Genomic DNA, 56,175 nt, shown 5'->3' with positions numbered 1-56,175 from the left:
GCGCACCCTGATCGGCGCCGAGGCGGGCGTGGGCATCGCCCTGGGCGACGAGTGCGTCGTCGAGGCCGGCCTCTACGTGACCGCGGGCACCCGCGTGACCCTGCCGGACGGCGAGATCGTCAAGGCCCTGGAGCTCTCGGGCGCCGACAACATCCTCTTCCGCCGCAACTCGGTCACCGGCGCCGTCGAGGCCCGCCCCTACAAGGCGGCCTGGGGCGGCCTGAACGAGGTTCTGCACAGCCACAACTGACGCCCGACCGCCCTCACCTGCGGCTGAGCAACCGACCAACGCCCTGACCAGCGGCTGGCCGCCACCGGTCGTCAACGTTGATCACCAACGAGCGCCCTCCCACGGCCCCGCGCGGGCTCGGGAGGGCGCCCGCGTTCCGGCTCCGTCGATGCCGCACGGGCCCGTGCGCGAAGCCGTTCACCCGCCTCCACGCGCCGTCGGAGGCTCCGCGGGGAAGTGCTCAGGGGCCGGACACGGCGCGACCGCGTCGACGGTGGAGCCCGGCCCTACCCTCGACCCATGGATGCATTATGGACGGCCCTCATAGCCGCCGGCGCGGCCGTCGTGGCCAGCGCGACCACGGGTTGGTTCACCTCCCAAGCCGCCAAGACGCAGGCGCTCTTGAGCCGTGAGGCGCAACTCGCGCAGCTCCGGCACGCACAGACCGAGCAGAGGTACCGGCAGCGCCGGGCGGCCTACGCGGAGTTCGCGAAGGCCGCCGGCATCCTGCACAGCAGGGTGGGGGACATGGTCGCCGTCGCGGGGGATCCCGACGCGTTCGCGCTCCTGCTGGACGAGGCGCGTACGGAGCGGGCCGTGCTGATGAGCGCGATGCACGTGGCGTTCCTGGAAGGACCCGCGGACGTGGGGGCGGCGGTCCGTGAGCTCTACGAGACCGTGAACGGATTCTGGAGCGCGGCCCGCCGGCTTCACGAAGCCGTGTGTTCGGGTGACCCGGACCGTGCCGAGGAGCACAKGGAGCTGATGAACCGGTGCCGTGTCGCGGCCCGGCGCAGCCGCGACGCCTTTGTGGAGGCGGTGCAGGAGGCCATGGCGCCGGGCTGACGGAGCGTGCGAGGCCCGGAGCGCCGCGTCAGTGCAGGGGGATCGTGCGGATCAGGCCCGCGAAGGCCTGCTCCTCCGCCTCCGTCAGCTCCACCGATTCCATGGGGTGCGCGCCGGCGGTGCGCTGGGCCGGGATGGCGGGCAGGCCGTCGTGGGCGCCCGGCTCGGGGTGGGGGGAGCGGCTGTCCCACAGCATGTGGCCGAGGCCGAGGACCCAGACGAGCGCCGCCACGAGCAGCACGGCCAGGCCGATTTCCTGGGCGGGGGAGATGGAGGGGAGCACGCGGTCCTCCGATGAGTGCGTACGGTGCGAGCCGGTACGGAACCGGGGCGGACGATCGGGCGTGCAGACACTCAACACCACAACCGGCCGAAATCGGGAGGTGTGTGGCGAGCGTCACGCCAGGGGCGAAAGTCCCCTCCCGTGCGGGCCGGGTGGCCGTCGCGGCTCCGGTCGGTGGCCACGGAGTGACCRGCGGCTACGGAGTGACCGGTGGCCACGGTGTACCCGGCGGCTGTGCCTCCGGTACGCCGCTACGGCTCCAGGCGGAGCTTGAACCCCTCGTGGCTGCGCGCGAAGCCGAGGCGCTCGTAGAACCGGTGCGCGGCCGTCCGCCGCTTGTCGCTGGTCAGCTGGACCAGGCCGCAGCCCCGCCCGCGGGCCCGCTCCACCGCCAGACCCATCAGCTCGGCGCCGAGTCCCCCACCGCGCCGGTCGGCGCGGATCCGTACCGCCTCGACCAGCGCCCGCTCCCGCCCGCCCTGACCCAGGCCCGGGATGTAGGTGAGCTGCAGGCAGCCGATCAGCGCGTCCCCGTCCTGGAGGACCAGCAGCTCGTTGCGGGGGTCGGCCTCGATGGCGGCGAAGGCCCGCTCGTGGGCCTCGCAGGCCTCCACCGGGACCGGCTCGGTGGTTCGGTCCCCCGCCCCGCCGCCCCGCCGGCCAGCAGGGCGAGTACGGCGGGCAGGTCCTGGCGGGTGGCGAGGCGGAAGATCATGACCTTGAGCATGGCAGGGGGCCCGGCCGGGACGGCGGCCGGACCCCCTGCGGTCAGAGGAGGGGCTACGGGCGGAAGCGCAGCACCTGCGGGTCGTGGTCGCTGTTCTGGGCGGAGAACTCGGCGTTGATGTGCACGCTGTCGTACGCGTAGTTCTTGACCCCCGGGCTGACCAGGATCTGGTCCAGCACCTGGGCGTTGCCCTGGTAGACGTAGGAGTAACGTTCCGCCTTCGGCAGCGACTTGATCGCCGAGAACAGCGCCCCGCCGTCCTCCAGCGCCTGCGCGGTGCCGGAGAACTCGAAGTCGTTGATGTCGCCGACGGCCAGGACGGAGGCGTGCTTGTCGGCCGCCAGCAGCTGCTTCACGAACCCGTTCACGGCCTGCGCCTGGAGGAGTCGCTTGGCCTCCGAGGAACGCACCGGGGGCTGGTGGACCGAGGTCAGGCCCTCGTCGCCGCCCTTGGAGGAGAAGTGGTTGGCGATGACGAAGACCGTCTTGCCCTTGAAGACGAACTCGCCGGCCAGCGGCTTGCGGCTGTCGGTCCACGCCGGGTTCGCCGGGTCGATCCGGCCGGGGGAGTGGGTCAGCGCGGCCTTGCCGTTCTCCGTCGTGACCCCGGTCGCCGTCACGGCGTCGCCGGGCGCGCGCTCGGTGAAGGAGACCCGCGCCGGGTTGAAGAGGAACACCTGGCGGATGTTGCCGCCGGGCTCGCCGCCGTCCTTGTCGTTCTCCGGGCTGATCGAACGCCACTGGTAGGCGGGGCCGCCCGCGGCGGCGATGGCCGCCGTGAACTTCGTCAGCGTCTGCTCGGCCGACACGGTGCCGTCGTTCTTGGCGCCGTTGTCGTCCTGGATCTCCTCCAGGGCCAGGATGTCGGGCGAGGCGAGGTTCTCCACGACCGCCTTGGCGAGGTTGTCGAACTTCGTCTGCGGGTCGGTCGGGTCGAGGTTCTCGACGTTGTACGTGGCCACCGCGAGCTCGTTCGCCGCCTGCGGCTTGGTCTTCTCGGGCGCGAGGGTCCCCGCCTTGACGGTGCCCAGGGTGCGGGCGACCAGGGTGTAGCCGCCGAACTGGTTGAAGTCGAGGGGGCCCTCGGTGGTCCCGGTCAGCTTGTCGCCGACGTTGGCCACCGGGAACGGCTGCTGCGCGACCGGCGTGAGCTGCTGGACCTGGAGGCGGCCGGTGTTCTGGGACTCGTACGAGCCGTAGAGCGTCCCGCCGCGCCTGGCGGTGTTCTCCCAGCCCTTCACCGTGACCCACATCTCGCTGTACGGGTCGGTGGCGCCGACCACGCGGGAGGTGCCGATCTTGACGTTCATGCCCTCCAGGGACTCGTAGTAGTCCAGGGCGTAGCGCGAGGGCTCCAGGGTCAGGCCGTTGATGGAGTTGCCGGCGGCCGGGTCGCCCGCCGGGGCGTAGGCGGCCGGTACCGAGTACTCGTTGACGGAGACGGCCTCGGGCAGCGCGTTGCCGGAGGAGACCACCGCGACGGTGGGCTTGGCTATCTGGGTGACCGACTGGTTGCCGGAGTTGACGCCGCCGGGTACGTACTCGCCGACCGTGCCCGAGACCTTGACCGCGTCGCCCACGGCGACGGTCGGGGCGGAGCCGGTGAAGACGAAGATGCCCTCGCTGGTGGCGGGGTTGTCGTCGGCGTCGGGGTCCTGGATCCAGAAGCCGCGCGAGCCGAAGGTGCGAACGCCCGTGACGATGCCCTCGACGCCGGCGACCGGCTTGCCGTTGAGCGGGGATGTCCGGGTGGTGCCCTGGATGTCGTGGATGCGTATCGGATCTGCGGACACGACGCCTTCGGCCGCGCCGGCGGTGCCCGCGAGCAGGCCGGTGGCCAGCGCGGTGGCGACGAGGGCCGCGACGGCGGCGGAACGGGGATGCGAGGAGCGCATGGGCGGGAACTCCGGATGTGTGGAGGAGGGGGACCTCGTGGGCCCCGGTACATCTACGCGCGTCAATTTCCTGTGTGACCAGGGAAGTTGTCAAGGCCTCCAGGGAAGACAAGAGTTGGCTGTGGGATGAACCAAAGAAGAGGGCCCGTCGGGGCTGCCCGAATTGCGTCTACCCTGGTACGCCGTACCAGGCATGACGGCCCGTCCGCAGCGTCTCCCGGCGCCGTCTTCCCGCATCGTCCGCACGACCCCCGCCCCGCCGCACCGCGTCACCCGTCGCACACCGCGTCCCCCGCCGGACCGCATCACCGCCCGACCGTCCCGCCGTACTGCGCGTCCCGTCCGAACCGCTCTACGCATCCCGCCCGAGGAGAACCACCGCATGTCCGCAGAGCCGCACCCCACGCTGCCGCCGGTACGGCTGCACTCCGATGCGGAGCTGGCCCGCGACGCCCTCGTCGCCCCGCTGTTCGCCCGCGCCGTACGCCTCGCCCGCTGGGCCGGCCCCGACACCCGTGTCGACGTCGGCGGCGAACTCGTTCCCCGGCAGCTGGCCGAGGCCGTGGCACTGCTCGGCCTCGACGCCGACGACGAGGACAGCCCCGGCCACGCGGCCCAGGCCTGGCGGGTCGCCGTGGACACCGGCCTGGTCGACGTGACGGAGCCGGAGGAGGACGTCGAGGGCGGCGGCGACGGCGGCGAGCCCGAGTACGGCACCGCCGCCCCCGGGGAGGACCTCGCCCTGGTCGCCGGCGGCGCGCCCGGCGACGTGCTCGACCTGTGGCTCGCGGCCCTGGACGCCGTCCTCGCCGACGCCGCCGTGCCCGACCTCGACGACCTCGTCGACGCCCTGGACGCGGGCGGCGAGATCGACTTCGACCGGCTCGACTGGAACCCCCAGCGCGAGGCCGACTTCCTCGACGGGGTCCTCGCCAACCTCTACCTGCTCACCGTCACCGAGGGCGGCGCGGGCGACGGCCCGGTGCCGCTTCCGGTGCTCGCCGCCTCGATGATCGTGCCCGACGACATGGGCGACCCCACCGATGCGGTCCTGGAGCAGGTCTCCGACGCGATGATGCGCCTCGACGACCAGTTCCGGCAGCTGGAGCCCATCGGACTGGTGGAGTTCCGCCCCGTCGACGAGGAGCTGATGACGGAGGCCGACGACCTCCCCGACACCGGCGTCGAGGACGACGAGGACGTGTCCCGCTACGGGATGGTCCGGCTGACCCCGCTCGGCCTGTACGGCGTCCGCGCCCGCATGCTGGAGGCCGGGGTCGAGGCCCCCGCCCTCGGCGAACTCGCCGACAAGGGCGCCGACGCCCTGCTCGACGCGGTCTCCTTCTACTCCGAGGAAGCGGCGCAGGCCGAGATCGAGCAGTGGCTGGCGGGGCGTGAGCTGCCCGCCGCGGTCGCCGAGCTGCTCGCCGCGGCCCGCGGCGCCGACGAGGCCGCCCCGCTGCGCCGGCTGCGCTGCCAGCAGGCACTGACCCCGGCCGGGCGGGAGGCCGAGCCGGCCGTCCGGGCCGTGCTGGACGACCCCGAGCTCGGCGGGCTCGCCCGGGTCTGGCTCGCCGAGCACGGGGTGGCGGACGTACCGGCACCGGACCCGGAGATGGTGCTGTGGCTGACGGTCGACACCATCGCCGCGCAGCTCGCCGCGGACGGGGAGACCGAGGAGCTGCTGCTGCTGATGCGGACGCTGACCGAGCACCACAGCGAGTTCTTCGAGCAGGCGTGGCGGGTCGAGCACCCCGCGACGGCGTACGTGCTGGAGGCCATGGGGCGGCTCCACCCCGACAAGAAGTCCTCGAAGGAGGCGCGCAAGGCCGCGTTCAAGGCCCGCTCCCGCCGGCCCTGACCGCTCCCGCCGGCCCTGACCGGTCCGGCCGGGTCAGGGCCGGGACGCGGGCGCTGACCGGCGGCGGGCATCGTCGGGCGCCCGGGGGCTCCGGCCGGTCCGGGGTCCCGGCCGGTCTCCGGGGTCCGGGCCCCGCCGGCGCGCAACCAGCCGTTCGAGTGGCCGGAGTACGCCATTCCGGCCACCGGCAAGGGGTCGGCTCCGCTTTCGGGGTAGTTCAGCCGCCGTTCACGTACGGGCGGGAGCGTGTGCGCCGACGACCGTACGTCAGGCGCACCACCTCCCCACCCCTGGAGACCCGATGCCCCTCAGCCGCAGAGACTTCACCGCCCGTACCGTCATCGCCGGAGCGGGTGTCGCCCTCACCGGAACGGTCGGCGCCCTGGCCACCGCCCCCGGGGCACTGGCCGCCGACGACGGCCCCGGCGCGAACGGGCACGACGAGCACGGCCGCCCCCACGGCCCCGGCTACGGCCCGCTCCTGCCGGACCCCGCCGGACTCCTCGCGCTCCCGGCCGGGTTCACCTACCGCGTGATCACCCACAGCGGTGTCACCACCCTCGACTCCGGCGAGAGCACCCCGTCCAACCACGACGGGACGGCCGCGTTCGAGGGACACCGCGGGGTCACCCTCCTGGTCAACAACCACGAGCTGAAGGGGCCGCGCGCGAACTGGGCGCACCCCGTCCCGCTCACCGACGGCCTGGTCTACGATCCGGCCGCGGCCGGCGGCTGCACCGTCGTCGAGGTCCGGCGCGGCGGCGAGGTCGCCGAATGGGTGGGCATCGCCGGTACGTCGACCAACTGCGCCGGCGGGGCCACCCCCTGGGACACCTGGCTGACCTGCGAGGAGACCGAGGACCTGGCCGGCAAGAACGGCATGACCAAGGACCACGGCTACGTCTTCGAGGTCGACCCCGACGACCGCCGGGCCAACCGCGACCCCAAGCCGGTCAAGGCCTTCGGACGGTACGCCCACGAGGCCGTGGTCATCGACCCGCGCCAGGGCCACGCCTACCTGACCGAGGACGCCTCCGGCCCCAACGGGCTGCTCTACCGCTGGACCCCGCCGCAGGGCTTCCGGCACGGGCGCGGCAGGCTCCGTACGCTCGCGGCCGACGCCGGGGTGCTCGCGGCCGCCAAGTGCTTCGACTCCTCCGGCCGGTTCGTGGACGACCTCTCGCGCGCCACGAAGACCGGCACCGTGTACGGGGTCGACTGGGTGGCGGTCGCCGACCGCGACGCGCGGACCGTCTCGGTGCGCAAGCAGTTCGCCGCGGGCGCCGTGACCCGGGCGCGCAAGCTGGAGGGGATGTGGTGGGCCGACGGGGGCGCGTACTTCGTGTCCTCCTACGCGCGGGAGGAGAGCCCGGGCGCCGCGCACGACGGCCAGGTGTGGTTCTACGACCCGAAGCGGCGCACCATCCGCCTCGTCGTCCTGATCGGGGTGAACACCGACCCGGGGGCGGAGGGCGGCTACGACGGCCCCGACAACATCACCGTGTCGCCGTACGGCGGGCTGGTCATCGCCGAGGACGGCAACGGTCTGCAGCACCTGCTCGGGGCGACCGAGTCGGGCCGGGTCTACCCGCTGGCGCGCAACGAGCTGAACATCGGCACCGCAGAGGCGCCCGAGTACTCGGAGTTCACCGGGGTCTGCTTCTCCCCGGACGGCCGCACCCTGTACGCCAACATCCAGGAGCCCGGCATCATGCTGGCCGTCACCGGCCCCTGGCGGCGCGACCGCTGAGGCAGGGCGCGGCCGCCGACGCCGTACGGCTGGACCGCGGACGCCGTGGGACTCCGCCCGTCCGGGCGGGGCCTCACCGGTCCGCGCAGACCTCCGCACGGGAGGCCGCGGCCCACTCCTCCAGCAGGAACTCGTACGCGTCCGAGGGCCACTCCCCGTCCACCCGGGTCTCGACAAGCAGCCGTATCGCCTCGTTCGCCTCGGCGGCGGACGGGCGCGCGGGGCCAGCGGGCCGGAGTGTGTTCTGCATGGGTTCAAGGCTACGGGCGGGCACTGACAGCCACCTCCGGATTACGCGTGGCATCCATCACCCGGCGGCGCTTCCCCGAGTGACCGGTCGCGTCATGTGCCCGCCCACCTGCTCAGAGTGCCTGCGAGGCGGGCTTGACCATGCCGCGCACTGTGCGGGACTTCACAAAGTCGCCGATGGCCGTCATCTCCCATTCCCCGGAGAACTGCTTGATCAACTTGGCCATCATGACCCCGGTCTGCGGCTCGGCGCTCGTGAGGTCGAAGCGCACCAGCTCCTCGCCGCTCGCCGCGTCGATGAGCCGGCAGTAGGCCTTGGCGACCTCGGTGAACTTCTGGCCGGAGAAGGAGTTCACCGTGAAGACCAGGCCGGTGGCCTCGGCGGGCAGCCGGCCGAGGTCCACGACGATCACCTCGTCGTCCCCGGCGCCCTCGCCGGTGAGGTTGTCGCCCGAGTGCTTGATCGCGCCGCCCAGGATGGACAGCTTGCCGAAGTAGCAGCTGTCGATGTGGTTGCGCTGCGGGCCGTAGGCGATGACGGAGGCGTCGAGGTCGATGTCGGCGCCGCGGAACGCGGGCTCCCAGCCGAGGCCCATCTTGACCTGGGAGAGCAGCGGGCGGCCGCCCTTGACCAGGGAGACCGTCTGGTTCTTCTGGAGGCTGACCCGGCCCTTGTCGAGGTTGATCTTCCCGGCGCCGGTCGGGGCGGTGGCGGGCGCGGTCGGCGGAGCGGCGGGTGTCGCGGCCGGCGGCGCGGCGGGTGTCGCGGACCGGTCGGCGGCCGGACCGCCGAGCCAGGGGGAGACCGGGTGCGAGACCGCGGGGGCGGGAGGGGCCGGGGGCATCGGCGGGGCGACGGGAGCCGCGGCCGCGGGGGCGGCCGGTTCCTCGTCCACGGAGACCCCGAAGTCGGTCGCGATGCCGGCGAGGCCGTTGGCGTACCCCTGGCCGACCGCGCGGACCTTCCACACGCCGCCGCGCTGGTAGACCTCGACGACCACGAGGGCGGTCTCCGGGCCCAGCCGCGGCGGGGTGAAGGTGGCGATCACCGCGCCGGACGCCGAGTCCCGCACGGTGGCGGTGGGCTCGATGCCCTGGAAGGTCTGCCCGGCGGCATCGGGGCTGGCCGTGACCACGATGCGTTCGATGCCGGAGGGCAGCGCGCCGGTGTCCACGGTGATGGAGTCCGGCGCCGCCCCGCCGCCGGACCGGTAGCTGACACCGGGCCCGGACGGCTGGTTGTAGAAGATGAAATCGGCGTCGGAACGCACCTTGCCGTCCGCCGCGAGGAGGAGGCCCGACACGTCGAGCCGCACCGGGGCGGCCACGTCCACCGTCACGCTGACGGTGTTGAGCGGCAGGTTGGAACCAGGGGTCATAGCGGTCATGCCCGGAGAACGACCGGAGCCGCTTTGCCGTTCCCTTACCCTCGCGGGAGATTCCCGGAGGAGGGGTCAGCGCCGGTTGCGGGGGTGGTCGCGGGCCGTGCGCTCGTTGCCGAACTTGTACGAGCCCGTCCAGCGGGCCATCACCAGCTGGGAGTCACCGGACTCCACCTCTGCCAGGAACCTGTCGGCCCGGCCACCGCGCAGGGTGCCCGCGGCGCGGCCCTGGTGCGTGATGACGACGGTGCGGTCGTGGCGTACCTCGTACGTGAACCCGTGCGGCTTCGGCATGCGCGCAGCCTGCCCCGCCGACGGCGGGGCAGGCAACGGATTTGGCGGCCCCGGCCAGGCCCGGGACGCGCCCGCGGCCGTGGGCTCAGCGCTCCCCTCCGGTCACCCGGCGGGGTACTCCCAGGGGATTGGCCTCGCGCAGCTCCGGCGGGAGCAGCGCGTCCGGGACGGACTGGTAGGCCACCGGGCGCAGCCAGCGCTCGATCGCCGTGGCGCCGACGGAGGTGGAGTGGGAGGTGGCCGCCGGGTAGGGGCCGCCGTGGTGCTGGGCCGGGGCCACCGCGACCCCGGTCGGCCAGCCGTTCACCACGATCCGCCCGGCCAGCTCCGTGACCTGCCCGATCAGTTCGGCGGCCGACGGGGAGCCGGCCGGGCCCGGGGCGCCCTCGGTCTCGGCGGCGGACAGGTGGAGGGTGRCGCTCAGGTTGCCGCCGAGCCGGGCCAGCACCTCGGTCGCCTCGCGCGGGTCGGCGTAGCGGACGACGACCGTCACCGGGCCGAAGCACTCCTCCAGGAGCACCTCGTGGGGGCCGCCCTCCAGGAGGGTCGCGGCCCGGACGCTCAGGTAGCCCGCGCCCACGGAGTGCTCCCCGCCGGGGCCCGGGAGGACGGGGGCCGTGACGCCGGGCAGCGCGGCCCGCTCGCGGACGCCGGCGAGGAAGTTCTCCCGCATCCGGTGGTCCAGCAGCACCCCCGGTCCGGTCTCCCCGAGGGACTTCGCGAGCGTGCCGGCGAGCCGGTCGCCGTCGGGGCCCTCGGGGACCAGGACCAGGCCCGGCTTGACGCAGAACTGGCCCACCCCGAGGGTGACCGCGCCCGCGAGGCCGCCACCGATCTCCTCGGCGCCCTCGGCGGCGGCCGCCGGGGTGATCACGACGGGGTTGAGGGAGCCGAGTTCGCCGTGGAAGGGGATGGGGACCGGCCGGGCCGCGGCCGCGTCGAACAGGGCCCGGCCGCCCCGCAGGGAGCCGGTGAACCCGGCGGCGGTGACGAGGGGGTGGCGGACCAGCTCCAGCCCGGCGTCGAAGCCGTGCACGACGTGGACCACCTCGGGCGGCAGCCCGCTCGCGCCCGCGGCCCGGCGCAGCAGCGCGGCGCACAGCTCGGAGGTGGCCGGGTGGTCGGGGTGGGCCTTGACGACCACGGGGCAGCCGGCGGCGAGGGCGCTGGCGGTGTCCCCGCCGGGGACGGAGAAGGCGAGCGGGAAGTTGGAGGCGGCGTAGACGGCGACCACGCCCAGCGGCACCTTGTACCGGCGCAGTTCGGGGCGCGGCGGGGTGAGCGTGGCGTCGGCGCGGTCGATGCGGACGTCGAGGTGGGAGCCCTCCTCGACGGCGTCCGCGAAGGCCCGCAGCTGGCCGGTGGTGCGGGCGAGTTCGCCGGTGAGGCGGGCCGGGCCGAGCGCGGTCTCGGCGTCGGCGGTCTCGACGACCAGGGGGCCGGCCTCGTCGAGCAGGTCGGCGGCGGTGCGCAGGAAGGCGGCGCGGGCGGTGCGGTCGGCCAGGGCGGCGCGGGCGGAGTGGGCCGCGCGGACGGCCAGGTCCACGTCCCGGGGCGTCGCTTCGGTGGTGACCTCTTCGCGCTGCTTCCCGGTGCGGGGGTCCACACTCCAGACTGGTGTCGCTGCCATCGCCCGCTGCCTCCTGGATCGTTCAGTATTCTGAACGCTGTTCCGGTGGATGAATGATCACTTCTGCTGCGGACTCTATTTCCGCGTCCATCGCGTGACAAGAGGCGATCAGAGCCGACCAGAGGGGAAGCAGGCGCATGGCGACAGCCGAGACGGGTGAGATTGGCAGGACAGCCGAGACGAGTGAGACCAGCGGGACGGTTGAGACGGGGGAGGCGGCCGGGGCGGCGCCGGTGAAGTCGGCGGTGCGCACGGTGCTGCTGCTGGAGCACTTCGCGGCCCGGCCGGGACTGCACAGTCTCGCCGACATCCAGAACGACCTCTCCCTGCCCAAGTCCAGCCTCTACATGCTGCTGCGCACCCTGGTGAACCTGGGCTGGGTGGAGACGGACGCCACCGGCACCCGGTACGGCATCGGCGTACGGGCCCTGCTCGTCGGCAGCTCGTACATCGACGGGGACGAGGTGGTGGCGGCGGCCCGCCCCACCCTGGACCGGCTCTCGGACGACACCACCGAGACCATCCACCTGGCCCGGATGGACGGGACGAGCGTGGTGTACCTCGCGACCCGGCAGTCCCAGCACTACCTGCGGCCCTTCACCCGGGTCGGGCGGCGGCTGCCGGTGCACTCGACCGCGCTCGGCAAGGCGCTGCTGGCCACGCACACCGACGAGGAGGTGCGCAGGCTGCTGCCCCGGAGGCTGGAGGCGGTCACGCAGCACACCATCACCGACCGGGAGCGACTGGTCGAGGAGCTGGCGCTGGTGCGGGAGCAGGGGTACGCGGTGGACCGCGAGGAGAACACCCTCGGGCTGCGCTGCTTCGGGGTGGCCGTGCCGTACCGGACGCCGGCGCGGGACGCGGTGAGCTGCTCGGTGCCGGTGGCGCGGCTGACGCCGGGGCACGAACAGCTGATCAAGGCCGCGCTGTTCGAGGCGCGGGACCGGCTGTCGGTGGTGACGCGGCGGATGTGAGCGGGCCCCGGGGTGGACGGTCGCCCGGGTGGTGGCGTGCGGTAGGGGGCGTGCGGCGTGCGGTGGTGCGCTGCGGAGGTGTGGGTTCCTCCCCCGGGTGGGGGAGACGGATCACCTTCGTGGGGGAGGTGGCGGGGCGCCGCGCACGGGACCGTTGGGACATGACCACACGAGCGGCGCGGGCAACGACTCCGACGCGGCCGACGGCTCCCCACCCGGGGGCCGGACGGCGGATCCTGGCAGGCGCGGCCCTGGCCGCCACCCTGCCGTACCTCACCCTCAAGGCGGCCTGGCTGTCCGGGAGCCATCTCGGCATACCGGAGGGCAGCATCCTGCTGAAGCCCGGGCTGTTCTTCACGGCGGCCAACTCCGTGACGCTGGCGATGGACGCCTGCGTGATCCTGCTCGTGCTGGTGCTCACCCAGCCCTGGGGCATGCGGGTCCCGTCCTGGCTGCTGACCCTGCCGGTCTTCGTCGCCACCGGGCTGCTCACCCCGATCGTCCTCGGCTATCCCTCCCAACTCCTCGTCAAGGCCCTGGGCATGGGCGCGGACGAGCAGGTCCGGGCCGTTTCGAAGCCCTTCCTGGAACCCTGGGTGTTCGCGGTCGTCTACAGCGGCTTCATCATCCAGGCGGTCGCCCTGGCCGGATTGTTCGTCCCCTACGCGCGCAAGCGCTGGGGCGGCCTCTGGCAGGGCGCGGCCGGCCGGCGGCTCCCGTCTCCCACGGGGGTGGTGGCGGGAGCCGCGGCGGTGTGCGCCGGAGCCGTGGGCGCGGCGCACCTGTACTGGGCCTTCGGGGGAAGCGCCGGGCTCTCCGCGCACCAGGCCGCGGTGTACTCGGCGGAGACGGGAGTGGTGGCCGCGGCCCACGCGGTCTGCGCGTTCGCGGCCGCCGCGGGGGCGCTGCTGCTGGCCCGCGGCGGGACGGGCCGGGCGGACCTGCGGCTGGCCCTCGCCTGGATCGGCGCGGGCGCGACGTTCAGCTGGGGGACGTGGATGCTGCTCTCGGCCGTGGGGCCGCAGCTCGACTCGGGCGACGGGGCCACTCTGGCGGTCACCCTGACCTACGCTGGCCAGATGATCACCGGGCTGCTCTCGGCCGGCGTCCTCATACGGTTCCTGAGGTCCCGCCGGACCGCCTGAGGGCGGCGCGGACGCCCCAGGTCGGGGACGGAACCCGGGGCCCGCGCCGGAGGCCGGGAACGGAGTGCCGGGGGACGGTGCGGAGTGGGGCCGTGCGGGGCGGGCGCGAGGCGATCGGGGGAGTGATGAGCGGGTTCGACGGGGCGGGGCCGGGACCGGGGCGTCCGGGGGTGGTGCGCGGGCGGACGCGGCGGGCGCGGGTGCGGGAGTGGGCGGGGTGGGCGCTGGGAGCGCGGGCCCGGCTGCGGTGGGTGCACCAGATACTCGGCGGGGCGCTGCTGATGCCCTACCTCCTGCTCACCCAGGTCGGGGTGGGCATGGCAGCCGGCGGGGTCAATGCGTGGAACTCCCTCGGCCTGACCCTGATCGCCTACGCCGCCGCCCTTCCGCTGGCCGCCGTCACCGGGCTGGTCGGGCTGGTGCGGCCGCTGTCGGTGGCCGCGGCGCGGGCCATGTGCGCGGTGCCGGGCGACACCCTGGCCGAGGGGCAGGCCCGGTCCTGGGCCGCCCGGTGGCGGGCCTCCGCCTGGTGGACGCTGCACCTGGGGGTCGGCGCGGTGGTCAGCGGGGTGAGTCTCGCGGCGCCGCCCATGGCGGTCGTGCTGATCGTGCTGCCGCTCTCGGACACCCTGCGCGGTTCCCACCTCGGGATGGGCCGGCTCAGTACGACGGCCGGGGCGTTCGTGGCCCCCGTGCTCGGGGTGGGGCTGCTGGCCGGGGTCGTCCTCTGCGCCGCCGGGGCGGGTGCGCTGCTGGCCCGGCTCGCGCCCGTGCTGCTGGGCCCGACCGCGGCGGACCGGCTGGCCGCCGCCGAGGAACGGGCGGCCGACCTCGCCGTGCGCAACCGGCTGGCCCGGGAACTGCACGACGCGGTGGGACACGCCCTGAGCGCCGTCACCCTCCAGGCGGGCGCGGCCCGGCGGGTGCTCGACAGCGACCCCGGATTCGTCCGGGAGGCGCTCGCCGCGATCGAGGACACGACCCGGCGCACCGTGGGCGAGCTGGACGCCGTGCTCGGCCTGCTGCGCGACGGCGACCCGGCGCGGGCCGACGCGGCGCCCGCCCCGACCCTGGCAGCCGACCTCGACGGGCTGCTGGCCCGCAGCCGGGCGGGCGGCACCACCATCACCGCCGAGCAGCACCCCGGGCCGGCCGGGGACTGGGCGCAGCTCCCGGCGATCGCCTCGCGCGAGGCGTACCGGATCGTCCAGGAGGGCCTCAGTAACGCCCTGCGCCACGGGGCGGGACCGGTCGCCCTGCGGATCCGGGTCCACACGTCCGACCGTCACCGTGAACTGGAGATCAGCATGACCAACCCGACGGCGCAGTCCCCGGCCCCGCGTGCGGGGGAGGAACGGCGCACCACCGGCGGCCGCGGGCTGCGGGGCGCCGCCGAGCGGGCCGCGCTGCTCGGCGGCCACGTCGAGACCGGTCCGCACGACGGCGGCTGGCGGCTGAGGGCGTCCCTTCCGCTCGGCAGCGTCCCCGACGGGCCGCCGGGCGGCTCCCCCGGCGGTTTCGCCGAGAGGCTCGTCCGGGGGGCTGCCGGGGAGTCACCCGACGGGAACGTGGCCGTGGGGCGGGCCGCGGGCCGCCGCCGGAGCCGGGGGGCCGGGCGATGAGCCGCCCGCCGCTGCGCGTGCTGATCGCCGATGACGAGCGGATGGTCCGTACCGCCCTGCGCGTCATCCTCGACGCCGAACCCGATCTGGAGGTGGTCGGGGAGGCCGCCTCCGGAGCCGAGGCCGTCGGGCTGGTCCGCTCGCTGGCGCCCGACGTGGTGCTGATGGACGTCCGGATGCCGGAGATCGACGGCATCCGGGCCACCGAGCAGATCCTCGCGACCATGGCCGAACCGCCCCGGATCGTGGTCGTCACCACCTTCGAGAACGACGCCTACGTCTACGACGCGCTGCGTGCGGGCGCCTCCGGGTTCCTGCTCAAGCGGGCCGACGCGGACGAGCTGATCGGCGCGGTCCGCCTCGTCGCCCGGGGTGACTCGCTGCTCTTCCCGGCCGCCGTCCGCGCGCTGGCGGCGGCGCACACGGCCGCGGCCGCCGCCGCGGCCCCGGTCTGGGCCTCCCGGCTCACGGAGCGCGAGGCCGACGTCCTGCGCCTGATGGCCTCCGGCCTGTCGAACCACGAGATCAGCGAGCACCTGGGGGTGGGCCCGCAGACCGTCAAGACGCACGTGGCCGGCGTCCTGGCCAAGACCGGCTCCCGCGACCGCACCCAGGCGGTCATCGCCGCCTACGAGGGAGGCTTCATCATGAGGAAAGGCTGAGAACCCCGCCACAATCGGGGCAGAGCGGAACGCACGGGACCGTCCGCGCGTCCTTCAGGGGGATGAACAAGACGATCAGGCGTGCGTCGGTCTTCTGTCTGCTTCTGGTGCTGGCCCTTTTGGTGCGGGTCACCTGGGTGCAGGCATACCAAGGCCAGGCCCTCGCAGACGACAAGAACAACCGGCGCAACCTCATCGGGCAGTACGAGAACCCGTTGGGGAACATCATCGTGGGCGGGCAGGCCATCACCGGCTCCACGAAGACGGGCGGCAAGGACTTCGGGTACAAGAGGACGTACGTCGACGGCCCGCTCTACGCGCCGATCACCGGCTACAGCTCCCAGGCCTACGGCACCACCATGCTGGAGGGCGTCTACAAGAACATCCTCAACGGCTCCGACACCCGGCTCAAGACGGTCATGGACACGCTCACGAACAAGCGGGCCGATCCGGGCAACGTCCTGACGACCATCGACAGGGACGTCCAGAAGGCCACCTACGACGCCCTCCAGGGCAAGCAGGGTGCGGCCGTGGCCATGGACCCGGTGACGGGAGAGATCCTCGCCGTCGTGAACAACCCCTCGTACGACCCGGGCCGGATCACGGGGGCCAATGACGCGGACGCCTGGAAGGAACTGTCCGCCGACCAGGGCAAGGCCATGGAGAACGTGGCGCTGCGCAAGCCGCAGGCCCCCGGTTCCACCTTCAAGCTGGTCACCCTCGCGGCGGCGATCGAGAACGGGCTGGTCACCAGCATCGACGCGCCGACCGGCATCGCGGCCCCGTACACGATCCCGGGCACCCGCACCAACCTGCCCAGCGAGGCGGGCGACGCGGCCTGCAACAACGTCTCGGCGCGCACCGCCCTCAAGCTGTCCTGCAACAACGTCTTCGCCGAGCTGGCCTCCCGGCTGGGCCAGGACAAGATGCGGGCGACGGCCGAGAAGCTCGGGTTCAACGTCCAGATCGACACCCCGGTCCGCACCAACCCGGCGAGCAAGTACCCGACGAAGAAGATCTCCATCGACCAGGTCGCGCAGACGGGTATCGGCCAGTTCGACGTGCAGGCCACCCCGCTCCAGATCGCCATGGTGACCGCCGCCATCGAGAACGGCGGCAAGCTCGTCGCGCCGCACATGGTCTCCGAGGTCACCGACGCCGACGGAAACGTCCTGGAGAGCTTCAAGAACCCGAAGTCGCAGGAGGTCATGAGCGCGAAGACCGCCTCGATGCTCCAGGACGCCATGCGCACGGTGGCCACCGAAGGCGGTGGCAAGCCCGCCCAGGTCGCGGGCGCCGAGGTGGGCGGCAAAACGGGTACCGCCCAGCGCGGCGTGGACAACAACATCCCGCCGCTCGCCTGGTTCACCTCGTACGGCAAGTCGGGCGGCAAGCAGATCGCCGTGGCCGTGATGATCGAGAACTCGGACACCGACCGCTCCGAGATCGGCGGCGGCAGGCTGGCCGCGCCGATCGCCCAGAAGATGATGGCGGCCTGGCTGAAGAAGTAGCGGTCGCACGGGAGAGGACGACGCGCCGGGAACCTAACGGGGTTACCGGCGCGTTCTCCCTCCCATGATCAGGACCGCGCTCCCGACCGACGTCGCCGCCATCGCCGCCCTGCACACCCGGGCGCGCGCCACCTACTACCGGGGCCGCGTCCCGGAGGAGGCGTACAGCGGCGCGGCGGAACTGGCCCGGTCCCGCGAGGGCTGGGCCCGCGCGGTGGGCCGGGCCCAGTCGCAGGGCCGGGTGTTCTGCGCCGAACGGGACGGAGAGGTCACCGGCGTGGCCGCCTACCTCACGGTCGGCGGCGAGACCACCCTCACCCAGCTCCACGTCGACCCGGCCCACTGGCGCCGGGGCATTGGGGCCGCCCTGCACGCCGCCTGCCTCGACGCCTGGCGCCGGGCCGGGATCGAGCGGGTCCGCCTGGAGGTCTACGGGCACAACCTGCGCGCCCAGGCCTTCTACGCCTCCCACGGCTGGCGCCCCGACCCGGCGGACACCCCCTCCGGCACCCACCGCACCCTCTGGCTCCGGGTACCCCGCGCGTCCGGGGAATGAGACGGTCCGATGAATGGTTGAACTGCAAACCGTTTCATCCCCATCAGAACCCGGAGAGAAGAAGGATCATGCGCGTCGAGATCTGGAGCGACATCGCCTGCCCCTGGTGCTACATCGGCAAGGCCCGTTTCACCAAGGGCCTGGCCGCGTTCGCGCACCGCGACGAGGTGGAGGTCGTCTTCCGGTCCTTCGAGCTCGACCCGGGCAGCGTCAAGGGCGTCACCGCCCCCGTGCTGGAGATGCTGGCCCGCAAGTACGGCCGCACCCTGGACGAGGCGCGCGGCATGGAGGAGCACGTCGCGTCGAGCGCCCGCGCCGAAGGGCTGACGTACCGGACCGAGGGCCGCGACCACGGCAACACCTTCGACGTCCACCGCCTGCTGCACCTGGCCGCCGCCCGCGGCCGCCAGGAGGAGCTGCTCGACCTCGCCTACCGGGCCAACTTCGCCGAGGAGCGGTCGGTCTTCGACCCCGAGGTGCTGGTCGAGCTCGCCGTCGAGGCGGGGCTGGACGAGGCGGAGGCCCGGGAGGTCCTCGCCGACGAGTCCGCCTACGCCGACGGGGTCCGGGCCGACGAGCGCGAAGCGGCCGAACTCGGTGCCAACGCCGTGCCGTTCTTCGTGTTCGACCGCCGCTACGGCATCTCCGGAGGCCAGCCGGCCGAGGTGTTCACCCAGGCGCTGGAGCAGGCCTGGGCCGGACGCGAGCCGCTCGGGGCGGACGCCGCAGCCGAGGCCTGCGAGCCGGACGGGGCCTGCGCCGTCCCCCAGGCCTGACCCGGCGGGAGGGGGCGGGGGGCGTCGGCGTCGGCGTACGGCACCCCGCCCCCCTCTACATAAGGCATCCTTTGGGATCGCCTGCATAAAAAGGCAATAGACTTTGAGGTGTTTCTGGCGCAGAGTTGCGCCATGGACGCCACCGATCTTCCCCTCGCCGACCTGTGCCGCGCCGAGTTCGCGCACTCCACCACCTACCTCAACACGGCCACCAGCGGGATCCTCCCGCGCGCGGCCGTGGCCGAGGTGCGCGCGCTCGCCGAGGCCGCCGGGGCCGGACTGCCCGCCGGATTCGGCGACTTCGAGCGCGTGGACCGGGTCCGGGCGGCCTTCGCCCGCCTGGTCGGGGTCGACGCCGGACGGGTGGCCGTCGGCTCCTCCGTCGCCGCACACGTCGGGGTGGTCTCGGCCTCCCTGCCGGCCGGCGCCGAAGTCCTGGTCCCCGAGGGCGACTTCGCCTCCGTCATGAACCCCTTCGTGGTGCGCCGCGACCTCAAGGTCCGCTTCGCCCCGTTGGAGTCCCTCGCCGAAGCCGTGGACGCGGACACCGAGCTGGTCGCGCTGAGCGTCGTCCAGTCCGCCGACGGGCGCACCGCCGACCTCGCCGCGATCCGCGCGGCGACCGCCGCGCACGGCGCACGGATGCTCGTCGACGCGACCCATGCCGCGGGCTGGCTGCCCTTCGACGCCTCGCCCTACGCGTACACGGTCACCGCCGGGTACAAGTGGCTGCTGGGCGGCCGAGGAGCCTCGTACCTCACGGTCTCCGAGGAGGCCCAGCCCGGCCTGGTCCCGCTGCACGCGGGTTGGGTGGCCGCCGAGTCGATGTGGGACGCCACGTACGGCCCGATGCGCCGACTGGCCCGGGACGCGCGCCGGTTCGACGAGTCCCCCGCCTTCCTCGCCTACCACGCCGCCGAGCCCTCGCTCGCGCTGCTGGAGCGCGTCGGCATCGAGGCCGTGCACGCGCACGACACCGCACTGGCCGCCCGTTACCGGGCCGGACTCGCCCGCCTCGGTTACGAACCCGTGCCGGGCGAGGCCCCGATCGTCTCCGTCCCGGGCCTCGCCGGCCACCAGGCGCGGCTCCTCGAAGCCGGAGTGTCCACCGCGGCCCGGGCCGGAGCGCTGCGGGCCTCGTTCCACCTGTACAACACGGAGGCGGACGTCGACCGGCTGCTGGACGTACTGGCCGGCTGACCCCGCCGCCCCGACCCAGCCGCCCCGACCCCGCCGCCCCGACCCCGCCGCCCCGACCCCGTCTCCGAGGCCTCGTCTCCGAGGCCCCGGGTCCCTACCGCCAGGCCGCCGTCGCCGCCGCCAGCGCCGGGGCCGGGTCCGCGGACAGCGCCGAGGCCAGGGCCTTCAGCGCGGCCGCGACCGCTTCGGGCGAGGCCGCGGGGCCGTAGTGGTTGACCCGGACCATCTCCTGGGCCAGGGCCCCGCCGCCCGCCGCGAGCGGGGCCGACGGGTCCGCCGACAGGGCCTTCGCCACCACCAGCGAGGCCTCCGCGACCCGCAGCGTCGTCGCCACCGGCGCCGCCTGTGCCGGGTCGGCGACCCACGGGGCGATGCCGAGTGCCGCCGCGCCCGCCCGGGTGGCGCGGGCGGCGGCCTGGTGGCGGGCCGGCACCCCGGCCGGGCCCTCGGCCGAGATCCGGTCCAGGCAGGCCTCCAGCGCCAGCATCTCCAGCTGCGCGGGCGCGTGCAGCAGGGCCTTGCGCCCCCCGTCGATCCAGCGCTCCTTCCAGTCGAGGAGGGAGAGGTACGAGCGGCGCGGCGCCGCCGGGTTCTGCGCGAACCGGTCCCACGCGCGGTCCGACACCGACACCGCCGAGACCCCCGCCGGGCCGCCCATCGCCTTCTGGGCGCCGATGACGCACAGGTCCACGCCCCACGCGTCCGGCAGCAGCGGCTCGGCGCCCACCGAGGCCACCGCGTCCAGCATGAACAGCGCCCCGTGGGCCCGTACCGCCTCACCGATCTCCGCCACCGGGTTGGTGTTGCCGGTGGCCGCCTCGGCGTGCACCAGCGAGACGAAGTCGATCTCCGGGTGCGCGGCCAGGGCGCGCGCCACCTGCTCGCCGGTGACCGCCGTGTCGAAGGGCACCGCCAGGTCCACCACGTGGGCTCCGGCGTCGCGCAGCCAGTTGCCGAAGGTGGTCCCGTAGGGCCCGGTGACGATGTTCAGCGCCGTCGAACCGGGCCGCGCGCCCGAGCGGATGCAGCCCTCCAGCGGCAGCAGCGCCTCGCCCTGGGTGATCACCACGTCCTGCCGGGTGCCGAGGAGTGCGGCCACTGCCCGCTCGATCGTCGCGAAGCGTTCGGGGGTCAGCGGCGGAAGGTCCAGGAGGGGGTGGGTCACGGCGGTGCTCTCTTCGTCCGGGGTTACCGGGTGAGCGTACCCAGCACGCGCGTAGGGTGCCGACATGAGTGATCAGAGCGGTGTGCTCCATGTGAAGGGACGGGTCCTGGTCGGGCCCCACGAGGTGCGCGACGAGCTGTGGATCGTCGGCGGCCGGATCTCCTGGGAGCGGCCGCGCGCCGCCCGCGAGATCACCACCGTCACCGGCTGGGTCCTGCCCGGTCTGGTCGACGCGCACTGCCACGTCGGCCTGGACGCCCACGGTCCGGTCGACGCGGAGACCGCCGAGGAACAGGCCCTGACCGACCGGGACGCGGGCACCCTCCTGATCCGCGACGCCGGTTCCCCCTCCGACACGCGCTGGATCGACGACCGCGCCGATCTTCCGAAGATCATCCGCGCGGGCCGGCACATCGCCCGGACCCGCCGCTACATCCGCAACTACGCCCACGAGATCGAGCCCGCCGACCTGGTCGCGTACGTCGGCCGCGAGGCGCGGCGCGGCGACGGCTGGGTGAAGCTCGTCGGCGACTGGATCGACCGCGACGCCGGTGACCTGACGGCCTGCTGGCCGCGCGCCGAGGTGGAGGCCGCCATCGCCGAGGCGCACCGGCTCGGCGCCCGGGTCACGGCGCACTGCTTCGCCGAGGACTCGCTGCGCGACCTCGTCGAGGCGGGCATCGACTGCGTGGAGCACGCCACGGGCCTCACCGAGGACACCATCCCGCTGTTCGCGGAGCGCGGCGTGGCGATCGTGCCGACCCTGGTGAACATCGCGACGTTCCCGAAGCTGGCGGCGGGCGGCGAGACGAAGTTCCCCCGCTGGTCGGCGCACATGCGCAGGCTGCACGAGCGGCGCTACGACACGGTGCGGGCGGCCTGGGACGCGGGCGTGCCGGTGTACGTCGGCACCGACGCGGGGGGTTCCCTGCCGCACGGGCTGGTCGCCGCCGAGGTCGCGGAGCTCGTCAAGGCCGGGATCCCGGCCTTGGACGCCCTCTCGGCGACGGCCTGGGCGGCCCGCGAGTGGCTCGGGCGGCCGGGCCTGACCGAAGGGGCGCCGGCCGACCTCGTGGTGTACGCGTCCGACCCGCGGGCCGACGTGCGGGCCCTGGCCCGGCCGGAGCGGGTGATCGTGAACGGCGAGGTCCGCGCCTAGCCGGAGTCCAGCCGGAGTCCAGCCGGGGTCCGCGCCTGGCCCGTACGCCCGGACCCTGGCGGACGCTTGTTGACGGGGCGTGACGTCCGCGCCCCCTCGGTCGTTCAGTACGCCCGATCCGCAGTCCGGCAGCCGTGGCGGTGGGGCGGGAGGGAACGCGCGTGCCGAATGGGGCGCCACAAATCGAATGCGTGCATGGAAACCACCCGTTGGGGTGAACTCACGTCAGGTGCCTGCCCGTTCACTCACAGTGCGTAAAGATTTCGAGCGTCGAAGCCGTCGGCGCGCGCAATGTCCCCCATTGGCGGCGCCGCGACGGCGCCCATCTCCCTGGGGGTTCCACCATCTTGAACAGCAACACCTTCCGCCTGCCCGCGGCCGTTCTGCTCGCCACGGGGGCGGTGGCCCTGCTCTGCGCACCGCCCGCCCTCGCCACGGGCGGCTCCGGCGGCGGTGCGGGTGCGGGCAGCTCCGGCGCCGTCGTCCTGCGGGCCGGACTGGACGTCGGCCTGCTCAACAAGTCCGTGCACGTACCGCTGAAGGCCACCCTCAACGAGGTCAGCGCCCCCGCCACCGCCGAGAAGACCGCCCTGACCGTCACCCTCGACGGAGCCGAACAGGGGCAGCCGGTGAGCGTCCTGAAGGCGGAGGTCGCCACCGCCAAGGCCACCGCCGACCAGAGCCGCGCCCAGGCGGAGGCGAACCTCGCCCACGCCAAGGTGCACGTCCCCGGACTGCCGGCGCTCTCCCTCATCGAGGTGGAGAAGGTCACCTCCAAGGCCGTCTGCGAGGCGGGCAAGAAGCCGGTCGCCAGCTCGAACGTCCTCGGTTCCGTCACCGCGCTCGGCAAGAAGATCACCCTGACGGCGGGCGGTCCCACCAAGGTCGAGGTCCCGGGGGTGGGTCTCGTCAGCCTGGAACTGTCCGGAACGCAGACCACCTCCACCACCGCCGCCGCGTCCGCGCTCCGGCTGAAGGTGTCCGTGAACCCGCTGAACCTGAACGTGGCCGAGGTCGACGGCGAGGTCGTGCTCGCCGAGGCGCACTGCGCCGCCCCCGAGGGCCCCGCCCCCTCGACGGGCCCGTCGGCGAAGCCCGACATCAAGGCGCAGGCCGCCACCGGATCGGGCACGGCCGTCACCCACGCCGACCTCGCCGAGACCGGAGCCGCTTCCGTGACCCCGTACGTCGCGGGCGGCGCGCTGCTCCTCCTCGGCATCGGCGCGGGCGCGCTCGTCGTGACCCGGCGCGGCAGGGCCTCGTAGCGTTCGGGGCCGCGCCGCCCGCGGGGTGGCGCGCTCCCCGGGCCCGGCCGGCCGCGCCGCCGCCCCCGGTGTTACCGGGCGGCCAGCGTCAGGGCGTGGTCCAGGGCCTGGAGGAGCCGGCCCGTCGTCGCGCGGTCCCGGACCGCCAGGCGCAGCCAGGAGGGGTCCAGGCCCGGGAAGGTGTCGCCGCGGCGGACCGCGAAGCCGAGGGCGCGCAGCCGGGTGCGGACCTCCGCCGCCCCCGCCACCCGGATCAGCACGAACGGCCCCTCCGCGACCCCGGCCACCGAGATCTCCTCGAACTCCGCGAGCCCGGCCAGCAGGTGCGCCCGGTCCACCGCGATCCGCCGGGCCGCCTCCTCCGCCTCGGCCAGCGCCTCCGGAGCCACACAGGCCTCGGCCGCCACCAGCGCAGGCGTCGACACCGGCCACAGCGGCTGCGCGGCCGCCAGCTTCGCGATCACCTCCGGCTCCGCCAGCACGTAGCCGATCCGCAGCCCGGCCAGCCCCCACGTCTTGGTGAGGCTCCGGAGCACCACCAGCCCCGGTACGTCCATCCGCCCCGCCAGGGCCTCCCGTTCGCCCGGGACGGCGTCCATGAAGGCCTCGTCCACCACCAGGGTCCGTCCCGGCCGGGCCAGCGCCGCCAGCGCCGCCGCCGGGTGCAGCACGGAGGTGGGGTTGGTGGGGTTCCCGACGACCACCAGGTCGGCGTCCTCCGGCACCGCCGCCGGGTCCAGCCGGAACCCGTCCGCCGCGCGCAGCACCACCCGTTCCACCCGGTGCCCGGCGTCCCGCAGGGCCGCCTCCGGCTCGGTGAACTGCGGGTGCACCACCACCGGCCGTACGGCACCCAGGGCCCGCGCGATCAGGACGAACGCCTCCGCCGCTCCCGCCGTCAGCAGCACCCGCTCCACCGGCAGCCCGTGCCGGGCCGCCACCGCCACCCGCGCGGCCCGGCCGTCCGGGTACGCGGCCAGCGAGCCGAGGCTGTCCGCGATCCGGCGCCTCAGCCACTGCGGAGGCGTGTCCGCCCGTACGTTGACCGCCAGGTCCACCAGCGCGCCGCCCGCGTCCACCACCTCCGCGTCCCCGTGGTGGCGCAGGTCGTGCTCCTGCGCGGTGGCCACCGCGCAGGTCGCCGCCACCGACCGGCGCTTGGGCACCAGGAGTTCCCCGCCGCCCGCCAGGGCCGCCGCCTCCGCCACCGACGCGGTCCCGGTGGCCTCGCGCACGGCCCCGGAGGGATGCGGTACGGAGATCCGCGCGAGCTCCTCGGCGGGATAGCCGACCAACGGCACACCGAAACGTTCCGCCGCCCCGGCGATCCCCGCCTCCAGGGCCTTGGACTCCACCGTGGCCAGCGCCGTCACCGCCCCCGTGGACAGCCCGGCGCCCCGCAGCGTCTCCTCGACGAGCGCGCACACCTCCGCCACGGAGACCCCCGCCCGTCCGCCGACCCCGACCACCAGCTTGGTCGCGTACTCGCCCACCGGGGTCCTCCCCTCCGTAGTCACTTGCGTCTGTCTGTCGTCAACACGGTGTCGCCCGCCACCCGCGCGCGGAAGTGCGCGCCGGGCCGCCAGTCGGTATTCAGGGGCACATGGCCGTGATCGTGGCGTTGGGCGCGTTCCTGATGACGCTGGCGGGCGGATGGACGGCGCAACGCGTCACCGACCGCCGCCACCTCGTGCTGGGCCTGGCCGGCGGGCTGATGCTCGGCGTGGTGGGCCTCGACCTGCTCCCCGAGGCGATGCGCGCCGCCGGCGACGAGCTCTTCGGCGTCCCGCTCGCCCTGCTGCTCTTCGTGGGCGGCTTCCTCGTCGCCCACGTGGTGGAGCGGGTACTGGCGGTCCGCCAGGCGTCGCACGGCGCCGAGAACGGCGGCCGGGTCCCCCAGGTCGGGCTCACGGCCGCCGCCGCCATGGTCGGCCACAGCCTCGCCGACGGGGTGGCGCTGGGCGCCGCCTTCCAGGTCGGCGGGGGGATGGGCCTCGCCGTGGCACTGGCCGTCCTCACGCACGACTTCGCCGACGGCTTCAACACGTACACCCTCACCACCCTCTACGGGAACGACCGCGGCAAGGCCCTGAAGATGCTCTTCGCGGACGCGGTGGCACCGGTCGTGGGCGCCGCGTCCACTCTGCTGTTCACCCTTCCGGAGGAACCCCTCGGGGCCTACCTCGGTTTCTTCGCGGGTGTCCTGCTGTACCTCGCCGCGGCCGAGATCCTGCCCGAGGCGCACCACGAACACCCCGCCCTCTCCACCCTGATGTGCACGCTGGGCGGAGTGGCCGGGATCTGGCTCGTGGTCGGCGTCGCGGACTGACCTCACCCGGGGATCACCCGCCGTCCCGGGCGCCCCCGACGGCCCCGGACTCCGCGGCGGCCCGCGCCGCCGCCGTGAAGCGGGCGGCCACGGAGGGCCGCGCCGCCCAGTGGGTGTGCAGGTAGCTGGCGTGCACCCCGCCCCGCACGAAGCCCTCGACCCGGCGCTCCGGATGCGTGAACCCCCAGGCCGGCGTGGTGCCGGCGCCCGGCTCGATCACCGTCCGGTGGAACTCGTGGCCGCGCAGCCGGGTCCCGTTGGCGGCGAGCGAGCTGTCCGCCACCGCCACCGCCTCCCGGTACCCGAGCGTGAGCCGCTCCGACATCCGCGCGTCGGCGTCGAGCACCCCGCACATCGGCTTCCCGTCCAGCGAACCGGCCAGGTAGAGCAGCCCGGCGCACTCGGCCGCCACCGGCCCGCCGGCCGCCGCGAAGGCGGCCACGGCCGCCCGCAGCGGCTCGTTCGCGGACAGCTCGGGCGCGTACACCTCGGGGAACCCGCCCCCGATCACCAGGCCGGACGTCCCGTCCGGCAGCGCCTCGTCCCGCAGCGGGTCGAAGGCGACCACCTCCGCCCCGGCGGCCGTGAGCAGCTCCGCGTGCTCGGCGTAGGAGAACGTGAAGGCGGGCCCTCCGGCGACGGCCACCACCGGTCGCGGCCCCGCCGGCCCGACCGGTGCGGGGGACGCGGCCAACCCGGCGGGCGATCCGGACGGCGCCGCCGACCCGGACCCCTCCGCCACCCCGGCCAGCGCCTCCCGGGGAGACCACACCGCGCAGTCCAGCGGGGGCGCCGTACGGGCCAGCGCCAGCAGGGCCTCCAGGTCGCAGCCCGCCCGCACCTGCTCGGCCAGGGCCGCCACGGCGGCCACCGCGTCGGCCCGCCGCTCCGCCACCGGGACCAGCCCCAGGTGCCGCGACGGGGTCGCCACCTGCGGAGCCCGCCGCAGCACGCCGAGGACCGGCATCCCGGCCTCCTCCAGCGCCTCGCGCAACATGACCTCGTGCCGGTCGGAGCCCACCTTGTTCAGGATCACCCCGCCGAGCCGCACCCGCGGGTCGAAGGAGGCGAAGCCGTGCACCAGCGCCGCCACCGACCGCGACTGCGAGGAGGCGTCCACCACGAGCACCACCGGCGCCCGCAGCAGCTTCGCGACCTGCGCCGTGGAGGCCAGCTCGCCCCGGCCCGCGGCCCCGTCGTAGAGCCCCATCACGCCCTCGACCACGGCGAGGTCGCACCCGGCGGAGCCGTGCGCGAACAGCGGGCCCACCAGTTCCGGACCGCACATGAAGGCGTCCAGGTTCCGGCCGGGCCGGCCCGTGGCGAGCGCGTGGTAGCCGGGGTCGATGTAGTCGGGCCCGGCCTTGTGCGGGGACACGGCGAGGCCGCGCTCCGCGAAGGCCGCCATCAGGCCCGTCGCCACGGTGGTCTTGCCGCTGCCGGAGGACGGCGCGGCGATCACCAGCCGGGGGACGTTCACGGACGTCACCACTCGATGCCCTTCTGGCCCTTCTGGCCCGCGTCCATCGGGTGCTTGACCTTGGTCATCTCCGTGACCAGGTCCGCGAACTCCACCAGCTCCTGCGGGGCGTTGCGGCCCGTGATGACCACGTGCTGGGTGCCGGGACGGTTCCGCAGCACCTCGATGACCTCGTTCACGTCGATCCAGCCCCAGTGCATCGGGTACGCGAACTCGTCGAGCACGTACAGGCGGTGCGTCTCGGCGGCCAGGTCGCGCTTGACCTGCTCCCAGCCCTCCTTCGCCGCCTGCTCGTTGTCGAGCTGCGCGTCGCGCTGGACCCAGGACCAGCCCTCGCCCATCTTGTGCCAGACGACCGGGCCGCCCTCGCCGGAAGCGCCCAGCACCTTCAGCGCGTTCTCCTCGCCGACCTTCCACTTCGCCGACTTGACGAACTGGAACACCCCGATCGACCAGCCCTGGTTCCAGGCGCGCAGCGCCAGCCCGAAGGCGGCCGTCGACTTGCCCTTGCCCGGGCCGGTGTGGACGAAGACGAGCGGACGGTTGCGGCGCTGACGCGTCGTGAGTCCGTCGTCGGGAACGACGGACGGCTGTCCCTGCGGCATTACGCGGCCCTCCTGGAGGCGCTGTGGGGTGATGCGGTCGATGTCACCGCGGTACGTACGTTCTTCACGAGCCCGGCCAGCGAGTCGGCCCGCAGCCCGTCGAGGGTCACGGCCGGCGCCCCCAGATCGGCGGCGAGCACCCCGGCCAGTCCCAGCCGGACCGGCCCGGACTCGCAGTCCACGACGACCGAGGCGATCCCCTCGGCGGCCAGCAGCCGGGCGCTGCGGCCCGACAGCTCACGCGGCGTGTCGCCCGCCCGGCCGCCCGGGACACCGGCCGAGGTGGCCCGCCCGTCGGTCACGACCACGAGCAGCGGGCGCCGCGACGGGTCCCGCAGCCGCTCGACGCGCAGCACCTCGTGGGCCTTGAGCAGCCCGGCGGCGAGCGGGGTGCGTCCGCCGGTCGGCAGCCGTTCCAGACGGACGGCCGCGGCGTCCACCGACGAGGTGGGCGGCAGCGCCAGCTCGGCCCCGGACCCGCGGAAGGTGATCAGGCCGACCTTGTCGCGGCGCTGGTAGGCGTCGAGGAGCAGCGACATGACGGCGCCCTTGACGGCGCTCATCCGCTGCCGGGCGGCCATCGACCCGGAGGCGTCGACCACGAACAGCACGAGGTTGCCCTCGCGGCCCTCGCGGGTGGCCTGGCGCAGGTCGTCCTTGCGGATGACCAGCCCGCGCCCGTCGCGCCCGCGTGCCTTCTGGTGCGGTGCGGCGGCGTGGACGGTGGCCGCCAGGTGCAGCTTCGTCAGGTGGCCGCGGGGGCGCTGGGAGCCGGTGGTGCGGCCGTGGGCGGTGCGGGCGCGGGAACGCCGCCCCGCCGCTCCCTCGCCGAGACCGGGCACGCTGAGCGCCTTGGTGCGGAACGGCTCGGCGGCCCCCACGGGGGCCTGCTCGGCGGCGCCGGAGCCCTGCGGGGAGGGCTGCGGGGCATCCTCGCGGGCGGTGTCGGGGGCGTCCGGGGCGGCCTCGGGGGAGTCCTGGGCGGGGGGCCCGTCGTGCTGCGGGGGGACCCCGCCGCCGTCCCCGTCCGGGCCGCCGTCGCCGTCGCCGCCGTCGTCCGGGCCCTGGGGCTCCGGGTCGGGTTCGGGCTCCGGCTCGGGCTCCTCGTCCGGGAACCCGTCCAGGATCCGGTCCAGCATCTCCTCGTCCAGACCCGGCGCGTCGAACGGATTGCGGCGCCTGCGGTGGGGGAGCGCCAGCAGCGCGGCCTGCCGTACGTCTTCCTTCCGCACCCCGGTCCGCCCGGCCCAGGCGGCGAGCGCGGTCGCGGTCCGGGCCATCACGATGTCGGCCCGCATGCCGTCGACCTCGAAGCCGGCGCAGGTGGCGGCGATCTGGAGCAGCGAGGTGTCACCCAGTACCACCTGCGGGAGCAGGGCCCGGGCGGCCACGACCCGGGCGCGCACCTCCTGCTCGTCCGCGGACCAGCGGGTCGAGAAGCCCGCGGGATCGTCCTCGTAGGCCAGCCGGCGGCGGACCACCTCGACGCGCTGGGCGGGCTCGCGGGAGGCCGCCACCTCGACGGTCAGCCCGAACCGGTCCAGCAACTGCGGTCGCAGTTCCCCCTCCTCGGGGTTCATCGTGCCGACGAGGAGGAAGCGGGCCGCGTGGCGCACGGAGACGCCCTCGCGCTCCACGTAGGAGGCGCCCATCGCCGCGGCGTCGAGGAGGACGTCCACCAAGTGGTCGTGGAGCAGGTTCACTTCGTCGACGTACAGGATCCCGCGGTGCGCGTCGGCCAGGAGCCCGGGCTCGAAGGCCTTCACTCCCTCGGCCAGCGCCCGCTCGATGTCGAGGGCGCCGACGAGGCGGTCCTCGGAGGCGCCGACGGGCAGCTCCACCATGCGGGCGGGACGGGCCGTGCCCGTGCCCGCCTCGTGCGGCCCGTCCCGGCAGCCCGGGTCCGGAGCGGCGGGCGCGCACGAGAAGCGGCAGCCGGGAACGACGTCCACCGGCGGCAGCAGCGCGGACAGCGCGCGGACGGCGGTGGACTTGGCGGTCCCCTTCTCGCCGCGCACGAGCACGCCGCCGACCGCCGGGCTCACGGCGTTGAGGAGGAGGGCCAGTCGCAGGTCGTCCTGCCCGACCACGGCCGAGAAGGGGAAATGGGGACTGCTCATGAGACGGTCGCTCCTTCGAGTGGCTCGTGCCGACGCACGGGCCGACGTGCTCCGATCGTGCAGGGGTTGCCGAGTGCTCCCCGCCCGCGCGGGGATGGTCCCGGGCGGTGCGTGCTGTTGCGGTGCGTGTTCCTGGTGCTCCCCCCGCATGCCGCCCGCGGGGCACGCGCCCTCACGGGGCGCCCGGGGGGAGGAACGGGAGGCCCGCGGGGGCGCCCCCCTCGATCAGCCGCAGCAGCGCATCGGTGTCGGCGTGCTCGGCGATCAGGTCGCCCAGCAGGTCGAGCTGCTCCTCGCGCAGCGCGCCGAAGGAGGTGTCCGGGGCCGGGACGAACCGGCGCCCCGCGGCCGCGGCCACCTCCCGCAGGAACGCCCGGCGGAAGCCGTCGGACTCCAGGGAGCCGTGCCAGTGGGTGCCCCAGACGGCGCCGGCCCGGCAGCCGTCGAGGAAGGGGGTGCCGCCGAGGACCTCGGCCACGCCGTGGTGGATCTCGTAGCCCTCCACCGGCTCGCCGAGCGCCGTGCCCACCGGCCGGGCCAGGGTCTTCTCCCGTTCGAAGCGGACCCGGACCGGAAGCAGCCCGAGGCCCGCCACCGCTCCGGCCTTCGACTCGACCTCGTCCTCGATGTGCTCGCCGAGCAGCTGGAAGCCGCCGCAGATGCCCAGCACCGGGCGGCCCCCGGCGGCCCGCCGGGCGAGGGCGTCCGCGAGCCCGCGCTCGCGCAGCCACTCCAGTGCCTTCACGGTGCCGCGCGTACCCGGGACGACGACCAGGTCCGCGTCGGCCAGTTCCTCGGCCCGGTCCACGAACCGCACCACCACGCCCGGCTCGGCCGCGAGCGCGTCCACGTCGGTGAAGTTCGACATCAGCGGCACCGCGCACACCGCGACCCGCAGCACGTCCTCGCCGACCGGCGGGGCCACGACCGATTCGCGCACCGCGCCCCGCAGGGAGACGCGCAGACCGTCCTCCTCGTCGATGCCCAGCCCGTGCCGGAACGGCAGCACCCCGTACGTCGCCCGTCCCGTCAGCCCGCGCAGCATCTCCATGCCGGGCTCCAGGAGGGTGACGTCGCCCCGGAACTTGTTGACCATGTAGCCCGCGATCAGCGACTGGTCCTCTGGGGAGAGCAGCGCCGTCGTCCCGAAGAAGGAGGCGAAGACCCCGCCCCGGTCGATGTCGCCGACCACGACCACCGGGAAGCGCGCGGCCCGCGCGATGCCCATGTTCACGATGTCGGTCCGGCGCAGGTTGATCTCGGCCGGACTGCCCGCCCCCTCGCAGATCACGGCGTCATACGTGCCCCGCAGCTGCTCCAGGCAGTCCGTGACGATGCCGAGCAGCTGTTCCTGGCGTCCTCCGTGGTAGCCGCGCGCGCTCATCTCGCCCACCGGCTTGCCCAGCAGCACCACCTGGCTGCTGCGGTCGCTGCCGGGCTTGAGCAGGACGGGGTTCATCAGGGCCGTCGGCTCCACCCGCGCGGCCTGCGCCTGCATGGCCTGGGCGCGGCCGATCTCGGCGCCCTCCCGGGTCACGAAGGAGTTGAGGGACATGTTCTGGGCCTTGAACGGGGCCACCTTCACGCCCTGCCGGGCGAGCCAGCGGCAGATGCCCGCCGTGACCACGCTCTTGCCCGCGTCCGAGGTCGTACCGGCGACCAGCAGTCCGCCGCCGCGCCGCGCGCCGCTCATGCGCGTCCCTTCCCTGTCGAGGTGGTACGGGCGCTCCGCAGTGCGCGGGAGGCCAGGGTCCGGCCCGCCACGCAGGCCCCCAGCGCCAGCCAGGTGACCCGCCGCGACAGCCGTACCGCACGGTCGATGTCGGCGACCTCCACCGGCCGCCCGGCGGCTCCGTTGAGCACCGCCCGGTGTTCGACCCGGCCGCCGTAGGACAGGGTCCCGCCGAGGCGGACGCCGAGGGCGCCGGCGAAGGTGGCCTCCACCGGGCCGGCGTTGGGACTCGGATGGGCTGCGGCGTCGGCGCGCCAGGCCCGTACGGCTCCGCGCCGGTCCGGTCCGGCCGCCACGGCGGCGAGGGCGGTCAGCCGGGCCCCGGGCCAGCCGGCCAGGTCGTCGAGCCGGGCGGAGGCCCAGCCGTAGCGCAGGTACCGGGGCGACCTGTGCCCCACCATCGCGTCGAGGGTGTTGACGGCGCGGAAGGCCAGCAGCCCGGGGATCCCGGCGACGGCGCCCCACACCAGGGCCCCGACGACCGCGTCGGAGGTGTTCTCGGCGACGGACTCCACGACGGCGCGGGCCATCTGCTGCTCGTCCAGCGCGTGCGGGTCCCGCCCGCACAGGTGGGGGAGCCGTTCCCGGGCGACCTCGGCGTCCCCGACGGCGAGTGCCCCGCCGATGGCGCGGGCCTCGCGGCCGAGGGAGGTGCCGCCGACCACGGCCCAGGTGGCCGCGGCGGTCAGGGCGATACGGGCGGCCGCGGGCCGGGAGCGCACGGCGCGGGCGCCCAGCGCGCCGACGGCGGCCGCGCCCCCGGCGCAGACGAGGGTGTGCAGGGCGCCGCGGGCGCGGTCGTCGCGCCACAGGGCGCCCTCGACGGCGGCGGCGGTTCGTCCGAAGGCGGCCACGGGGTGCCCACGGCGCGGATCCCCGAGGATCCGGTCGCCGATCAGGCCCGCCGTGACGCCGTACGCGAAGACGCGGTCGGCACGCATGGTGGCAGGTATGTCCTCACTCAGGGTCCGCGCCCTGGTTCGACGTGTCCGGCGGCGAGAGTTCCTGGCTCCCGGGGTCCCGCACGCGCCGCGTGGGGCCCCCGGTGACAGTGGCGGGACCGCGCCGGATTCGCACCGGACTTCCTCTCCATGCCGCCGTGATGGCTCGGGCAGTCCACCACGCCCCGCGAACGCCCGTCAACTCGCTGTTGACCTGCGGTGGGACGGAGGGTGAAGGGGAGGCGGGGACATGCGAAGGCTCCCCCCGGGAGAAGTCCGGGGGGAGCCTTCGAGGAGCTTCGGGGGACCCTCAGCTGACGATCAGGTAGATCGCGTAGGTGACGGCCGCGGCGCAGAGCGCGAAGCAGGCGTAGGCGCCGCTGCGGGCCAGGGTGGCGGCCCCGCCCTGCTCGGTGGCGGCCTCGTGCCTGGAGAGCCCCATCAGGCCCAGGGTGAACAGGGCCACGAGGGCGACGGTGGCGGAGAGGCTGACCCCGAAGACGGAGCCGAGTGCTGCCCAGTCGATCTTCATACTGCCGTTTCCTCTGTCGTTCTCGGGATCAGACCGCGGCGGCCGGAGCCGCGGGGGTCGCCGGGCTCGCCGTCGCGGCCGGGATGGTGGCCTTGAGGTCCTCGTCCGTCACGGCGGCCGTCGTACCCGCGGTCGGCGGGACGGCGACGGCCGCGATGGCGGTGGTGACGACGCCGGGCTGCTCGTCGCCGGCCCCGGTGGAGGCGGCGTCGACCTCGTTGACGTTGGTGTGGTCGACGACCTGGCGGCGGGAGATGACCCAGATGGCGACGCAGGAGGCGACCAGGAAGACCGCGACGGCGGCCACGCCGACGTCACCGGTCCGCATGACCAGCTCGGCACCGGAGGCCACCAGGGCGGCGGCCGGCAGGGTCAGGCCCCACGCGACGAACATGCGGGTGGCGGTGGACCAGCGGACCACGCCGCCCTTGCGGCCCAGGCCCGCACCCATCACCGCGCCGGAGCAGGCGTGGGTGGTGGAGAGGGAGAAGCCGAGGCTGGAGGAGGCCAGGATGACGCTGGCGGCCGAGGTCTGGGCGGCGAAGCCCTGCTGCGGCTGCAGGTCGGTCAGGCCACTGCCCATGGTGCGGATGATGCGCCAGCCGCCGATGGAGGTGCCCAGGGCGATGGCCAGACCGGCGGAGACGATGACCCAGACCGGCGGGTTCGAGCCGGGCGCGAGCGCGCCGCCGGCGACGAGGGCCAGGGTGATGATGCCCATGGTCTTCTGCGCGTCGTTGGTGCCGTGCGCGAGGGAGACCAGGCCGGCCGAGGCGATCTGACCGGCGCGGTAGCCCTTGGTGGCGGTCTTCTCGCCGACCTTGCCACCGAGCTTGTACGTGAGCCTGGCGGCCAGCATCGAGGCCACACCGGCCACGATCGGCGCGGCGACCGCGGGGATCAGCACCTTGGTGACGACGACGTCGCCGTTGACCGCGCCCAGGCCGGCGGAGGCGACCGCGGCACCGATCAGGCCGCCCATCAGGGCGTGCGAGGAGCTGGACGGCAGGCCGACCAGCCAGGTCACGAGGTTCCAGAGGATCGCGCCGACCAGGGCGGCGAAGATCACTTCTGGCTGGATGCCCTCTTCGTTGACCAGGCCCTTGGAGATCGTCTTGGCGACCTCCACGGACATGAACGCGCCGACGAGGTTGAGCACGGCGGACATGGCCACCGCCGTCTTGGGCTTGAGGGCGCCGGTCGAGATGGTGGTGGCCATCGCGTTGGCCGTGTCGTGGAAACCGTTCGTGAAGTCGAACACGAGAGCGGTGATGATCACGATCCCGAGGAGAAGCGTTATGTGCTCCATTTACCCAGGCTTCTGTTTGGCGTCAGTGGCTCGGCGACCGTAGGCAACCTGGGTGAACGGAAGATGAACTGACTCGGGACGGATGGTGTCCCGCCCCGACCCGCGATCGGGCCCTTGGTCCCGATTCTGTCGTAGATATATCGATTAATGCATGTCAGGGCCGGGTGAACGGGCTCCTCCGGACGGGGCTTCCGGCCGGTACGGCCCCCCTGGTCGGACCGGGAAAGAGAGGTAGATCACTCCGGTTCCATCGCGGCGCGGCCCGCGCGGCCGGGATCCCTCCGGTGGCCCGCCCGCCCCCGCGCGCCGACACTGGAGCCGTGCGTACCGCCACAGCGACGGCAGCGGCCGTCACCACCACCCTGATCGGTGCCGGAGCGGCGGCCGTCGCGGCCGGCCGGTACGCCGCCGACGCCGCCCTGCGCAGCGAGCCGGGCCGCCCCCTGCCCGGCGGACCCCGGCTCAGCGTCCACTCCGCCGCCGACGGCCGCGTGGAGCTCACCCGCTCCCTGGCCTCCCTGCGCCCGGGGACCTACGGACTGGCCGCGCCCGGGGTGCACGCCGTGGTCGGGCCCGTCCTCGACGAGGGCCGGGCCGCCCCGGACACCGTCGTGCGCCGCCTGATCGCCGTCACCCACGGCAGCCTGGACCCCGGCACCCGCGTCACCCTCACCCCCCAGGTCCACCTGGGCAACCCGCGCACCGCCCTCGGGTTCGACCACGCCGACGTGGACGTTCCCGGGGAGCTGGGTCCCCTCCCCGCCTGGTTCGTGCCCGAGGCCCGGGACACGTGGGTGATCACCGTGCACGGGCTGGGGGCCGGGCGGGAGCACCCGATGGTGGTCATGCCCTTCCTGAGGCGCCAGCGCCTCCCCGTGCTCGACCTCGCCTACCGCGGGGACCTCGGCGCCCCCGCCTCCCCGGACGGCATCGGCCACCTCGGTGAGTCGGAGTGGCGGGACCTGGACGCCGCCATCCGCTACGCCGTGCGCTACGGGGCCCGGCGCGTGATCCTGCACGGCTGGTCCACCGGGGGCGCCATGGCCCTGCACGCCGTCGAGCGCTCCGCCCTGGCCGGCCGGATCTCCGGAGTGGTGCTCGACTCGCCAGTCCTGGACTGGCACGCCACCCTGCGCGCGCTCGCCGCCGCCCGCCGCACCCCGGCCCCGCTGATCCCGCTCGCGGTCCGGGCCGCCGAGGGCCGCGCGGGACTGCGCGCCGACCGGCGGCCCCCGGGCTCCGACCCCGGTGCCCTGCGCGTCCCCGTCCTGATCTTCCACGGGCCCGACGACACCCTCGCCCCCTGGCAGCCCTCCCGCCGGCTCGCCGCCGCGCGGCCCGACCTCGTCACCCTGCACACCGTCAGGAACGCGGCCCACGGGGCGATGTGGAACGCCGATCCGGCCCGGTACGAGGAGGCGCTGCGCCGCTTCCTCGTCCCCCTCATGTGACCCCGTGCGTGACCCCATATGTGAAGGGGCTGTGGCGGAGGAGGCGGGGAGGGGGGATTGCCCCGGTTCGTCCAACCGCTGACCTGTGGAAACGACCGGTTCCGTTTGGGCTTTCGGCCAGTGACGGGCAAGACTGCTTCCGTGACGTCCCGAAAGCCTGATGAGCAGTTGGCTCGCGACTCCAGACTCCGACTCGTCTCCCCGCGCTCCGTCGCCACGGCGCGCAAGGCGGTGACCGACCGGCGAACCCGGACGGCCCCCCGCCCGCCGGCGGGCACCCCCGCAACGGCGGACCTGGCGAACCGGGCCCGCGCCTCCCTCGCCGACGCGGTACGGCTGGCCCGCTGGGCCGAGCTGAACCTCGGAGCGGGCGACGGCGGCCGGCCCGCCCCCACCGGCGCACTGCCCGCCGCCGACGTCGAACGGGCCGCCGGGGAGCTGCGCCTGACGCACGGCCAGATCCGGGTCGGCTGGGACCGCGCACGCCTCTCGGGCCTCGTCGAGGTACACGGAGGCCACGCCCGGCCCGGCTGGCGGCTGCGCGCCTGGGACCGCGACGACAGCGCGGTGCTGCGCGGCTGGGTCGCCCTCTTCGACGCCTGGTCGCTCGTCCACCCGGCCCCCGCCGACATCGCCGCCTCGGCCGTCGCCGAGGTGGTCGAGGCGATGCCCCAGCTCCTGTCGCTGCTCCAGCTCTCGGCCGGCCCCGTGACCGTCCCGGACCTGCTGGACCTCCTCGGGCAGCGGGTCACCGAACTGCGCGACGAGCGTTGCGAGGTCCCCTGCGGCCCCGGGCCCGCTCCCGACTCCGGCGCCGCCCCGCCGACCCGGCCGCTCCCGCTCGCCCGGCTGCTGCGCTGGGCGCTCGGCGGCCTCGCCGCCGTGGACGCCGTCACCCTCGGCCCCGCCCGCGCCACCCTCACCCCGCTGGGGAGCTGGGCCGTCTGGGTCAAGCTGGAGCAGATCTGCGTCGCCGCGCAGAGCCCCGCCGGGAACATCGAGCAGTCCGCCGCCGCCATGCTGCACGGCTGCGCCCGGCTCAGGCCAGGCCCGGCCCGTGCCGAGTACCAGGCCTGGCTCGCCGCCCGGCCCGTGGGCCACGCCGTCAGCGAGCTGCTGCACGCCGCCCGCGGCGAGGACGCCCTGCTGCGCGGCCTGGCCTTCGAGGCCCTGCGCGTGGTCGGCGCCCCCGCCGAGCCCGAGGTCCGCGCGGCCGTACGGGAACCCGCCCTGCGCCCCTACGCCCTGCTCTGGCTCGCCGAGCACGACGGGGTGGACCCCGACGAGGCCCAGGACGTCCTGACCCCCGAGGAGTCGACCTGGCTCTGGGTGGACACGGCCGCGGCCATCGCCGACCACGGCGAGGCCGACCTGCTCGCCCGCCACCTCGACTCGGCCGTCCGCACCACCGTGCCCCGGCTCCTGGACGAGGTCCGCGCGGTCGGCCACCCCCGTACGGTGCAGGTGCTGGTCGCCCTCGCGGCCGCCCACCCCGACCCGGCCCTGGCCAAGGCCGTCCGCCGGGCCGCCTTCCAGGTCCACACCGGCGGCGCGTAACGGCGTGCGTACGCGCCGCGGGCTCAGACCTGCGGCGCGTACGTCCCGAAGCTCCAGACGTTGCCCTCGGCGTCCCGCGCCATGTAGTCCCGCGAACCGTAGTCCTGGTCGGTGGGTCCCATCAGGATCTCCACCCCGTGCTCCACGGCCCGGCGGTGATGGGCGTCCACGTCGTCGACCACCAGGTAGACGCCCGACGGGCCGGCGCCCTCCATGGCCTTGTCGAACGCGCCGCCGCGCCCCTTGCTGCCCAGCATCACGGCGCCGTTCCCGTACGCCAGCTCCGCGTGCATCACGGCGCCGTCGTCGCCCTCGTACACCGCCACCTGGGTGAATCCGAACGCTTCGGTCAGCTGCCGGATCGCCGACTTGGCGTCGCGGTAGAGCAGGGTCGGAAAGACGGTCGGAACGCCTGCCATGACGATCACTCCCTCTCAGGAACGTGCGCGTGTGACTCGCAGCACAGCATGGCAGGCGCCACCGACAGTCAGCGGAAGGTGTTGCACTGGGCCATGTCGCCCGTGCGGTAGCCCTGGTAGAACCACTGCTGGCGCTGCTGGGCCGAACCGTGGGTCCAGGACTCCGGGGTGACGCGGCCCTGGAACTTCTCCTGGATCCGGTCGTCGCCCACCGCGGCCGCCGCGTCCAGGCCGTCCCTGATGTCCTGGTCGGTGAGGCTCGTGATCAGCGGCCGCCCCGTCGACTTGTCCGGGGTCCTCGTCGCGTTCCGCGCCCACACCCCGGCGTAGCAGTCGGCCTGGAGCTCGACCTTGACCGCGTTGCTGTTCGCGCCCTGCCGCCCGTCCTGGGCCCGCTGGAGCGTTCCGGTCAGGTTCTGGATGTGGTGGCCGTACTCGTGGGCGACGACGTACGCCTGGGCGAAGGGGCCGCCGCTCGCGCCGAACTTCGTCCGCAGCTCCTCGAAGAAGCCCAGGTCCAGGTAGACCTGCCGGTCCGCGGGGCAATAGAAGGGGCCGACCGCCGAGGTGGCCGCGCCGCACGCGGTGTTCACCCGGCCGGTGAAGAAGACCGTGGACGCCGGGGCGTACTGCCCGCCGCGCCTTTGGAACTCCGGCTTCCAGAAGTCCTGGGTGCTGTTCACCACCGCGACGAGTCGGCAGTCCTCCCGGGCGTTCGCGTCCTGCCCCGTCCTGCAGGCCTGCTGCACCCGGGCCGCCGAGGACGAGGTCGCCACGGGCTGCGGGCTGCCGTCCGACAGCCCCAGCTGGTCCGGACCCACCCCGAAGAGCAGGCCCAGCACCAGGGCGATCAACCCGACGATCCCGCCGCCGACCGTGGCCTTCCCGCCCGGGATGCGGCTCCCGCGCTCGTCCTTGACCTCGGAAGTGTCCAGATTGGCGTCGTCGTCGAACTGCATACCGCACCGCCCTCGCGTCCCGTGGCCGCCCCTGCGGCGAGAATCAACCCCTTCATCCTGGTACGCGCCCGGGCGCCCCGGTGGCGCCCCGGGGCCGAACGGGCGACGGGAGGCCCCGAAAAGTGGTTGCGCACCCCCGGTAGAATGAACCCATGGCAAATCTCCTCGCGGATTAGCGGCGTCGAAGCAACGCGCGTCCTGCCCCCCTTCCGCCGTCCCCCCCGCCCTGGAGTATTTCCGTGATCACCGCCACCGGCGTCGAGCTGCGCGCCGGCGCCCGCATCCTCATCGAGTCCGCCTCCTTCCGCGTCGCCAAGGGCGACCGCATCGGCCTGGTCGGCCGCAACGGAGCGGGCAAGACCACGCTCACCAAGTGCCTCGCCGGCGAGGGCCAGCCCGCCGCGGGCGCCATCGCACGCTCCGGCGAGGTCGGCTACCTGCCGCAGGACCCGCGCACCGGCGACCTCGACGTGCTCGCCCGCGACCGGATCCTCTCCGCCCGCGGCCTCGACGTGCTGATCAAGAAGATGCGCGCGAACGAGGAGCGCATCGCCACCGGCTCCGGCGGCACCCGCGACAAGGCGATGAAGCAGTACGAACGCCAGGAGACGGAGTTCCTGACCAAGGGCGGGTACGCCGCCGAGGCGGAGGCCGCCACCATCTCGGCCGCCCTCGGCCTGCCCGACCGCGTTCTGGGCCAGCCGCTGCACACCCTCTCCGGCGGTCAGCGCCGCCGCGTCGAGCTCGCCCGGATCCTCTTCTCGGACGCCGACACCCTGCTCCTCGACGAGCCGACGAACCACCTGGACGCCGACTCGATCGTCTGGCTGCGCGACTACCTCAAGAACTACCGCGGCGGCTTCATCGTGATCTCCCACGACGTCGACCTCGTGGAGACGGTGGTCAACAAGGTCTTCTACCTGGACGCCAACCGCGCCCAGATCGACGTCTACAACATGGGCTGGAAGCTCTACCAGCAGCAGCGCGAGGCCGACGAGAAGCGCCGCAAGCGCGAGCGCCAGAACGCCGAGAAGAAGGCCGCGGCCCTGAACTCGCAGGCCGACAAGATGCGCGCCAAGGCCACCAAGACGGTCGCCGCGCAGAACATGGCCAAGCGCGCCGAGCGCCTGCTCTCCGGCCTGGAGGCCGTCCGCGTCTCCGACAAGGTCGCCAAGCTCCGCTTCCCGGACCCGGCGCCCTGCGGCAAGACCCCGCTGACCGCCGAGGGCCTGTCGAAGTCGTACGGCTCGCTGGAGATCTTCACCGACGTCGACCTGGCCATCGACAAGGGCTCCCGCGTGGTCATCCTCGGCCTCAACGGCGCCGGCAAGACCACGCTGCTGCGCCTGCTCTCGGGCACCGAGAAGCCGGACACCGGCACGGTCGTCCCCGGCCACGGCCTCAAGCTCGGCTACTACGCCCAGGAGCACGAGACCCTGGACCCGGAGCGCACCGTCCTGGAGAACATGCGCTCCTCGGCGCCCGACCTGGACCTGGTCGACGTCCGCAAGACCCTCGGTTCCTTCCTGTTCTCCGGCGACGACGTGGACAAGCCCGCGGGCGTGCTCTCCGGCGGCGAGAAGACCCGGCTGGCCCTGGCCACGCTGGTCGTCTCCTCGGCCAACGTGCTGCTGCTCGACGAGCCCACCAACAACCTCGACCCGGCGAGCCGCGAGGAGATCCTCGGGGCCCTGCGCACGTACAAGGGCGCGGTCATCCTCGTCACCCACGACGAGGGCGCGGTCGAGGCCCTGGAGCCGGAGCGGATCATCCTGCTGCCGGACGGGGTCGAGGACCTGTGGGGCCCGGACTACCGGGACCTGGTCGCCCTCGCCTGACGGGTCCCCGGCCCACTGATCCAGTTCCTTATGGATCATTCGGCTCAGGCGTGATCCATCATCTGAGTGAGACGGTCTCGTACCGTCGCGCCCCGTACGACGGCCCCGGCCGCAGCCTCCCCGAGGCGCGGCCGGGGCCGGCTCTTTTCCGCGTCTGGCCCCTGACCTGGTGATTCCCCTCGGCGGCGGAGGAGTGTGACGGAGGTCATGCGGCGGAAGAGAAGATTCCGTTCTGCTCGGGCGTCCACCCCTCGGGAAATGCCGTCGTACCGACCTTGCTGAATGGGTGGCCAGGAAGCCGGGGAGGGGTGATCATGAGAAGTCCAGAGCGCACTTCCCACGAGGAGGCACGGGTGGCCGAGACTCTGAAGAAGGGCAGCCGGGTTACCGGCGCCGCGCGCGACAAGCTCGCGGCAGACCTGAAGAAGAAGTACGACTCCGGTGCGAGTATCCGGGCGCTGGCCGAAGAGACCGGCCGGTCCTACGGATTCGTCCACCGGATGCTCAGTGAGTCCGGAGTCACGCTGCGTGGTCGCGGTGGCGCGACACGCGGCAAGAAGGCGGCTGCGGCCTGACCCTGGCCGTCAGGCCGAGGCCGGCGCCGGAGGCGCGCGACAGCTTCGTACGGCTCCACGCACGGTTCTTCGGTGACCCCCGGTCGGCCCCGCGGCCGACTGGGTGGTTACTGTGCAGTCACTTAGGCCGAGCATGCGGCCACGACTGCACACCGGAGGCACCAGATGGCTCTGCTCGACAAGGACGGCGTACGGCTCACCATCGACGACGCGCTCGCCACGGTGACCCTGACCAATCCGGCCAAGCGAAACGCCCAGTCCCCCGCGCTCTGGCGGGCGTTGGCGGAGGCCGGACGGTCGTTGCCGGGCACCGTCCGGGTCGTCGTGCTGCGCGGCGAGGGCAAGTCCTTCTCCGCAGGGCTCGACCGGCAGGCGTTCACCCCCGAAGGCTTCGAGGGCGAGCCGTCCTTCCTCGATCTGGCACGTGGTTCCGACGAGATCCTCGATTCCACCATCGCCGAGTACCAGGAGGCTTTCACCTGGTGGCGGCGCAATGACATCGTCTCCATCGCCGCCGTGCAGGGGCACGCGATCGGTGCCGGCTTCCAGCTCGCGCTCGCGTGCGACCTGCGCGTGGTCGCGGACGACGTGCAGTTCGCCATGCGCGAGACCAGCCTGGGCCTGGTCCCCGATCTCGGGGGCACCCAGCCGCTGACCGCACTGGTCGGCTACGCCCGCGCGCTCGAAATCTGCGCGACCGGCCGCTTCGTGCACGCGGAAGAGGCCGAACGGGTCGGCCTCGCCAACCTGGTGGTACCGGCCGACGAGCTCGACGCCGCCGTTCAGGACCTCGGCACCGCACTGCTCGCACCGCCCCGCGACGCGGTGATCGAGACCAAGGCCCTGCTCCGCGCGGCCACCTCCCGCCCCTACGACGACCAGCGCACCGCCGAGCGGGCCGCGCAGGCCCGCCGCCTGCGCGACCTGGCGGGCCTCTCCGACTGACCCGGACGAACCCCGTACCGGCGGGGCGGCCCTCCCGCCGCTCCGCGCCACCGCACCTCATCGCGCGCCGGGCCCACCCGGTCGGCCGGAACCGGACACACGGTTTCCGCCGACCGGCGTAGTCCCGGCGCGTTCGCGCGCACGGGGCACTTACGGTGGACGGGAGTCCGCAGTCCGTACGGCGCGAAAGGACCAGCGATGACCGAATCCGCATCAGGGGGTTCCGGCAGGGCCCCCGCCGACCGCGGCCGCACCACCATCGCCGACGGGGTGGTCGAGAAGATCGCCGGCCTCGCCGCCCGCGAGGTGGTCGGCGTCCACGCCCTCGGCAGCGGCAGCGGCCTCTCCCGTACGTTCGGGGCGGTCCGCGACCGGGTGCCCGGCGGGGCCAAGTCCGCCGTCAGCCGCGGGGTGAAGGCCGAGGTCGGCGAGGTCCAGACGGCCCTCGACCTGGAGATCGTCGTCGACTACGGCGTGTCGATCCGTGACGTCGCCCGGGCGGTCCGTGAGAACGTCATCTCGGCGGTCGAGCGGATGACCGGCCTGGAGGTCGTCGAGGTCAACATCGCGGTCGGCGACGTCAAACTGCCGGACGAGGAAGACGAGGAACCGGAGTCCCGGCTCCACTAGACGGGAGGGGCGACGCACATGAGCATGGCGGTCGCCGGCCTGCTGGCCGGCATGGCACTCGGCTTCGCCGGCTACTTCGGTGGCTTCGGGGCCTTCCTGCTGGTGGCGGCGCTCGGCGCCGTCGGCTTCGTGGTCGGCCGGTTCCTCGACGGGGACCTGGAAGCCGGCGACCTGTTCCGCCCGCGCGGCCGCGACGACCGGCGCGGACCCCGATGAGCACCGGTCCGGGCACCCCGCCCGACATCGGTCCGGGCACCCCGCCGGGCACCCCCGCGCCCCGGGCCGTGCCGCCGCGGGTGCCGGCCGCCGAGCGGGGGGCCACCCGCATCGCCGACCGGGTCGTCGCCAAGATCGCCGCCCAGGCCGCCCGGGAGGCCCTCGACGTCCTGCCCGGACAGGCCCCGCACGCGGCGGTCACCGTCCACCACGACATCGCCCGGGTACGGGTCAGCCTGGAGCTGGCCTACCCCTCCGACCTCGCCACCCAGTGCGCGGACGTCCGCCGCCGGGTCGCCCTCCGGATCGAGGAGTGCGCCGGCATGACCGTCCCCGAGGTCGACATCGACATCGAACACCTGCACCCCGCGCAGCTGCGGCCGGCTTCCGCCGGACGGGGCCGGCGGCTGCGGTGACGACCCCGCACCGTTTCCGCTCCGCCCGGCGGATCCCCGCCGGGCTCACCGCACTGGCGGTGCTGGCGGTGGCCGGGCTGTTCCTCTACGACCTGGCCGCCGTACGGGCCGGGCGGCCCGCGATGCGCTGGCGCCGCGAACTCGCCGGACAGCTGGAACGGCACGCCCCGGCCGACACCGGGGTACTGGTGGCCGGCGTGCTCCTCGCACTGGCCGGGGCCGTCCTCCTGCTGCTGGCCCTCGCCCCCGGAGTGCGCGGGCTGCTGCCGATGCGGGCCGAGCCGGGCGTGCGGGCGGGGATCCGGCGCAAGGCCGCCGCCCTGGTGCTGCGGGACCGCGCCATGGAGGTCTCCGGGGTGCGGTCGGTCCGGGTGCGCATGGGCCGTGGCCGCGTCGGGATCCGGGCGACCTCGCACTTCCGCGAACTGGACGACGTACGCGCCGACCTCGACGAGGTGCTCGCCGTCGGCATCGAGGAACTGGGCCTCGCGCATCCGCCGCGGCCCCGGGTCAGGGTCAGGAGGTGAGCGGATGCTCGGAGCGGTGAACCGGATCCTGCTGGGGCTGACCGGGCTGGTCCTGCTGGCGGCCGGGGTCTGCCTGCTGACCGGCTCCCGGCCGCTCGGCGGCCGGCACGCCCCCCTGCTCACGGCCGGGACCCGCCGCCGGTACGGGCACCCCGAGGGCTGGTGGTGGTGGGCGCTCCTCGCCGCCCTGGCGGTGTGCGTCCTGCTCGCGCTGTGGTGGCTGCTGGCGCAGCTGCGGCGCTCCCGCCTCCCGGCGCTGCCCGTGGACACCGGCGACGGGGCGTACGCCCTGCTGCGGGGCCGCACCCTGGAAGCGGCGGTGGCCGCCGAGGCGGGAGCGCTCGACGGGGTCGCCGGGTGCAAGGTCGCCCTCCGGGGCCGGCGGGGCTCCCCGGCCCTGCGCATCGCGCTGGAGCTGGAACCCCACGCCGTGCCCGCCGACGCGCTCGCCGGGCTCGCGGGCCCCGTCCTCACGCACGCCCGGACCTCGGCGGGCCTCCCGGAACTTCCCGCGGAGGCCCGCCTGGAGGTCTCCTCCCACCACGCGCGGCGCGTGACCTGACGGGGCGCCCGCCGGGAGCGCGGCTCGGAAACCCCGGCGCGAGCGGCGCGCCCGCCGGGAGCGCGGCGTCAGAAACCGTGGCGCGAGCCGCCGTCCACCGGGAGCATCACCCCGGTGAGGTAGGACGCCGCCGGGGACAGCAGGAAGGCCGCCGTCCGCCCGAACTCCTCCGGCGTCCCGTACCGCCGCAGCGGGATCCGGGACTCGTTCCCCGCGCGGGCGGCGTCCACGTCCCCGGACAGCGCGTCCAGCTCCCGGACCCGGTCGGTGTCGATCCGGGCCGGCAGCAGCCCGACCACACGGATCCCGCGCGGGCCCAGTTCCACCGACAGGGACTTCGCGAAGCCCGCGAGCCCGGGGCGCAGGCCGTTCGAGATGGTCAGGCCGGGGATCGGCTCGTGGACGGAGCCCGACAGCACGAAACCGACGACCCCGCCCTCGCCCAGGGCGTCCGCCGCCGCGCGGGCGAGGCGGACCGCGCCCAGGAAGACCGACTCGAAGGCGGTCCTCCACTGCTCGTCGGTGGTGTCCGCCGCACCGCCGGCCGGCGGTCCGCCGACGCTGATGAGGATGCCGTCGAAGCGGCCGAAGCGTTCCCTGGCGGTGGCCACCAGCCGGGCCGCCGACTCCGGGTCGGAGTTGTCCGCGGCCAGGCCCAGCGCGTTCGGGCCGAGTTCGGCGGCGGCTTCCGCCGCCCGCTTCTCGTCCCGGCCGGTCAGTACGACCTTCGCCCCGTCGGCGGTCAGTTCCCGCGCGGCGGCGAAGCCGAGCCCGCGGGTGGCTCCGGTGACGACGTAGACACGGTCCTTCAGTCCAAGATCCATGCGGGTCACGCTACGCCGAAGCGGGCTCCAGTGGCACGGCCTTCGCCGCGGCCTCCTCGCGGTCGCGCTTCTCCCGGCGCACCAGGACCACCCAGCCCACCGGTACCGCCGCCGCGAACAGCCACCACTGGACGGCGTACGCCATGTGCGGGCCGATCGAGTCGTGGTCGGGCTCGGCCACCGCCTGCGGGCTGCCGCCCGGCGGGAGCGGGGCGGTGAGTTCCAGGTAGCCGCCGAGGACGGGCCGGCCCTGGGCGGCCGCCTGCTGCCCGCTGTCGATCAGCATCACCTGGCGGTCGGGCAGGCCCTTGCGGTCCTTGATCCCGCTGTCGCCGCTGGTCTCGTCGGCCTTCAGCCGCCCGGTGACCGTGACCTCGCCCGCGGGCGCGGCCGGCACCGGCGGGTAGGCGCGCGGGTCGTCGCCGCCCGCGACCCAGCCGCGGTTGACCAGCACCGCCCGGCCGTCGGCCAGCACCAGCGGGGTGACGACCTGGAGACCGACCTTGTCGTCGTTGGAGGTGCGCATCCGCACGACCACCTCGTGCGCCGGGTCGTAGGTGCCGGTGGCGGTGACGGCGCGCCAGTAGTCGGCCCTCGGGACGGTGTGACCGGGCGAGGTGACCTCGGTGATCGGCACCGGCTTCGCGTACAGGTTCTTCGCGATCAGCTCGTTCTGCGCGACGCGGTGCTCGTGGCGGTGGAACTGCCAGAACCCCAGCTTGATCATCGCGGGGATGAGGACGAGGGCGATGAGGGTGAGGCACACCCACTGCCGGGTCAGGACGAAGCGGTACACGCCCACGACGGTACCCGCAGCGACGGGGACCCCGGTGGCCGGGTGGCCATCCGGGGTCGGGACGACGGGGGGAAAGGGGGGTCAGACGCGGTCGGTGATGCCCACCTTCCCCTCCGCGCGGGCGCAGTGCGCGCCGCAGAACCACTGTCCCTGGACCTCGACGCCCTGCCCGATGATCTGGACCCGGCAGTGCTCGCAGATGGGCGCCATGCGGTGGATGGCGCAGGAGAAGCAGTCGAAGACGTGCACCGCGCCCTGCGCGTGCACCTCGAAGGACATGCCGTAATCGTTTCCGCAGACCTCGCAACGTGCCATGCGCCGCATGCTGCGCACGACGGACGGCCGGAACAAGATCCACCGGGGTGAGTCGCGGCCCCTGCACCCGGCCGGAGCAACGCCCCCTACTGCTCCGGTGAGGGCGCCACGTCGCGCAGCAGCTGGGTGAAGGCCGCCTCGTCCACCACCGGGGTGCCGAAGGCCTTCGCCTTGACCGTCTTGGAGGTCGCCGAGTCGGGGTCGTTGGTCACCAGGAGGCTGGTGAGCCGCGACACGCTCGTCGCGACGTGCAGGCCCGCCTCCACCGCCCGGTCCTCCAGCAGCTCCCGGTCCACCGAGGTGTCACCGGAGAACGCGACCCGCATGCCCTGCTTGAGCGGCGTGCCGTCCTCGAAGCGCCCCGGATTGGGGTACGGGCACGGCGGCCGCTTGCGCGAGGCCCGCCAGGTGCCGGAGCCGCCGTAGGAGGCCTGGTAGCCGATCCGGGGCGCGGCGGGGGAGTCCGACCACTCCGTCAGCGCACGGCACTCCAGCAGGGGCAGCCGTACGCCGCCCCGCGCGGCCGTGTGCAGCGACGGACGGAAGGCCTCCGCCAGCACCCGGGCGTCGTCGAGCGCGTGGTGGGCGCGCTGCTGGACCACGCCGTAGTGCGCGGCGAGCGACTCCAGCTTGTGGTTGGGCAGCGGCAGGTCCAGTTCCTTCGACAGGGCGATGGTGCACAGCCGCTGGCGCACCGGCGCGGTCCGGGAGGCCCGCGCGTACTCCCGGGCGATCATCTGCCAGTCGAAGATGGCGTTGTGCGCGACGAGCACCCGGTCCGCGAGCCGCTCCGCGAACTCCTCGGCGATGTCCTCGAAGAGGGGCGCGTCGGCGAGCATCTCGCTGGTGAGCCCGTGGATCCAGACCGGACCCGGGTCCCGGCGCGGGTTGACCAGGGTGTACCAGTGGTCCTCCACCTCGCCCCGCGCGTCGAGCCGGTAGACGGCCGCGGACACGATCCGGTCGTCACGAGCGAGCCCGGTGGTCTCCACGTCGACGACCGCGTACCCCTGGGGGTACGCGGTCGGCCACGTCGTGTCTGCGGTCGTACGGTCGTCGAGCATGGTCACAGAGGATATCGGCCCCGACCGACAGCCGTGGCCCGATGGCCCTTCAGCACAGCTCCGCCACGAGGTCCGCCGCGCTCACCGAGGTGAGGGATCCCGCCACTTCGCCGGGCCCCGGGAAGAGGTGGTACGCGGTCCCCGAAGCCCCGCGCGGGGCCGGGAGCGCGTGCACGCTCGCGAGGAAGACCCGCTTTCCGGCGGCCAGTTCACCGGCGGCCGCGTCGGCGTCGGCGGGCTCCCGCCGTTCCTGGGGCTCCTCCAGCGCAGCAACCCGGGCGGCGAATCCGGCCACCGTTTCCCCGGCCCCGGCCCGGTAGAGCCACAGTTCGTCCGGAAGGACGGGATGCGGTGCCCGGCGTATGACGGCCACCTCGCGGGAGCGGGCCGCCGCCCGCCACACCGCCAGGTCCCACAGGGTCGTACGGGTGCCCGAGCCGAAGTGCTCCCACACGTCGCGCGCCACGGACGCCAGCCGGTCCCCGTGCGAACGCACGCTCTGGAAACCGCCGGACGGGGGCAGGTGCACGTCCGCCCACAGCGCCCGCCGGGCGGCCAGGTCCACCACCATCGGCATGCAGACCCGCGACCGTCCGGCCAGGTCGAAGCGCTGGCGCACGGTGCGCGGATCGTAGGTGGCGTCCCGGGGGCCGTCGGCCGGCAGGCCCATGAAGCCCGCGAAGGCGTCCGGGAGTGTGTCGAAGGGCACGTTGTTGTAGCTCAGGACCAGGGGGACGGCGTAGCGGTCCCCGTTGCGGGCGAGGGCGGCCGGGTCCAGGTCCACGTACTCGGTGGCGCCGAGCGGCGCGGGCGCCGAGGTGAGGTCGCCCGAGTGGGTGGCGGTGCCGCGCGGCCCGTGGCGCAGCGAGGTGTAGTCGCACAGGCCCGTGAACCGCCACTCGGCGTCGAAGAAGGCGACCGAAAGGTCCAGGTCGGTGATCTGGCCCTCGGGCTCGGTCCAGTGCAGGAACAGCCGCAGCACCTCGTCCTGCGGCAGCCGCTGCACGCTGCCGCGCGGGACGGCGACCAGGGCCTTGGCGGTGGTGCGCTCGCCGAAGGGAACGGTCAGCTCCGCGAGCCCGGAGTCGAGGACGGCCAGCTCGTACGGGTCCCCCGGCGCGGCGCCGAACCGGCGCAGCACCTCGGCTTCCAGCCGGGCCGTGACCTCCTCGACGAGGGGCGCGGGCAGCGGTGTCCGCTCCTCCCACGCCACCTGGGCGCGGGCGACCCGGCCGTTCGGGAAGAACACCCGGCGGCCGCCGCCGCGCTCCTCGGCCCTGGTCCGCAGCGCGCCGAGCGCGGACAGCAGCGGGCCCGGCGCGACGGCGGGCAGCGCGTGCGCCAGCGCGCGCCGCAGCTCGGGCAGCGGCTCCGCGCCCGGGTGCAGGCGCAGCAGGTGGTCGAGGCGGCGTACGAGTTCACCCGGGCGCTGCGCGGCGAGCGTGACGGCGCCCGGGGCGTCCCCGGAGGCGAGGGCCCGCTCCAGCCGGCCGGCCCAGGTGGCGGGCAGGATCCGGTCCCCGGCGACCCGTACGGCCTCGGGGTGCGCGGCGGCCGACTCCAGCAGGGCGGTGCCGAAGGCGGTCGCCGGGGACACGGTGGTGCCCCGCAGCACGGCGAAGGCGAGCGCGGCGCGCGGGTGCCGGGCGTGCCGTTCGAAGGGGTGCAGGCTCTCGGCGGCGCGCTTCCAGGCCACCGGATGCCGCAGCAGGTCCTCGACCAGGTACTGGGGGTTCAACGCGTCGAGCACCGCGAGGAGTTCCCGGCGCAGCGGCCGGGCGAGCGTGGCGAACCGGGGCAGCGGCAGCAGCCCGGCCTCGCCGCCCGACAGCACGGCCAGCAGGCGCAGCACGTCGGTGGCGGTGGTCAGGTGACGCAGCAGCGGGGCCCGGTCGCCGGCTCGGGGCAGCAGGGCGGCGAGCACCAGCGCCCTGGTCTCCCGTACGGGGATCTCCGCGGGCAGCCGGCCGGGGTCCGCCGGGGCGGCCGCCAGCAGGACGGTCAGGTCCTCGCGGTCCTGCGGGGAGAGCGGGGTCCGGCGGGAGACCAGGGCCCGGACCTCGGCGAAGGCGTCCGCCCCGGCGTCGGTGCCCAGGCGCAGCAGCCGCAGCGGGCCGATCGGCGCCGCCTTGAGCGGGGTGCGCGGGGCGGTGCGCAGGAAGGGGTCGGCGGGGTCGACGCGGCGGTGGCAGACGGGGCAGCCCGCGTAGTCGGCGCCGTCCCAGCACAGCCGGCACACCAGGTGGGCGCAGGGGGACACGGGGTGGACGGTGCCGCTCTCGCCGCACAGCACGCAGGGCTGGGCGGGCTGCTGCGCGAGGAAGCTGAAGACCCTGGCCACGTAGAGCCGGTCGGTGTCGCGGGTGACCGAGAGCGGGAAACGGCGGAAGAGCGGCACGTGCGTGCGGTCGGCTCCGAGCAACTCGTCGGCGAGGGCGTTCAGCCGGGCCCCGGCGGCGGCCAGTTCGGCGGGGCCGAGCGCGTTCAGGGCCGCGTACAGCTGCGGGGTCGGGGCCTGGCCCCGGTCGAGGAGGTCGGTCTCCACCCGCCGGACGCCCGGGGACGGGGCGGGGGCCGCTGCCGGGGTCCGCTCCGGGGCCCGGTCCGGTCCGGGCACGTGGTCGACGTAGACGGTCTGAAGCCGGCGCAGCAGCACGGACTCGATGGTGGACACGCGTGATTTCCCCTCCGCGAACGACAAAGCGGGGGCGGAGAGTGGGCGCGCGGGTTCGTCGGTAGAAGGAGAGAAGGATGCACGCCGCGGAGCCGCCCCCGCGTCATGGATCCCATCACGGGCCCGGGCGGCCGGGCAAACCCTTAATCCCCGGCGGCGCGAGCAGGGCCCGTACGAGGGCCCGCACCGACAGCAGGAACAGCCGTTCCGGGTCGGCCGGGCGGGACAGGGCGCGGGCGAGGGCCGGGTCGTCGGGGGCCGCGGCGGGGTCCCAGAGGTCGCCCTCGGCGGGGGACTGGGCGGGGGAGCGTTCGCGGTTGCGCTCGACGAGCAGGAAGCCGACGATCTGGAACTGGATGGCGCGCACGGCGTCGGCGGCCCGGGCGCCGCGCAGCCCGGCGGCGTGCACCTCGTGGACCAGGGCCTGCTGGGCGGGCAGGAACATCCGCTCGGTGAGGCCGCGTTCGTGGACCATCGCGATCAGGTGCGGGCGCCCGCGCAGTTCGCGGCGCAGGATCCGGGCCACCGACAGGATCCGGTCGGCCGGGGTGCGGCCGACCGGGCGGACGGCGCCCATCTCCTGGACGGTGCGTTCCACGAGGGCGTCGAGCAGGGACTCGCGGTTGCCGACGTGCCAGTAGATGGAGGTCACCGCCGTGCCCAGGTCGGCGGCGAGCCCGCGCATGGTCAGGGCCGCCGGACCGTGCCGTCTGACCAGCGACGCTGCCGCCGCCAGTACCTCCTCACGGGTCAGCGGGTTCCTCGCCATGGGCCGGCCGCCAATCTGTCGATCCGTCAGTTTCGGTGTGTGCGGGGGTCTTTACCCTTCATCGGCGGCGGTGTAACTGTGTTACAGACCGACCGAAGGAGGGTGCGATTCATGGCACGCGTACGGTACGGAGCGCGCACCGAGGCCGAGATCGCGGCGTCGCGCGAGAAGAGTTCGAAGCTCCCCGACATCTGGTCCACCGGGGTCGTGGCCGTCTGGGAGAGCGATCCGGACGTGGTGGCGGCCGTCCTGCCGCCCCCGCTCAAGCCCGCCGAGCGGCCCCTGGTGCGGGCCAACATCAGCAAGGTCGACCTCCCCGGCTACCCGCTCGGCGCCGGCTCGGTGGCCGTCGCCGCCCGGCACGGCGGCGTCGAGGGCTGGTACCCGCTGGTCATGCCGATGACGCACGAGCGCGCCCTGACCGGTGGCCGCGAGGTGTTCGGCGAGCCCAAGAAGCTGGGCGAGGTGACCGTCGAACGCGAGGGCCTGGTCGTGCGGGCCGCCCTCGCCCGGCACGGGATCGCCTTCGTCGAGGTGCGCGGGGCGGTGGACCGCCCGCTGCCGCTGCCCGAGCCCGTCCTGAAGACCGACTTCTACTTCAAGTTCCTCCCCGCGGTGGACGGTTCGGGCTTCGAGTCCGACCCGGTGCTCGTCCACTGCACGCGCAACGAGAAGGTCCGCAAGCTGGAGCACATCACCGGTGACGTGGTGCTCCGCGAGTCGATGTACGACCCGGTGGCCGATCTCCCCGTACGCCGCGTCGTGGAGATCACCATCGGCGAGAAGACCACCGACCAGAAGGGCCGGGCCGTCGAGCGCGTCAGCGCCCAGGCCCTGCTCCCGTACGTCCACCAGCGCTACGACGACCCGATGCAGATCCTCGACGGGCCGCCCGAGGGGAGCGTCTGAGATGCGCCTCGAACCGGGACAGGTGGCCGTCGTCACCGGCGCGGCGAGCGGCATCGGCCTCGCCATGGCCCGCCGCTTCGCCGCCGAGGGACTGAAGGTGGTCCTCGCCGACGTGGAGGAGGGCGCCCTGCGCGGGGCCGCCGGGGAACTGGCCGCCGAGGGGGCCGAGGTCCTGGCCCGCGTCGTCGACGTCAGCGAGCGCGACTCCGTGCTCTCCCTGGCCGACGCCGCGTACGACGCCTTCGGCGCCGTCCACGTGCTGTGCAACAACGCGGGCGTCGGCTCGGGCGCCGAGGGCCGGATGTGGGAACACGAGCCCAACGACTGGAAGTGGGCCTTCTCCGTCAACGTCTGGGGCGTCTTCCACGGCATCCAGGCCTTCGTCCCCCGCATGATCGAGGCCGGCGGCCCCGGGCACGTCGTCAACACCTCCTCCGGCGACGGCGGCATCGCCCCCCTGCCCACCGCCTCCGTCTACGCCGTCACCAAGGCGGCCGTGGTCACCATGACCGAGTCCCTGTACGCCCACCTCAGGGCGGAGGGCGCCTCCGTCGGCGCTTCCGTCCTCTTCCCCGGACCGCACATGCTGCGCACCGGCCTGTGGGAGTCCCACCGCAACCGGCCCGAGCGCTACGCGAAGGAACGGCCGCGCCGGACCCCGTACCGCAGCCTCGACCAGTACGAGGCCGCGATGAAGCAGGCCGGCCACGAGGTGGCCTTCACCCCGGTCGAGGAGGTCGCCGGGCACGTCGTCGACGGCATCCGCGCCGACCGGTTCTGGATGCTCCCGGCGAGCGAGCACAGCGACCGGCAGATCCGCGCCCGCTCGCGGTCGATGCTCGACCGCGCCAACCCCGCCTACCTGGAAAGCTTCATCCTCGACTGAGGGGCCGTGCAGTGAACGCGTACGAAGACCCGTACCTGATCATCTCCTCCGACTGTCACGCGGGCCTGCCGACCGAGCGGTACCGCCCTTACCTCGACTCCCGCTTCCACCGCCAGTTCGACGAGTTCCTCGGCCAGCGCGACGCCCGCCGCGAGGAGGCCACCCGCCTGGGCGTCCGTAACGAGGCCTTCGCCCAGAAGTGGTTCCACGACCACGAGGAGGGCCTCAAGGGCGGCTGGGACGCCGGCCGGCGGCTCAAGGAACTCGACGGTGACGGAGTCGCCGCCGAGGTGGTCTTCCCCGATGCCGACGCGGTCGACAGCCAGACCGCCGCCCCCTTCGGCGTCGGCCTCGGCCTCTCCGGCGACCAGGACCCCGAGCTGGGCATGGCGGGGGCGCGGGCGCACAACCGCTGGCTGGCCGAGTTCGTGTCGCAGAGCCCCGAACGCCACTGCGGGGTGGCCCTGCTGCCCATCACCGCAGAGCCCGCCATGGTGGTGGCCGAGATCCACCGGGCCAAGGAGTCCGGACTCGGCGCCCTGATGATCCCCTCCATGTGGGTGGACAAGGCGCCCTACCACGACCGCCGTTACGACCCCGTGTGGGCGGCGGCCGCCGAGACCGCGATGCCGATCGTCACCCACTCGGGGGCCGCGCCGCGCCACGAGTACGGGGACCACCTCGGCATCTACGTCTCCGAGGTCACCTGGTGGCCGGCCCGCCCGCTGTGGTTCCTGCTCTGGTCCGGGGTCTTCGAGCGGCACCCGGGCCTGAGGTTCGGCATCGCGGAGTCGGGCTGCTGGTGGCTGCCGAACCAGCTCTGGTTCATGGACCGGCTCTACCTCGGGGCGCACGGGGGCAAGAAGCTCTCCCCGTTCGCGGAGCTCAAGCGCCCGCCGAGCGAGTACCTGGACCGCCAGGTGTTCATCTGCGCCACGAACACCAAGCGGCGCGAACTCGCCCAGCGCTACGAGATCGGCGTGGACAACATCCTGTGGGGCTCGGACTTCCCGCACCCCGAGGGCACCTGGCCCGACACCCGCAACTGGCTGCGCAGCACCTTCCACGACATCCCGGTGGCCGAGACCCGCCGGATGCTGGGTCTGGCCGCGGCCGAGGTCTTCGGCTTCGACACCGCGAAGCTCGCCCCGGTCGCCCGCCGGATCGGCCCCACCCCGGACGGGCTCGGGCAGTCCCCGGACCAGGCCGCGGTGGAGGCCTCCTGGGCCCGCTCCCGCGAGACGGGCCGGCACTGGCTGACCGGCGGCGACTTCCCGGTCCTGGGGGTCTCCCGATGACCGGGGACCGCTACACGGTCGTCTCGGCCGACTGCCATGCGGGCGCCGACCTGCTGGACTACCGGCCGTACCTGGCCAAGCGGCACCACGAGGCCTTCGACGCCTGGGCCGCCGGCTACGTCAACCCGTACGAGGACCTCCTCGCCGACACCGCCGACCGCAACTGGAACTCGGCCCGCCGGCTGGCCGAACTCGAAGCGGACGGCATCGTCGCGGAGGTCCTCTTCCCGAACACCATCCCGCCGTTCTTCCCCGCGGCCTCCCTGATGGCGCAACCGCCCACGGCTGCGGAGTACGAGCTGCGCTGGGCGGGCCTGCAGGCGCACAACCGCTGGCTGGCCGACTTCTGCGCGGACGCGCCGGGCCGGCGGGCCGGGGTGGCGCAGATCCTCCTCAACGACGTGGACGAGGCGGTCCGGGAGATCCGCCGCACCCGGGAGGCGGGCCTGACGGGCGGCATCCTCCTCCCCGGAGTCCCTCCTGGCTCACCCGTCCCGGAGCTCTACTCCGCGGCCTACGACCCGATCTGGGCCGTCTGCGCGGAACTCGACGTCCCCGTCAACCACCACGGCGGCTCGGCCTCGCCCCCGATCGGGGAGGAACCGGCGGCCCGCGCCGTCTTCATGGTGGAGACCACCTGGTTCTCCCACCGCGCCCTGTGGCACCTGATCTTCGGCGGGGCCTTCCGCCGCCACCCCGGCCTGAAGCTGGTCCTGACCGAGCAGGGCTCGGGCTGGATCCCGGGCGTCCTGGAGATGCTGGACTACTACCACGGCCGCCTCGTCACGGCCTCGGCCACGGCGGAGGCCAAGTTCGGGGCGGGGCTGGCCGACGCCATGGGCCGGGGCCCCAGCGAGGTCTGGCGGGACAACTGCTTCGTGGGGGCGAGCTTCATGCGCCCCCACGAGGTCCCGCTGCGGGACCGGATCGGCCTCGACAAGATCATGTGGGGCAGCGACTACCCCCACGACGAGGGCACCACCCCCTTCTCCCGGGAGGGTCTGCGCATCGCGTACGCGGGCCTGCCGAGGGAGGAGGTCGCGGCGATGGTCGGCGGCAACGCCGCCCGCGTCTACGGCTTCGACCTCCCCCTCCTGGACGCCCTGGCCGCCAGACACGGCCCCCTGGTCTCGGAGGTCGCCGAACCCCTGACCCGCATCCCGGCCGGAGCCACCAGCCCGGCCTTCGCCCGGGGCGCCTCGGTACGCGTTTGGTGACAGCGTCCGGGCGCCCGCCGGAGCGGCTCACGGAAGCTGCGTGAGCCGCTCCGGCGGGGCTGCGCCCGAAGCCCGGACCGCGGTGGGGGTACCGCCGGTAACTCCGTCGGATACCGATCGGTAACAACCTCTAGCGGAGCCCCCTGAGGCGCCTCTATGGTGCGGGCATGCCGAACCTGCCCGATGTCGTGCTGTGGTCCATACCCGCGTTCGTCCTGCTCACCGTCATCGAGGTGGTGAGCTACCGGCTGCATCCCGACGAGGACGCCGCCGGGTACGACGCCAAGGACGCGGTCACGAGCGTCACCATGGGCATCGGCAGCATCGGCTTCGACCTGCTCTGGAAGGTCCCGGTCGTCGCCGTCTTCACGGCCGTCTACGAACTGACCCCGCTGCGCGTGCCGTTCCTGTGGTGGACCGCCCTGCTGATGCTGCTCGTGCAGGACTTCCTCTACTACTGGCAGCACCGGCTGCACCACGTCATCCGCATCCTGTGGGCCTGTCACGTGGTCCACCACAGCAGCCGCAGGTTCAACCTCACCACCGCCCTGCGCCAGCCCTGGACCAGTGCCACCACCTGGTGGTTCTACCTGCCCATGGTCGCCTTCGGCGTGCACCCGGCAGCGGTCCCCTTCTGCTACGGGATCAACCTCCTCTACCAGTTCTGGGTCCACACCGAGCGCATCGGGAAACTGCCGCGGGCGTACGAGTACGTCTTCAACACCCCCTCGCACCACCGCGTCCACCACGCCTCCCAGGGCGGCTACCTCGACCGCAACTTCGGCGGCATCCTGATCGTCTGGGACCGGATGTTCGGGTCCTGGGTCGGGGAGACCGAGCGGCCCGTCTACGGGCTGACCAAGAACATCGGCACCCACAACCCGCTGCGCGTGGCCACCCACGAGTACGCCGCCATCGCCCGCGACGTACGTGCCGCCGACAGCTGGCGCGAGCGCGCCGGGCGGGTCTTCCGCGGGCCGGGCTGGCAGCCCGTCGCCAAGCGGGCGCCCGGGGCGGGCGGCGCGCCCGCCTCCGCGCCGGAGCCGGAGCGCGCCGCGTGAGCGCCACCGGGTCCCGTACGCCGTCCTGGGCCCTGGGC

Annotated in this window: 54 protein-coding genes and 1 riboswitch (1 of these 55 only partly in view); of the genes, 30 read left to right on the top strand and 24 right to left on the bottom strand. The window is 74.2% G+C overall.

Going from position 1 to position 56,175, the window contains the following annotated elements; translation table 11 throughout:
• Both dapD and AB4039_RS18275 read left to right on the top strand, forming a co-directional pair.
• Positions 1–250, top strand: the 3' portion of a protein-coding gene (gene dapD / locus AB4039_RS18280) for a 2,3,4,5-tetrahydropyridine-2,6-dicarboxylate N-succinyltransferase (RefSeq protein ID WP_266838390.1). It extends 731 nt beyond the left edge of the window; the window shows 250 of its 981 coding nt (coding positions 732–981); its start codon lies beyond the left edge, outside the window; the stop codon is at positions 248–250.
• 279 nt (positions 251–529) lie between these two features.
• Complete coding sequence (locus AB4039_RS18275) at positions 530–1,075, top strand: hypothetical protein (protein ID WP_442271205.1); 546 nt, start codon at positions 530–532, stop codon at positions 1,073–1,075.
• A 28-nt stretch (positions 1,076–1,103) separates the two neighbouring features.
• On the opposite strand, the gene AB4039_RS18270 is transcribed toward AB4039_RS18275, so the two are convergent.
• The 3 genes from AB4039_RS18270 to AB4039_RS18260 form a co-directional block, all read right to left on the bottom strand.
• Positions 1,104–1,358, bottom strand: a complete 255-nt coding sequence (locus AB4039_RS18270) for a hypothetical protein (protein WP_266838388.1) — start codon at positions 1,356–1,358, stop codon at positions 1,104–1,106.
• A 251-nt stretch (positions 1,359–1,609) separates the two neighbouring features.
• A complete protein-coding gene (locus tag AB4039_RS18265) occupies positions 1,610–1,972 on the bottom strand; it encodes a GNAT family N-acetyltransferase (RefSeq protein WP_442271204.1) in 363 nt (120 codons plus the stop codon).
• Positions 1,973–2,138: 166 nt separating this feature from the next.
• A complete protein-coding gene (locus AB4039_RS18260) occupies positions 2,139–3,980 on the bottom strand; it encodes an endonuclease/exonuclease/phosphatase family protein (protein ID WP_266838386.1) in 1,842 nt (613 codons plus the stop codon).
• A gap of 382 nt (positions 3,981–4,362) precedes the next feature.
• On the opposite strand from AB4039_RS18260, the gene AB4039_RS18255 reads away from it, so the two are divergent.
• Complete coding sequence (locus AB4039_RS18255; protein WP_266838385.1) at positions 4,363–5,841, top strand: hypothetical protein; 1,479 nt, start codon at positions 4,363–4,365, stop codon at positions 5,839–5,841.
• Between the two features lie 301 nt (positions 5,842–6,142).
• Positions 6,143–7,591, top strand: coding sequence for an alkaline phosphatase PhoX (locus AB4039_RS18250; protein ID WP_266838384.1), 1,449 nt, complete (start codon positions 6,143–6,145; stop codon positions 7,589–7,591).
• A 73-nt stretch (positions 7,592–7,664) separates the two neighbouring features.
• Here AB4039_RS18250 and AB4039_RS18245 read toward each other — a convergent pair whose 3' ends face one another.
• From AB4039_RS18245 to AB4039_RS18230, 4 genes are all read right to left on the bottom strand, one after another.
• Entirely contained in the window at positions 7,665–7,841 is a 177-nt protein-coding gene (locus AB4039_RS18245) for a hypothetical protein (protein ID WP_266838383.1), read from the bottom strand.
• A 112-nt stretch (positions 7,842–7,953) separates the two neighbouring features.
• Entirely contained in the window at positions 7,954–9,219 is a 1,266-nt protein-coding gene (locus tag AB4039_RS18240; protein WP_266841545.1) for a TerD family protein, read from the bottom strand.
• Between the two features lie 75 nt (positions 9,220–9,294).
• Entirely contained in the window at positions 9,295–9,516 is a 222-nt protein-coding gene (locus AB4039_RS18235; protein ID WP_266838382.1) for a hypothetical protein, read from the bottom strand.
• Positions 9,517–9,601: 85 nt separating this feature from the next.
• Positions 9,602–11,146, bottom strand: coding sequence for an aldehyde dehydrogenase (NADP(+)) (locus AB4039_RS18230; RefSeq protein WP_442271203.1), 1,545 nt, complete (start codon positions 11,144–11,146; stop codon positions 9,602–9,604).
• Positions 11,147–11,283: 137 nt separating this feature from the next.
• Between AB4039_RS18230 and AB4039_RS18225 the strand changes: the two genes are divergently transcribed.
• From AB4039_RS18225 to AB4039_RS18190, 8 genes are all read left to right on the top strand, one after another.
• Positions 11,284–12,120: an IclR family transcriptional regulator gene (locus AB4039_RS18225; protein WP_442271202.1), complete on the top strand. Its 837-nt coding sequence runs from the start codon at positions 11,284–11,286 to the stop codon at positions 12,118–12,120.
• Positions 12,121–12,281: 161 nt separating this feature from the next.
• A complete protein-coding gene (locus AB4039_RS18220; RefSeq protein WP_442271201.1) occupies positions 12,282–13,265 on the top strand; it encodes a hypothetical protein in 984 nt (327 codons plus the stop codon).
• A gap of 200 nt (positions 13,266–13,465) precedes the next feature.
• Positions 13,466–14,887, top strand: a complete 1,422-nt coding sequence (locus AB4039_RS18215; protein WP_442271208.1) for a sensor histidine kinase — start codon at positions 13,466–13,468, stop codon at positions 14,885–14,887.
• Positions 14,884–15,549, top strand: a complete 666-nt coding sequence (locus AB4039_RS18210; protein WP_266838377.1) for a response regulator — start codon at positions 14,884–14,886, stop codon at positions 15,547–15,549. The genes AB4039_RS18215 and AB4039_RS18210 overlap by 4 nt, the downstream gene beginning before the upstream one ends.
• 62 nt (positions 15,550–15,611) lie before the next feature.
• The gene (locus tag AB4039_RS18205) at positions 15,612–17,060 is read left to right on the top strand and encodes a peptidoglycan D,D-transpeptidase FtsI family protein (RefSeq protein ID WP_266838376.1); all 1,449 of its coding nucleotides are present in this window, start codon (positions 15,612–15,614) and stop codon (positions 17,058–17,060) included.
• 64 nt (positions 17,061–17,124) lie between these two features.
• On the top strand, positions 17,125–17,616 hold the full coding sequence (locus tag AB4039_RS18200; RefSeq protein ID WP_442271200.1) for a GNAT family N-acetyltransferase: 492 nt from the start codon (positions 17,125–17,127) through the stop codon (positions 17,614–17,616).
• 68 nt (positions 17,617–17,684) lie between these two features.
• On the top strand, positions 17,685–18,392 hold the full coding sequence (locus AB4039_RS18195) for a DsbA family oxidoreductase (protein WP_442271199.1): 708 nt from the start codon (positions 17,685–17,687) through the stop codon (positions 18,390–18,392).
• Between the two features lie 132 nt (positions 18,393–18,524).
• Entirely contained in the window at positions 18,525–19,592 is a 1,068-nt protein-coding gene (locus AB4039_RS18190) for an aminotransferase class V-fold PLP-dependent enzyme (RefSeq protein ID WP_442271198.1), read from the top strand.
• Between the two features lie 94 nt (positions 19,593–19,686).
• Here the strand turns inward: AB4039_RS18190 and AB4039_RS18185 are convergent, their stop codons facing one another.
• Positions 19,687–20,757, bottom strand: coding sequence for an aminotransferase class V-fold PLP-dependent enzyme (locus AB4039_RS18185; protein ID WP_266838372.1), 1,071 nt, complete (start codon positions 20,755–20,757; stop codon positions 19,687–19,689).
• Between the two features lie 64 nt (positions 20,758–20,821).
• Between AB4039_RS18185 and AB4039_RS18180 the strand changes: the two genes are divergently transcribed.
• Positions 20,822–21,916 (top strand): amidohydrolase family protein, encoded by a 1,095-nt coding sequence (locus AB4039_RS18180; RefSeq protein WP_266838371.1) that lies wholly within the window; start codon positions 20,822–20,824, stop codon positions 21,914–21,916.
• A gap of 347 nt (positions 21,917–22,263) precedes the next feature.
• Entirely contained in the window at positions 22,264–23,181 is a 918-nt protein-coding gene (locus tag AB4039_RS18175) for an SCO1860 family LAETG-anchored protein (protein ID WP_266838370.1), read from the top strand.
• Positions 23,182–23,252: 71 nt separating this feature from the next.
• Here AB4039_RS18175 and cobC read toward each other — a convergent pair whose 3' ends face one another.
• Positions 23,253–24,674, bottom strand: a complete 1,422-nt coding sequence (gene cobC / locus AB4039_RS18170; protein ID WP_266838369.1) for an Rv2231c family pyridoxal phosphate-dependent protein CobC — start codon at positions 24,672–24,674, stop codon at positions 23,253–23,255.
• A gap of 110 nt (positions 24,675–24,784) precedes the next feature.
• On the opposite strand from cobC, the gene AB4039_RS18165 reads away from it, so the two are divergent.
• Positions 24,785–25,510: a ZIP family metal transporter gene (locus AB4039_RS18165; protein WP_266838368.1), complete on the top strand. Its 726-nt coding sequence runs from the start codon at positions 24,785–24,787 to the stop codon at positions 25,508–25,510.
• Positions 25,511–25,523: 13 nt separating this feature from the next.
• Here the strand turns inward: AB4039_RS18165 and AB4039_RS18160 are convergent, their stop codons facing one another.
• The 7 genes from AB4039_RS18160 to AB4039_RS18130 all read right to left on the bottom strand — a co-directional run bounded on the left by AB4039_RS18160 (position 25,524) and on the right by AB4039_RS18130 (position 34,229).
• Complete coding sequence (locus tag AB4039_RS18160) at positions 25,524–26,990, bottom strand: cobyrinate a,c-diamide synthase (RefSeq protein ID WP_442271197.1); 1,467 nt, start codon at positions 26,988–26,990, stop codon at positions 25,524–25,526.
• Between the two features lie 5 nt (positions 26,991–26,995).
• The gene (gene cobO, locus AB4039_RS18155) at positions 26,996–27,595 is read right to left on the bottom strand and encodes a cob(I)yrinic acid a,c-diamide adenosyltransferase (RefSeq protein ID WP_266838366.1); all 600 of its coding nucleotides are present in this window, start codon (positions 27,593–27,595) and stop codon (positions 26,996–26,998) included.
• The gene (locus AB4039_RS18150; RefSeq protein ID WP_442271196.1) at positions 27,595–29,715 is read right to left on the bottom strand and encodes a putative cobaltochelatase; all 2,121 of its coding nucleotides are present in this window, start codon (positions 29,713–29,715) and stop codon (positions 27,595–27,597) included. Before AB4039_RS18150 ends, cobO begins: the two co-directional genes overlap by 1 nt.
• Positions 29,716–29,887: 172 nt before the next feature.
• The gene (locus AB4039_RS18145) at positions 29,888–31,408 is read right to left on the bottom strand and encodes a cobyric acid synthase (RefSeq protein WP_266838364.1); all 1,521 of its coding nucleotides are present in this window, start codon (positions 31,406–31,408) and stop codon (positions 29,888–29,890) included.
• Positions 31,405–32,388, bottom strand: a complete 984-nt coding sequence (locus AB4039_RS18140) for a cobalamin biosynthesis protein (protein WP_442271195.1) — start codon at positions 32,386–32,388, stop codon at positions 31,405–31,407. The genes AB4039_RS18145 and AB4039_RS18140 overlap by 4 nt, the downstream gene beginning before the upstream one ends.
• A gap of 59 nt (positions 32,389–32,447) precedes the next feature.
• A riboswitch (cobalamin riboswitch) is annotated at positions 32,448–32,534 on the bottom strand.
• A 164-nt stretch (positions 32,535–32,698) separates the two neighbouring features.
• A complete protein-coding gene (locus AB4039_RS18135; protein WP_266838362.1) occupies positions 32,699–32,920 on the bottom strand; it encodes a hypothetical protein in 222 nt (73 codons plus the stop codon).
• Positions 32,921–32,948: 28 nt separating this feature from the next.
• On the bottom strand, positions 32,949–34,229 hold the full coding sequence (locus AB4039_RS18130) for an inorganic phosphate transporter (protein ID WP_266838361.1): 1,281 nt from the start codon (positions 34,227–34,229) through the stop codon (positions 32,949–32,951).
• Positions 34,230–34,549: 320 nt separating this feature from the next.
• Here AB4039_RS18130 and AB4039_RS18125 point away from each other — a divergent pair, with 320 nt between their 5' ends.
• Both AB4039_RS18125 and AB4039_RS18120 read left to right on the top strand, forming a co-directional pair.
• Positions 34,550–35,680, top strand: a complete 1,131-nt coding sequence (locus AB4039_RS18125) for an alpha/beta fold hydrolase (RefSeq protein WP_266838360.1) — start codon at positions 34,550–34,552, stop codon at positions 35,678–35,680.
• A gap of 141 nt (positions 35,681–35,821) precedes the next feature.
• A complete protein-coding gene (locus tag AB4039_RS18120) occupies positions 35,822–37,237 on the top strand; it encodes a hypothetical protein (RefSeq protein WP_442271194.1) in 1,416 nt (471 codons plus the stop codon).
• A 23-nt stretch (positions 37,238–37,260) separates the two neighbouring features.
• Here AB4039_RS18120 and AB4039_RS18115 read toward each other — a convergent pair whose 3' ends face one another.
• Both AB4039_RS18115 and ypfJ read right to left on the bottom strand, forming a co-directional pair.
• Positions 37,261–37,656 (bottom strand): VOC family protein, encoded by a 396-nt coding sequence (locus AB4039_RS18115; RefSeq protein ID WP_266838359.1) that lies wholly within the window; start codon positions 37,654–37,656, stop codon positions 37,261–37,263.
• Between the two features lie 68 nt (positions 37,657–37,724).
• Positions 37,725–38,615 carry a KPN_02809 family neutral zinc metallopeptidase gene (gene ypfJ / locus AB4039_RS18110; protein ID WP_266838358.1) on the bottom strand — a complete coding sequence of 297 codons (891 nt, stop codon included), beginning with the start codon at positions 38,613–38,615 and terminating at the stop codon, positions 37,725–37,727.
• A gap of 239 nt (positions 38,616–38,854) precedes the next feature.
• Here ypfJ and AB4039_RS18105 point away from each other — a divergent pair, with 239 nt between their 5' ends.
• The 8 genes from AB4039_RS18105 (at position 38,855) to amaP (ending at position 44,324) form a co-directional block, all read left to right on the top strand.
• On the top strand, positions 38,855–40,453 hold the full coding sequence (locus tag AB4039_RS18105; protein WP_266838357.1) for an ABC-F family ATP-binding cassette domain-containing protein: 1,599 nt from the start codon (positions 38,855–38,857) through the stop codon (positions 40,451–40,453).
• Between the two features lie 353 nt (positions 40,454–40,806).
• Complete coding sequence (locus AB4039_RS18100; protein ID WP_007263382.1) at positions 40,807–41,028, top strand: helix-turn-helix domain-containing protein; 222 nt, start codon at positions 40,807–40,809, stop codon at positions 41,026–41,028.
• 165 nt (positions 41,029–41,193) lie between these two features.
• On the top strand, positions 41,194–41,973 hold the full coding sequence (locus AB4039_RS18095) for an enoyl-CoA hydratase/isomerase family protein (RefSeq protein ID WP_266838356.1): 780 nt from the start codon (positions 41,194–41,196) through the stop codon (positions 41,971–41,973).
• A gap of 198 nt (positions 41,974–42,171) precedes the next feature.
• Entirely contained in the window at positions 42,172–42,603 is a 432-nt protein-coding gene (locus AB4039_RS18090) for an Asp23/Gls24 family envelope stress response protein (protein ID WP_030233431.1), read from the top strand.
• Positions 42,604–42,621: 18 nt separating this feature from the next.
• Positions 42,622–42,819 (top strand): hypothetical protein, encoded by a 198-nt coding sequence (locus AB4039_RS18085; RefSeq protein ID WP_266838355.1) that lies wholly within the window; start codon positions 42,622–42,624, stop codon positions 42,817–42,819.
• Positions 42,816–43,235, top strand: coding sequence for an Asp23/Gls24 family envelope stress response protein (locus AB4039_RS18080; RefSeq protein ID WP_442271193.1), 420 nt, complete (start codon positions 42,816–42,818; stop codon positions 43,233–43,235). The genes AB4039_RS18085 and AB4039_RS18080 overlap by 4 nt, the downstream gene beginning before the upstream one ends.
• Positions 43,232–43,762, top strand: a complete 531-nt coding sequence (locus AB4039_RS18075) for a DUF6286 domain-containing protein (RefSeq protein ID WP_266838353.1) — start codon at positions 43,232–43,234, stop codon at positions 43,760–43,762. The genes AB4039_RS18080 and AB4039_RS18075 overlap by 4 nt, the downstream gene beginning before the upstream one ends.
• Positions 43,763–43,766: 4 nt before the next feature.
• Positions 43,767–44,324, top strand: coding sequence for an alkaline shock response membrane anchor protein AmaP (gene amaP / locus AB4039_RS18070; protein WP_266838352.1), 558 nt, complete (start codon positions 43,767–43,769; stop codon positions 44,322–44,324).
• 68 nt (positions 44,325–44,392) lie between these two features.
• Here amaP and AB4039_RS18065 read toward each other — a convergent pair whose 3' ends face one another.
• The 6 genes from AB4039_RS18065 to AB4039_RS18040 form a co-directional block, all read right to left on the bottom strand.
• A complete protein-coding gene (locus AB4039_RS18065; protein WP_266838351.1) occupies positions 44,393–45,148 on the bottom strand; it encodes an SDR family oxidoreductase in 756 nt (251 codons plus the stop codon).
• Positions 45,149–45,158: 10 nt separating this feature from the next.
• The gene (locus tag AB4039_RS18060) at positions 45,159–45,944 is read right to left on the bottom strand and encodes an SURF1 family cytochrome oxidase biogenesis protein (RefSeq protein ID WP_442271192.1); all 786 of its coding nucleotides are present in this window, start codon (positions 45,942–45,944) and stop codon (positions 45,159–45,161) included.
• Positions 45,945–46,025: 81 nt separating this feature from the next.
• Positions 46,026–46,259: a hypothetical protein gene (locus AB4039_RS18055; protein ID WP_078950449.1), complete on the bottom strand. Its 234-nt coding sequence runs from the start codon at positions 46,257–46,259 to the stop codon at positions 46,026–46,028.
• Positions 46,260–46,345: 86 nt separating this feature from the next.
• On the bottom strand, positions 46,346–47,323 hold the full coding sequence (locus tag AB4039_RS18050) for a DEDDh family exonuclease (RefSeq protein WP_442271191.1): 978 nt from the start codon (positions 47,321–47,323) through the stop codon (positions 46,346–46,348).
• 49 nt (positions 47,324–47,372) lie between these two features.
• Positions 47,373–49,997 (bottom strand): MXAN_6230/SCO0854 family RING domain-containing protein, encoded by a 2,625-nt coding sequence (locus tag AB4039_RS18045; RefSeq protein ID WP_266838348.1) that lies wholly within the window; start codon positions 49,995–49,997, stop codon positions 47,373–47,375.
• 115 nt (positions 49,998–50,112) lie between these two features.
• Positions 50,113–50,766, bottom strand: a complete 654-nt coding sequence (locus tag AB4039_RS18040; protein WP_442271190.1) for a TetR/AcrR family transcriptional regulator — start codon at positions 50,764–50,766, stop codon at positions 50,113–50,115.
• A 111-nt stretch (positions 50,767–50,877) separates the two neighbouring features.
• Between AB4039_RS18040 and AB4039_RS18035 the strand changes: the two genes are divergently transcribed.
• From AB4039_RS18035 to AB4039_RS18015, 5 genes are all read left to right on the top strand, one after another.
• The gene (locus AB4039_RS18035; RefSeq protein WP_030233462.1) at positions 50,878–51,675 is read left to right on the top strand and encodes an acetoacetate decarboxylase family protein; all 798 of its coding nucleotides are present in this window, start codon (positions 50,878–50,880) and stop codon (positions 51,673–51,675) included.
• 1 nt (position 51,676) lies between these two features.
• Entirely contained in the window at positions 51,677–52,561 is an 885-nt protein-coding gene (locus AB4039_RS18030) for an SDR family NAD(P)-dependent oxidoreductase (RefSeq protein ID WP_266838346.1), read from the top strand.
• A gap of 11 nt (positions 52,562–52,572) precedes the next feature.
• Positions 52,573–53,859, top strand: a complete 1,287-nt coding sequence (locus AB4039_RS18025) for an amidohydrolase family protein (RefSeq protein ID WP_266838345.1) — start codon at positions 52,573–52,575, stop codon at positions 53,857–53,859.
• Complete coding sequence (locus AB4039_RS18020) at positions 53,856–55,076, top strand: amidohydrolase family protein (protein WP_442271189.1); 1,221 nt, start codon at positions 53,856–53,858, stop codon at positions 55,074–55,076. The genes AB4039_RS18025 and AB4039_RS18020 overlap by 4 nt, the downstream gene beginning before the upstream one ends.
• A 167-nt stretch (positions 55,077–55,243) precedes the next feature.
• Positions 55,244–56,137: a sterol desaturase family protein gene (locus AB4039_RS18015; RefSeq protein WP_442271188.1), complete on the top strand. Its 894-nt coding sequence runs from the start codon at positions 55,244–55,246 to the stop codon at positions 56,135–56,137.
• Positions 56,138–56,175: the final 38 nt, after the last annotated feature.

Origin of the sequence: Streptomyces sp. M-16, assembly GCF_052114405.1 — a bacterium.
GTDB lineage: Bacteria > Actinomycetota > Actinomycetes > Streptomycetales > Streptomycetaceae > Streptomyces.
This window is presented reverse-complemented; position numbering and strand designations above follow the sequence as displayed.

Excerpts from the sequence above, each read along its gene's own strand:
- AB4039_RS18260 (WP_266838386.1), bottom strand. The coding sequence starts at position 3,980 with ATGCGCTCCTCGCATCCCCGTTCCGCCGCCGTCGCGGCCCTCGTCGCC.
- AB4039_RS18255 (WP_266838385.1), top strand. The coding sequence starts at position 4,363 with ATGTCCGCAGAGCCGCACCCCACGCTGCCGCCGGTACGGCTGCACTCC.
- AB4039_RS18250 (WP_266838384.1), top strand. The coding sequence starts at position 6,143 with ATGCCCCTCAGCCGCAGAGACTTCACCGCCCGTACCGTCATCGCCGGA.
- AB4039_RS18245 (WP_266838383.1), bottom strand. The coding sequence starts at position 7,841 with ATGCAGAACACACTCCGGCCCGCTGGCCCCGCGCGCCCGTCCGCCGCC.
- AB4039_RS18240 (WP_266841545.1), bottom strand. The coding sequence starts at position 9,219 with ATGACCCCTGGTTCCAACCTGCCGCTCAACACCGTCAGCGTGACGGTG.
- AB4039_RS18235 (WP_266838382.1), bottom strand. The coding sequence starts at position 9,516 with ATGCCGAAGCCGCACGGGTTCACGTACGAGGTACGCCACGACCGCACC.
- AB4039_RS18225 (WP_442271202.1), top strand. The coding sequence starts at position 11,284 with ATGGCGACAGCCGAGACGGGTGAGATTGGCAGGACAGCCGAGACGAGT.
- AB4039_RS18220 (WP_442271201.1), top strand. The coding sequence starts at position 12,282 with ATGACCACACGAGCGGCGCGGGCAACGACTCCGACGCGGCCGACGGCT.
- AB4039_RS18210 (WP_266838377.1), top strand. The coding sequence starts at position 14,884 with ATGAGCCGCCCGCCGCTGCGCGTGCTGATCGCCGATGACGAGCGGATG.
- AB4039_RS18205 (WP_266838376.1), top strand. The coding sequence starts at position 15,612 with ATGAACAAGACGATCAGGCGTGCGTCGGTCTTCTGTCTGCTTCTGGTG.
- AB4039_RS18200 (WP_442271200.1), top strand. The coding sequence starts at position 17,125 with ATGATCAGGACCGCGCTCCCGACCGACGTCGCCGCCATCGCCGCCCTG.
- AB4039_RS18195 (WP_442271199.1), top strand. The coding sequence starts at position 17,685 with ATGCGCGTCGAGATCTGGAGCGACATCGCCTGCCCCTGGTGCTACATC.
- AB4039_RS18190 (WP_442271198.1), top strand. The coding sequence starts at position 18,525 with ATGGACGCCACCGATCTTCCCCTCGCCGACCTGTGCCGCGCCGAGTTC.
- AB4039_RS18180 (WP_266838371.1), top strand. The coding sequence starts at position 20,822 with ATGAGTGATCAGAGCGGTGTGCTCCATGTGAAGGGACGGGTCCTGGTC.
- AB4039_RS18165 (WP_266838368.1), top strand. The coding sequence starts at position 24,785 with ATGGCCGTGATCGTGGCGTTGGGCGCGTTCCTGATGACGCTGGCGGGC.
- cobO (WP_266838366.1), bottom strand. The coding sequence starts at position 27,595 with ATGCCGCAGGGACAGCCGTCCGTCGTTCCCGACGACGGACTCACGACG.
- AB4039_RS18150 (WP_442271196.1), bottom strand. The coding sequence starts at position 29,715 with ATGAGCAGTCCCCATTTCCCCTTCTCGGCCGTGGTCGGGCAGGACGAC.
- AB4039_RS18145 (WP_266838364.1), bottom strand. The coding sequence starts at position 31,408 with ATGAGCGGCGCGCGGCGCGGCGGCGGACTGCTGGTCGCCGGTACGACC.
- AB4039_RS18140 (WP_442271195.1), bottom strand. The coding sequence starts at position 32,388 with ATGCGTGCCGACCGCGTCTTCGCGTACGGCGTCACGGCGGGCCTGATC.
- AB4039_RS18135 (WP_266838362.1), bottom strand. The coding sequence starts at position 32,920 with ATGAAGATCGACTGGGCAGCACTCGGCTCCGTCTTCGGGGTCAGCCTC.
- AB4039_RS18130 (WP_266838361.1), bottom strand. The coding sequence starts at position 34,229 with ATGGAGCACATAACGCTTCTCCTCGGGATCGTGATCATCACCGCTCTC.
- AB4039_RS18115 (WP_266838359.1), bottom strand. The coding sequence starts at position 37,656 with ATGGCAGGCGTTCCGACCGTCTTTCCGACCCTGCTCTACCGCGACGCC.
- ypfJ (WP_266838358.1), bottom strand. The coding sequence starts at position 38,615 with ATGCAGTTCGACGACGACGCCAATCTGGACACTTCCGAGGTCAAGGAC.
- AB4039_RS18095 (WP_266838356.1), top strand. The coding sequence starts at position 41,194 with ATGGCTCTGCTCGACAAGGACGGCGTACGGCTCACCATCGACGACGCG.
- AB4039_RS18090 (WP_030233431.1), top strand. The coding sequence starts at position 42,172 with ATGACCGAATCCGCATCAGGGGGTTCCGGCAGGGCCCCCGCCGACCGC.
- AB4039_RS18085 (WP_266838355.1), top strand. The coding sequence starts at position 42,622 with ATGAGCATGGCGGTCGCCGGCCTGCTGGCCGGCATGGCACTCGGCTTC.
- AB4039_RS18080 (WP_442271193.1), top strand. The coding sequence starts at position 42,816 with ATGAGCACCGGTCCGGGCACCCCGCCCGACATCGGTCCGGGCACCCCG.
- amaP (WP_266838352.1), top strand. The coding sequence starts at position 43,767 with ATGCTCGGAGCGGTGAACCGGATCCTGCTGGGGCTGACCGGGCTGGTC.
- AB4039_RS18065 (WP_266838351.1), bottom strand. The coding sequence starts at position 45,148 with ATGGATCTTGGACTGAAGGACCGTGTCTACGTCGTCACCGGAGCCACC.
- AB4039_RS18055 (WP_078950449.1), bottom strand. The coding sequence starts at position 46,259 with ATGGCACGTTGCGAGGTCTGCGGAAACGATTACGGCATGTCCTTCGAG.
- AB4039_RS18050 (WP_442271191.1), bottom strand. The coding sequence starts at position 47,323 with ATGCTCGACGACCGTACGACCGCAGACACGACGTGGCCGACCGCGTAC.
- AB4039_RS18040 (WP_442271190.1), bottom strand. The coding sequence starts at position 50,766 with ATGGCGAGGAACCCGCTGACCCGTGAGGAGGTACTGGCGGCGGCAGCG.
- AB4039_RS18035 (WP_030233462.1), top strand. The coding sequence starts at position 50,878 with ATGGCACGCGTACGGTACGGAGCGCGCACCGAGGCCGAGATCGCGGCG.
- AB4039_RS18030 (WP_266838346.1), top strand. The coding sequence starts at position 51,677 with ATGCGCCTCGAACCGGGACAGGTGGCCGTCGTCACCGGCGCGGCGAGC.
- AB4039_RS18020 (WP_442271189.1), top strand. The coding sequence starts at position 53,856 with ATGACCGGGGACCGCTACACGGTCGTCTCGGCCGACTGCCATGCGGGC.
- AB4039_RS18015 (WP_442271188.1), top strand. The coding sequence starts at position 55,244 with ATGCCGAACCTGCCCGATGTCGTGCTGTGGTCCATACCCGCGTTCGTC.